The 56,599-nt window shown below is 65.8% G+C and carries 50 protein-coding genes; 25 read left to right on the top strand and 25 right to left on the bottom strand.

What is annotated here, in order from left to right:
* Window positions 1-168 precede the first annotated feature (168 nt).
* From DV027_RS09550 to DV027_RS09535, 4 genes are all read left to right on the top strand, one after another.
* Entirely contained in the window at window positions 169-837 is a 669-nt protein-coding gene (locus tag DV027_RS09550; protein WP_130731578.1) for a hypothetical protein, read from the top strand.
* 166 nt (window positions 838-1,003) lie between these two features.
* Window positions 1,004-2,446 (top strand): mannose-1-phosphate guanylyltransferase/mannose-6-phosphate isomerase, encoded by a 1,443-nt coding sequence (locus DV027_RS09545; RefSeq protein ID WP_130731577.1) that lies wholly within the window; start codon window positions 1,004-1,006, stop codon window positions 2,444-2,446.
* Window positions 2,447-2,618: 172 nt separating this feature from the next.
* Window positions 2,619-3,611 (top strand): phosphate ABC transporter substrate-binding protein PstS, encoded by a 993-nt coding sequence (gene pstS, locus DV027_RS09540; RefSeq protein WP_130731576.1) that lies wholly within the window; start codon window positions 2,619-2,621, stop codon window positions 3,609-3,611.
* A 154-nt stretch (window positions 3,612-3,765) separates the two neighbouring features.
* Window positions 3,766-5,484: an OprO/OprP family phosphate-selective porin gene (locus DV027_RS09535; RefSeq protein WP_408884462.1), complete on the top strand. Its 1,719-nt coding sequence runs from the start codon at window positions 3,766-3,768 to the stop codon at window positions 5,482-5,484.
* 251 nt (window positions 5,485-5,735) lie between these two features.
* On the opposite strand, the gene DV027_RS09530 is transcribed toward DV027_RS09535, so the two are convergent.
* The 3 genes from DV027_RS09530 to DV027_RS09520 form a co-directional block, all read right to left on the bottom strand.
* Window positions 5,736-7,064, bottom strand: a complete 1,329-nt coding sequence (locus DV027_RS09530; protein ID WP_130731574.1) for an ATP-grasp domain-containing protein — start codon at window positions 7,062-7,064, stop codon at window positions 5,736-5,738.
* Between the two features lie 53 nt (window positions 7,065-7,117).
* Window positions 7,118-8,353: an NAD(P)-binding domain-containing protein gene (locus DV027_RS09525; protein WP_130731573.1), complete on the bottom strand. Its 1,236-nt coding sequence runs from the start codon at window positions 8,351-8,353 to the stop codon at window positions 7,118-7,120.
* 325 nt (window positions 8,354-8,678) lie between these two features.
* Window positions 8,679-9,023, bottom strand: coding sequence for a hypothetical protein (locus DV027_RS09520; RefSeq protein WP_130731572.1), 345 nt, complete (start codon window positions 9,021-9,023; stop codon window positions 8,679-8,681).
* Window positions 9,024-9,581: 558 nt separating this feature from the next.
* Here DV027_RS09520 and DV027_RS09515 point away from each other — a divergent pair.
* Window positions 9,582-10,076, top strand: a complete 495-nt coding sequence (locus tag DV027_RS09515) for a hypothetical protein (protein WP_130731571.1) — start codon at window positions 9,582-9,584, stop codon at window positions 10,074-10,076.
* A gap of 203 nt (window positions 10,077-10,279) precedes the next feature.
* Here DV027_RS09515 and DV027_RS17525 read toward each other — a convergent pair whose 3' ends face one another.
* From DV027_RS17525 to DV027_RS09490, 5 genes are all read right to left on the bottom strand, one after another.
* Complete coding sequence (locus DV027_RS17525; RefSeq protein ID WP_165399154.1) at window positions 10,280-10,471, bottom strand: hypothetical protein; 192 nt, start codon at window positions 10,469-10,471, stop codon at window positions 10,280-10,282.
* Between the two features lie 147 nt (window positions 10,472-10,618).
* Window positions 10,619-11,638 (bottom strand): DNA polymerase III subunit delta, encoded by a 1,020-nt coding sequence (gene holA / locus DV027_RS09505; RefSeq protein WP_130731569.1) that lies wholly within the window; start codon window positions 11,636-11,638, stop codon window positions 10,619-10,621.
* A complete protein-coding gene (locus tag DV027_RS09500; RefSeq protein ID WP_130731568.1) occupies window positions 11,635-12,519 on the bottom strand; it encodes a hypothetical protein in 885 nt (294 codons plus the stop codon). Before DV027_RS09500 ends, holA begins: the two co-directional genes overlap by 4 nt.
* 2 nt (window positions 12,520-12,521) lie before the next feature.
* Window positions 12,522-15,155, bottom strand: a complete 2,634-nt coding sequence (gene leuS / locus DV027_RS09495; RefSeq protein WP_130731567.1) for a leucine--tRNA ligase — start codon at window positions 15,153-15,155, stop codon at window positions 12,522-12,524.
* Window positions 15,156-15,255: 100 nt separating this feature from the next.
* Complete coding sequence (locus DV027_RS09490; RefSeq protein WP_110569473.1) at window positions 15,256-15,789, bottom strand: DUF3576 domain-containing protein; 534 nt, start codon at window positions 15,787-15,789, stop codon at window positions 15,256-15,258.
* A 225-nt stretch (window positions 15,790-16,014) separates the two neighbouring features.
* Here DV027_RS09490 and DV027_RS09485 point away from each other — a divergent pair, with 225 nt between their 5' ends.
* Entirely contained in the window at window positions 16,015-18,066 is a 2,052-nt protein-coding gene (locus tag DV027_RS09485) for a glycoside hydrolase family 3 C-terminal domain-containing protein (protein ID WP_242621821.1), read from the top strand.
* A gap of 71 nt (window positions 18,067-18,137) precedes the next feature.
* On the opposite strand, the gene DV027_RS09480 is transcribed toward DV027_RS09485, so the two are convergent.
* Genes DV027_RS09480 through hemW form a run of 4 tightly spaced genes read right to left on the bottom strand, consistent with a single transcriptional unit; the run spans window position 18,138 to window position 22,024 of the window.
* The gene (locus tag DV027_RS09480) at window positions 18,138-19,199 is read right to left on the bottom strand and encodes a lytic transglycosylase domain-containing protein (RefSeq protein WP_130731595.1); all 1,062 of its coding nucleotides are present in this window, start codon (window positions 19,197-19,199) and stop codon (window positions 18,138-18,140) included.
* A 32-nt stretch (window positions 19,200-19,231) separates the two neighbouring features.
* On the bottom strand, window positions 19,232-19,675 hold the full coding sequence (locus tag DV027_RS09475) for a DUF1489 family protein (protein WP_130731566.1): 444 nt from the start codon (window positions 19,673-19,675) through the stop codon (window positions 19,232-19,234).
* A 9-nt stretch (window positions 19,676-19,684) separates the two neighbouring features.
* Window positions 19,685-20,827 carry a nucleoside hydrolase gene (locus DV027_RS09470; protein ID WP_130731565.1) on the bottom strand — a complete coding sequence of 381 codons (1,143 nt, stop codon included), beginning with the start codon at window positions 20,825-20,827 and terminating at the stop codon, window positions 19,685-19,687.
* 24 nt (window positions 20,828-20,851) lie between these two features.
* Window positions 20,852-22,024: a radical SAM family heme chaperone HemW gene (gene hemW, locus DV027_RS09465; RefSeq protein ID WP_130731564.1), complete on the bottom strand. Its 1,173-nt coding sequence runs from the start codon at window positions 22,022-22,024 to the stop codon at window positions 20,852-20,854.
* Here hemW and DV027_RS18065 point away from each other — a divergent pair.
* Entirely contained in the window at window positions 22,023-22,154 is a 132-nt protein-coding gene (locus tag DV027_RS18065; RefSeq protein ID WP_275100997.1) for a hypothetical protein, read from the top strand. The two genes, hemW and DV027_RS18065, sit on opposite strands and share 2 nt — an antisense overlap.
* Window positions 22,155-22,178: 24 nt before the next feature.
* Here DV027_RS18065 and DV027_RS09460 read toward each other — a convergent pair whose 3' ends face one another.
* Window positions 22,179-24,179, bottom strand: a complete 2,001-nt coding sequence (locus DV027_RS09460; protein WP_130731563.1) for a potassium transporter Kup — start codon at window positions 24,177-24,179, stop codon at window positions 22,179-22,181.
* A gap of 126 nt (window positions 24,180-24,305) precedes the next feature.
* Window positions 24,306-24,989, bottom strand: a complete 684-nt coding sequence (locus DV027_RS09455; protein ID WP_130731562.1) for a YggS family pyridoxal phosphate-dependent enzyme — start codon at window positions 24,987-24,989, stop codon at window positions 24,306-24,308.
* A gap of 87 nt (window positions 24,990-25,076) precedes the next feature.
* Here DV027_RS09455 and DV027_RS09450 point away from each other — a divergent pair, with 87 nt between their 5' ends.
* The 4 genes from DV027_RS09450 (at window position 25,077) to DV027_RS09435 (ending at window position 30,038) form a co-directional block, all read left to right on the top strand.
* Window positions 25,077-26,411, top strand: a complete 1,335-nt coding sequence (locus DV027_RS09450) for an RsmB/NOP family class I SAM-dependent RNA methyltransferase (RefSeq protein ID WP_130731561.1) — start codon at window positions 25,077-25,079, stop codon at window positions 26,409-26,411.
* Window positions 26,412-26,507: 96 nt separating this feature from the next.
* Window positions 26,508-27,185 (top strand): ribulose-phosphate 3-epimerase, encoded by a 678-nt coding sequence (rpe, locus tag DV027_RS09445; RefSeq protein ID WP_130731560.1) that lies wholly within the window; start codon window positions 26,508-26,510, stop codon window positions 27,183-27,185.
* A gap of 37 nt (window positions 27,186-27,222) precedes the next feature.
* Complete coding sequence (locus tag DV027_RS09440; protein ID WP_130731559.1) at window positions 27,223-28,920, top strand: heparinase II/III family protein; 1,698 nt, start codon at window positions 27,223-27,225, stop codon at window positions 28,918-28,920.
* Entirely contained in the window at window positions 28,917-30,038 is a 1,122-nt protein-coding gene (locus DV027_RS09435; protein WP_130731558.1) for a glycosyltransferase family 4 protein, read from the top strand. The genes DV027_RS09440 and DV027_RS09435 overlap by 4 nt, the downstream gene beginning before the upstream one ends.
* Window positions 30,039-30,133: 95 nt before the next feature.
* Here the strand turns inward: DV027_RS09435 and DV027_RS09425 are convergent, their stop codons facing one another.
* Both DV027_RS09425 and DV027_RS09420 read right to left on the bottom strand, forming a co-directional pair.
* Window positions 30,134-30,691, bottom strand: coding sequence for a hypothetical protein (locus tag DV027_RS09425; protein WP_130731557.1), 558 nt, complete (start codon window positions 30,689-30,691; stop codon window positions 30,134-30,136).
* Window positions 30,688-31,935, bottom strand: coding sequence for an aminopeptidase (locus DV027_RS09420; RefSeq protein WP_130731556.1), 1,248 nt, complete (start codon window positions 31,933-31,935; stop codon window positions 30,688-30,690). The genes DV027_RS09425 and DV027_RS09420 overlap by 4 nt, the downstream gene beginning before the upstream one ends.
* Window positions 31,936-32,060: 125 nt before the next feature.
* Here DV027_RS09420 and DV027_RS09415 point away from each other — a divergent pair, with 125 nt between their 5' ends.
* Window positions 32,061-32,399 (top strand): Rieske (2Fe-2S) protein, encoded by a 339-nt coding sequence (locus DV027_RS09415; RefSeq protein ID WP_130731555.1) that lies wholly within the window; start codon window positions 32,061-32,063, stop codon window positions 32,397-32,399.
* Window positions 32,400-32,498: 99 nt separating this feature from the next.
* Here DV027_RS09415 and DV027_RS09410 read toward each other — a convergent pair whose 3' ends face one another.
* The 3 genes from DV027_RS09410 to DV027_RS09400 form a co-directional block, all read right to left on the bottom strand.
* A complete protein-coding gene (locus DV027_RS09410) occupies window positions 32,499-32,975 on the bottom strand; it encodes a DUF4186 domain-containing protein (protein ID WP_130731554.1) in 477 nt (158 codons plus the stop codon).
* A 3-nt stretch (window positions 32,976-32,978) separates the two neighbouring features.
* Window positions 32,979-34,226 (bottom strand): tyrosine--tRNA ligase, encoded by a 1,248-nt coding sequence (gene tyrS, locus DV027_RS09405; RefSeq protein ID WP_165399155.1) that lies wholly within the window; start codon window positions 34,224-34,226, stop codon window positions 32,979-32,981.
* Window positions 34,227-34,338: 112 nt separating this feature from the next.
* Entirely contained in the window at window positions 34,339-35,004 is a 666-nt protein-coding gene (locus tag DV027_RS09400; RefSeq protein WP_130731552.1) for an alpha/beta hydrolase, read from the bottom strand.
* 583 nt (window positions 35,005-35,587) lie between these two features.
* Here DV027_RS09400 and DV027_RS09395 point away from each other — a divergent pair.
* From DV027_RS09395 to DV027_RS09355, 9 genes are all read left to right on the top strand, one after another.
* Complete coding sequence (locus DV027_RS09395) at window positions 35,588-36,721, top strand: cysteine desulfurase family protein (RefSeq protein ID WP_130731551.1); 1,134 nt, start codon at window positions 35,588-35,590, stop codon at window positions 36,719-36,721.
* Between the two features lie 70 nt (window positions 36,722-36,791).
* Entirely contained in the window at window positions 36,792-37,973 is a 1,182-nt protein-coding gene (locus DV027_RS09390) for a cysteine desulfurase family protein (RefSeq protein WP_130731550.1), read from the top strand.
* 31 nt (window positions 37,974-38,004) lie between these two features.
* Window positions 38,005-38,319, top strand: a complete 315-nt coding sequence (locus DV027_RS09385) for a ferredoxin family 2Fe-2S iron-sulfur cluster binding protein (RefSeq protein ID WP_061273819.1) — start codon at window positions 38,005-38,007, stop codon at window positions 38,317-38,319.
* A gap of 124 nt (window positions 38,320-38,443) precedes the next feature.
* Window positions 38,444-39,541: a tRNA 2-thiouridine(34) synthase MnmA gene (mnmA, locus tag DV027_RS09380; RefSeq protein ID WP_130731549.1), complete on the top strand. Its 1,098-nt coding sequence runs from the start codon at window positions 38,444-38,446 to the stop codon at window positions 39,539-39,541.
* Window positions 39,541-40,209, top strand: a complete 669-nt coding sequence (locus DV027_RS09375) for a glutathione S-transferase family protein (protein ID WP_130731594.1) — start codon at window positions 39,541-39,543, stop codon at window positions 40,207-40,209. The genes mnmA and DV027_RS09375 overlap by 1 nt, the downstream gene beginning before the upstream one ends.
* Window positions 40,210-40,223: 14 nt before the next feature.
* Entirely contained in the window at window positions 40,224-41,318 is a 1,095-nt protein-coding gene (locus DV027_RS09370; protein WP_130731593.1) for a glycosyltransferase family 4 protein, read from the top strand.
* A 100-nt stretch (window positions 41,319-41,418) separates the two neighbouring features.
* The gene (locus tag DV027_RS09365) at window positions 41,419-42,420 is read left to right on the top strand and encodes a CobW family GTP-binding protein (RefSeq protein WP_130731548.1); all 1,002 of its coding nucleotides are present in this window, start codon (window positions 41,419-41,421) and stop codon (window positions 42,418-42,420) included.
* Window positions 42,417-43,478 carry a WD40 repeat domain-containing protein gene (locus DV027_RS09360; protein ID WP_130731547.1) on the top strand — a complete coding sequence of 354 codons (1,062 nt, stop codon included), beginning with the start codon at window positions 42,417-42,419 and terminating at the stop codon, window positions 43,476-43,478. The genes DV027_RS09365 and DV027_RS09360 overlap by 4 nt, the downstream gene beginning before the upstream one ends.
* 23 nt (window positions 43,479-43,501) lie before the next feature.
* Window positions 43,502-44,539: a glycosyltransferase gene (locus DV027_RS09355; RefSeq protein WP_130731546.1), complete on the top strand. Its 1,038-nt coding sequence runs from the start codon at window positions 43,502-43,504 to the stop codon at window positions 44,537-44,539.
* Window positions 44,540-44,618: 79 nt separating this feature from the next.
* Here DV027_RS09355 and DV027_RS09350 read toward each other — a convergent pair whose 3' ends face one another.
* The 3 genes from DV027_RS09350 to DV027_RS09340 form a co-directional block, all read right to left on the bottom strand.
* The gene (locus DV027_RS09350) at window positions 44,619-45,950 is read right to left on the bottom strand and encodes a chloride channel protein (RefSeq protein WP_130731592.1); all 1,332 of its coding nucleotides are present in this window, start codon (window positions 45,948-45,950) and stop codon (window positions 44,619-44,621) included.
* A 168-nt stretch (window positions 45,951-46,118) separates the two neighbouring features.
* On the bottom strand, window positions 46,119-47,021 hold the full coding sequence (locus DV027_RS09345; protein WP_130731545.1) for a cation diffusion facilitator family transporter: 903 nt from the start codon (window positions 47,019-47,021) through the stop codon (window positions 46,119-46,121).
* A 22-nt stretch (window positions 47,022-47,043) separates the two neighbouring features.
* Entirely contained in the window at window positions 47,044-48,216 is a 1,173-nt protein-coding gene (locus DV027_RS09340) for a cation diffusion facilitator family transporter (protein WP_130731544.1), read from the bottom strand.
* Window positions 48,217-48,367: 151 nt separating this feature from the next.
* On the opposite strand from DV027_RS09340, the gene DV027_RS09335 reads away from it, so the two are divergent.
* Window positions 48,368-50,053 (top strand): NAD(P)/FAD-dependent oxidoreductase, encoded by a 1,686-nt coding sequence (locus tag DV027_RS09335; protein WP_130731543.1) that lies wholly within the window; start codon window positions 48,368-48,370, stop codon window positions 50,051-50,053.
* Window positions 50,054-50,161: 108 nt separating this feature from the next.
* Here DV027_RS09335 and DV027_RS09330 read toward each other — a convergent pair whose 3' ends face one another.
* Window positions 50,162-52,411 (bottom strand): primosomal protein N', encoded by a 2,250-nt coding sequence (locus DV027_RS09330; RefSeq protein ID WP_130731542.1) that lies wholly within the window; start codon window positions 52,409-52,411, stop codon window positions 50,162-50,164.
* A 216-nt stretch (window positions 52,412-52,627) separates the two neighbouring features.
* Between DV027_RS09330 and DV027_RS09325 the strand changes: the two genes are divergently transcribed.
* From DV027_RS09325 to DV027_RS09315, 3 genes are all read left to right on the top strand, one after another.
* Window positions 52,628-53,620 carry a tyrosine recombinase XerC gene (locus DV027_RS09325; RefSeq protein ID WP_130731541.1) on the top strand — a complete coding sequence of 331 codons (993 nt, stop codon included), beginning with the start codon at window positions 52,628-52,630 and terminating at the stop codon, window positions 53,618-53,620.
* A 12-nt stretch (window positions 53,621-53,632) separates the two neighbouring features.
* Window positions 53,633-54,589, top strand: coding sequence for a prolyl aminopeptidase (pip, locus tag DV027_RS09320; protein WP_130731540.1), 957 nt, complete (start codon window positions 53,633-53,635; stop codon window positions 54,587-54,589).
* Window positions 54,590-54,654: 65 nt separating this feature from the next.
* Window positions 54,655-55,533 (top strand): aspartyl protease family protein, encoded by an 879-nt coding sequence (locus DV027_RS09315; protein ID WP_130731591.1) that lies wholly within the window; start codon window positions 54,655-54,657, stop codon window positions 55,531-55,533.
* 31 nt (window positions 55,534-55,564) lie between these two features.
* Here the strand turns inward: DV027_RS09315 and DV027_RS09310 are convergent, their stop codons facing one another.
* Both DV027_RS09310 and DV027_RS09305 read right to left on the bottom strand, forming a co-directional pair.
* The gene (locus DV027_RS09310; RefSeq protein ID WP_130731539.1) at window positions 55,565-56,050 is read right to left on the bottom strand and encodes a hypothetical protein; all 486 of its coding nucleotides are present in this window, start codon (window positions 56,048-56,050) and stop codon (window positions 55,565-55,567) included.
* A gap of 46 nt (window positions 56,051-56,096) precedes the next feature.
* Window positions 56,097-56,435 carry a P-II family nitrogen regulator gene (locus tag DV027_RS09305; RefSeq protein WP_061274536.1) on the bottom strand — a complete coding sequence of 113 codons (339 nt, stop codon included), beginning with the start codon at window positions 56,433-56,435 and terminating at the stop codon, window positions 56,097-56,099.
* Window positions 56,436-56,599: the final 164 nt, after the last annotated feature.

The raw sequence follows: 56,599 nt of genomic DNA, 5'->3' as shown, positions 1-56,599 counted from the left end.
GCGGAGGGCAGGGGCCAGCCCCATGCATGCCCGCGGCATGACAGCTTTGCCGCCCTTCTGTTATCATGGCGGCTGGAAAAAGCGGTGCCACCCGGTGTGGCGGGCCATCAGGGCCCGGCGCATGGGGCTTTCGGGCCCGGCAGGGGCACAGACAGGGAGATCGGGTGCATGTATCCGGCCCAGATGGATGAAGATAAGGGCCTGCGGGCCTTTGCGCGGCGGCACTGGTGGGCCTGCATGAGCGTGCCGGTGCTGCTGTGCCTGGGAACGGTATTCGCGCTCTACCTGCACTGGAGCGCGCGCAGCGAGGCGGATTTTGCCCAGCACAATATCCTGATCAAGCATTCGCAGGAGGAGGCGGCCTTCGCCCAGCAGCTTGCCGTCGATGACCAGACCATCATCAGGGACCGCAAGGTCTTCCTTGACTTCACCCGCGCGGACTTCGCACGCATCGCTCCCCCCGCCCAGATGACGTGGCTGCTGAAGGAATACGCCAAGTTCGATATCAGCCGCGTCAAGGTCTATGATGGCCACGAGACCCGCCCCTTCACGCCCACGCCCTGTTCGGTCGCGCTGTGCTTCGTGCCCATTTTTGTGGAGGAACTGCATGATGATCCCCTCCACAACAGCAAATACATCCAGGTTGGCGCGCTCGAGGACATGTCTCATACGCTGATTGTCGATGCCGAGCAGTTCTGGCGGTTGCGCAAGCTGGTCCTGCGCATAGACGCCATCCTGTTTGCCGATCAGCGCGAGCAGATGAATGCTTTCGAGAAGGCGATGCAGCTGCGCGCCTCGCTTGACGTGCTGCGCGCCGATGCCCAGAAAATTCATTGAGCGTGCGTTTTAAAAACAGGGCGCTGATCACAATTTCCGGCGGCCGGCCCCGTGCGGAAAGGCAGCACTTCATCCACGCTTCCCCAAAAAAGGCGCGCCCCAGAACTTCCTTCATTTTTAAACGCTTTGTAAATATCCTGCGTCCCGTTTCCCTTCAGGAGTTTCCATGACCGCTACCCTCCCGCATCCTGCCCCATCCGTGGTTCCGGTCATCCTGTCAGGCGGGAGTGGCAGCCGGTTGTGGCCTGTCTCGCGCAGTGCCTACCCCAAGCAGTTCTGGCCGCTGGTCTCGCAGCGCACCATGGTGCAGGAGACCGCGCTGCGCAGCCATGGGCCGGGTTTCAGCGCGCCCATCGTGGTGTGCAACAACGAGCACCGCTTCATCATGGCCGAACAGTTGCGCGAGGTGGGCATAACCGCGCCGCGCATCTTGCTTGAGCCGGTCGGGCGCAATTCTGCCCCCGCCATTGCCGCCGCCGCCGTGCTCGCGGCCGAGACCGACCCCGATGCGGTGCTGTGGATCATGGCCGCCGATGCCGCGATGCAGAAACCGCAGAACGTGGCCCCGGCACTTGCGCTGGCGGCACAGGTGGCGCGCGCCGGGCGGATCGTGACCTTCGGCATGACCCCCACGCGCGCCGAGACCGGCTATGGCTATATTGAAAAGGGGGCGCCGCTCGCGGGATATGACGGCGCCTTCGCGGTCGAGCGGTTTGTTGAAAAGCCCGATGCGGCCAATGCGGAGCGCATGTTCGGCTCGGGGCGCTTTTTGTGGAATTCGGGCATGTTCGTGTTCACGGCCCGGACCCTGTTGCAGGAGATGGAAAAATTCGAGCCTGCCGTTCTCGCCGCCGTGCGCGAGGCCGTGCGCGAGCGGCGCTCCGACATCGATTTTGAGCGGCTGGACCCCACCGCCTTCGCGGCCTCGCCCGACATCTCGATCGATTATGCCGTGGCCGAGCGCACCGACCTCATGACCGTTATCCCCGGTGATTTCGGCTGGTCGGACGTGGGCAGTTGGGATGCGTTGTGGGAACTCGGCCCGCAGGATGACGCGGGTAACGTGGTCAGTGGCGACGTGGTGCTCAATAACACCACCAACAGCTACGTGCGCACCGATGGCGTGCTGACCGCGGTGAGCGGGGTGGAAGACCTGCTTGTGGTGGTCAATGAGGATGCGGTGCTGGTGACCCACCGCCAGCATGCGCAGGATGTGAAAACCATCGTGGCCCGGCTCAAAAAGGCCAACCGCCCCGAGGCCACCGCCCATCGCCGCCGCTACCGCCCCTGGGGCTTTTATGAGACGCTGATCATGGGCACCCGCTTCCAGGTCAAGCGGATCGTGGTGGAGCCTGGGCAGATGCTGTCGTTGCAGAAACATTATCACCGCGCCGAGCACTGGGTGGTGGTGGAAGGCACGGCGCTGGTCACGCGCAATGAGGAGGAGATCCTGGTGCGCGAGAACGAGAGCGTCTACCTGCCGCTGGGTGCGACACACCGGCTGAAAAACCCCGGCCGCATTCCGCTCACGCTGATCGAGGTCCAGTCCGGCCCGTATCTGGGCGAGGATGATATCGTGCGGCTCGAGGATGTGTACAGCCGCGCCTGACGGGTGCCATGGCAGGTATTGGGGGTTCATATTTCCTTCATAAAACTGTCATGGACATATCATTTTCATTACGGATGTTAATTTTTTATTCTCCGGCCTGTCGGCTGCAAGGCCAGACGCGTCTGTATTCTTCATGTCGGAGAACATGAGTATTATGTCCTTTTCTGCTCGAATGCTTACCTGTGCCCTGCTGGCAAGCGCCCTGCCCGTCATGGCCCATGCCGCTGACATTACAGGGGCCGGTTCCAGCTTCGCCGCGCCCATCTATGGCGCCTGGGGGGCGGATGCGCGGAGTGCTGCGGGCGTCAACCTGAATTACCAGACCGTTGGTTCCTCCGCCGGGCAGAACCAGATCCTGGCGGGCACGGTTGATTTTGGCGCCTCCGACGTGCCGATGGATGCGCAGAAGCTGGAAAACGCCCACCTGTTCCAGTTCCCCACGGTCATGGGCGGCATCGTGCCGGTCATCAACCTGCCCGGCATTGCCGCCAACCAGATCCAGCTTGATGGCCCCACGCTTGCCGCCATCTATCGCGGCGAGATCGAGCAGTGGAATGACAAGCGCATCGCCGCCCTCAACCCCGGCGTGAAACTGCCTGATACGGCAGTGGCCACCGTGCACCGTGCCGATGGCTCGGGCACGACGGCGGTGTTTACCGGCTATCTGGCCCGTGTCTCGCCCGAGTGGCGCGAAGGGCAGGGTAGTGGCGCTTCCATCGCCTGGCCCGGCGGCATTGGCGCGCGTGGCAATGATGGGGTGGCCGCCTCCGTGCGCAATACCGAGGGCGCGATCGGCTATGTCGAATATGCCTTCGCCGCCAACGCGCACATGGTCACCGTCAAGCTGAAGAACCACAGCGGCGCCTATGTCGCCCCTGATATGGACAGCTTCAAGAGCGCTGCCGAGGCCGCGGACTGGAAGGACGCCTCCCACTTCGCCGTTGACCTGCTCGACACGGCGGGTGCTGGCGCGTGGCCGATCGTCTCGCCCACCTATGTGCTCGTGCCGGTGCCCACCGCCAAGGCCGAGCATGGTGCCGCCGTGCGCAAGTTCTTTGGCTACGCCCTCAAGAGCGGCGATGCTGCGGCCTACAAGCTCGACTACGTAACGGTTCCCGCCACGGTCAGGACCGAGATCCTGCGCCAGTGGGACAGCGCTAAATAACACTCCCGATATAGTAACGACATAACAGAACCGCCCGGTTTCCGGGCGGTTTTTCTGTATGGTCAATTGTCATAAAACCTTCATGAAACTGTATTGGAAACATAACACACAAAACTGTGTCACGCCCTTAAATGAACCCATTCTTCATTACGGAATGGTTAATATGATTCGCCGCTCAGCTGCTTCACTGTTGCTTGGTTCCTCCGCCCTGTGGGGGGCGTGCTCCCTTCAGTCAGCTCATGCGGCATCGGCGTCCGATGCTGCCCAGATTCAGGCCCTGCAGCGCGAGATGCAGGAAATGCGGCGTGAAATGTCAGGCCAGATCAGCGTCCTGCGCCAGCGCCTTGCCCGTGCTGAAGTGCACGCCCCCAACACCGCCGCCGCCAATGCGGCGCAGGCCCGCCGGGTTGCCGCCGCCAATGGCCAGCCCCTGCCCGAAAGCTACGCGCGTGACATCCATATCGGTGGTGACACCGGCACGGGCAGCAATTTTGGCAGCGCGATGCAGAAGGCCGATCTCGGCACGCCGCCGTCCGACCGTGGCGTGTCTTCCTCCTGGTCTTCCTTCCGTGCCGCGACGGAAAAGGAAGAGGCGCTGCACCTTGGTGGCATGATGGTGGGCTTCCCCGGTGGGCGTCCGACCATTTCATCTGATGATGGCATGTATGCCATGTCCATCGGCCTTGCTTTCCATGAAGATATCGGTGGCTTCATGGGCATGTCCCCGCGCCGGGGCGAGGCGCGTGGCGATTTCTCCAGCCTGGCCGAAAACGCCCGCCGCCTGCGTATTCCCATCTCGTTCCGTTACAAGAACTGGATCGCGAACATTACGCCTGATTTCGGTAATGGCACGGGCGATGGTTCGACAACGCTGTATGAAGCCAACCTGAACTATGCCGGCTTCCATAACACGGTCATCACCGCCGGTTACTTCCAGCCGCGCGTGACGGAAGAAGACTCCGAAAGCTCGAACGAATTCGAGATGATGGAACGCCCCGCCATTACCGATATCGTGCGTAACATCGCCGCAGGTGACGCGCGCATGAGCTTCGGTGCGCTGCATTATGCCAAGCGCTGGTGGATTGCGGGTTATGTGACCGGGCAGAGCTATGGCAGCCGTGGCGGCTCGCCTGAAAAGGTAACCGGTGTCAACAGCTACACCGGCATTGCCGACAGCCAGAGCGGTGCCACCTTCCGCGTGGCGGGCCGTCCCTACATGTCGAAGGATATCGACGTGCATGTTGGCCTGTCTGGCATTACCGCATTCAAGGTTGCGGAGAATGGCGGTTCGCGCAGCTACACCTTCTCCGAAGGGCCTGAAGTCAACCTGACCACCACCAAATTCCTCAGCACGACGGTGGGCAACGTGGGCAGCATCTGGTCGGCTGGTCCCGAACTCGGCTTCCGCTGGAAGCGTCTGGTGCTGAAGGGTGAATACTACCACATCGGCGTGACCCGTGGTGATAACTACGGTGCAAGTGCCGCCAACCGTGGCTCCGTCAATTTCCAGGGTTACTATGGCGCGGCCAACTACACCCTGTTTGGCAAGGCCCGTAGCTACAACATCAAGGAAGGTGCCTTCGCCGCTCCGGGTGTTGACCATGCCTTTGACCCCGCCCACGGTTACTGGGGCGCGCTGGAACTGTCCGCCCGTTACAGCGTAGCGGATCTGGACAGCGCACTGGGCACCCCCGGTGGTATCCGTGGCGGGCAGCAGACGGTCTGGTCGGCAGGCGTGAACTGGTATCCCAACCGGCATTTCCGCTTCATGCTTGACTTCAACCACATCATCGTCAGCCGCAACAGCGCGCTGTATGACCTGTATGGCCGTGATGGCAATTCCGTCGCCGGTCGTATCCAGGCCGCTTTCTAACAGCCTTCGGGGCGCCGCCATGCTTCATGCGGGCGGCGTTTCCTGAAGTTTTGAAAACAGCCATACACAGACGCGTTCGTGAATTTCAGACTGTGCCGTGGGTGGGTGTTTTACGCCGCCTTCAGGTGACCACGGCAAGCTGCATTGAAGGGGCATTACGCCCTCATGGTTACGCAACGGGCCGCATGGTGATGCCATGCGGCCCGTTTGCATTCATGTGGTCTGCGTTCAAATATTAACGGGGCAGGGGCTTACGGGAGCGCGAGCGGCATGTCGGTTATCATGCCCCCCTGCAACAGGGTGGAGAGCTTGCCCATGGCCTCGCTGCGGTCCACCGATTTGCCGTAGGGCATGTTGGGCCGCAGGCGCTCCTCCAGCCGGGCCACCGAGCCACGGCGCGGCCAGGGGCGGCGCAGCAGTTCTTCCACCAAAGCCGGGTGCCGCCACGGAATGTCGATCCACGCGGAGGCATTGCGCACGCTATCGGCTTCCGCGCGCAGTATCTGCGGAAACAGAGCCACGCGCGCGCGCGTGCCAAGGTCCAGCATGTCGGGTGAGGTCACGGCAACCTGCGTGCCGCGCACATGGCGCAGCAGGCTGCGGATCAGCGTTGTGCCATTATGGCACAGATGGCCGATCTGGGTCAGGCGCGGGTTCATTTCGATGAAGTGATAGGTGCCGGTCCTGGCGCAGCGCACAAAATCCAGCCCGAAAAAGCCCGAAAGCTGCAGGCTGCGGCATGCCACCCGTGCGGCGTGCTCCATATCCGCCGCCTCGGTAATTTCAATGACCGTGGCCGCCCCCGTGCGCCCCTGATAGGCCACCACGTTCGCCCCCAGCGTGGCAACGACCTCGCCGCGCCAGCATGCCACCATGATATTGGCGGGCATGCCGCTGACATGCGCCTGCGCCATGACCGGCATGGGGCGGCGGCTCGAGGCCTCCATGAAGGAATAGATGTCGCGATCGGCCAGCAGCACGCGCAGCGCGCAGGCCATGCGCGCGGGCTGCGACAGGCGGCGGAAGGCGGCCATGGCCTCGGGCGCGGTATCGGCAATGACCACGCCCGACCCGCCCCAGCTCCGGTCGCGCTTGAGCACCCACGGGCCGGGCGTTTGCGCGCACCACGCGCGCAGGTCCTGCGCCGTGTCGAGGGAGGCTGCGGCAGGGGTGGGCACGCCTCTGGCCCGGAGCGCATCGATCAGCTTGAGCCGTGTTTCGGCATAGCTGAAGAATTCAGGCTGCCCGAGCGAGCGCGTGATGGTTTCACGGCACAGGCGGCCCGCTCCGGTGCCGGGGTCGGCCTCGGCATAGGCCTGGTGCAGGGCCAGCACCACCCGGTCATCGGCCGGCACGATCAGGTCGGGCCTGATGCGGGCCACGGCCTCGGCCAGAACGGCGGGGGCTGCAAAATAGGGGTAGCGGCTGAAGCTTTCGATGCCATCAAGGCAATGCAGCGAATGCCCCTGGGGGCAGATGGCATGCACCGTTACCCCGCTTTCGATGAATTCCACCGCCGCCCGCGTAATGGCGGACCACCAGACGGAGGAGACGATCAGAACTGTAAAATCGTTTTTCATGGGTCGGGACTTTCCAGTTCAGGTCATGGCGGCCATGACCGGCAGGGGAAGCGTTACGGGGCGAAAGCCGGCTGCGCGATGGGAGCAAGGGCGCGTTGCCGCCTGAACCGCGCCGTCAGCCTGCGGGCGGTAAAGCGCGCGCCCCACGCAAAGCGCAGCAGCGGGCCAAAGCTGCCAGCCGCCATCGGGCCGATGAAATACAGCCCCGGCACGCTGGATTCGAAGTGGCGGGACAGCGCGGGCATGCTGTCTTCCGTGCGTACGGCGTGCGCCAGCGCCGGATCGATAAACGGCAGCCTGTCAACGGCAACCTGCACGCCGGTGCCCAGAAAGACGTGGTCCACATCCGCCGTGCGGGTCAGGCCGGTCTGTTTGTCGCGGAAGGTCAGGTGAATGGCGCCCTCATGCATGGTAGCGGCGGTGAGTTCCACATTGAGCCAGATCGGCACCTTCTCGCGCACGACCTGCCCGGTCACCCAGCCTGCGGCGGGCCCGAGATGCCCGCGCGTGATGCGCAGCCGCAGGCGTGCGGGCAGCATGTGGAATACATCGGGCAGGTCACACGCCATGCGCGAGCGCCAGCCCGTGCCAAGGCCGGAGAGGGGCTTCTTGATGCGCGTGACCAGCCGCCTGAGCGGGCTGAGCTTCTGTGGCGGGTTGTTGATCCATATCTTGGGCCGCCGGGTGCAGATGAAGGTCTCCGCCCCTGCATCATGCAAAAAGCATGCCGTATCCACCGCTGATGACCCCGCCCCGATCACCGCCACGCGCTTGCCCGAGAAACGGGCGAACTCCGTCTCGTCGAATGTGTGGCTGATCCGCTCGCGCGGCAGGTCGCGCACGACGGGGGGCAGGTAGGCGAAATGCTCGATGCCCACCGCCAGCACCACGTTGCGCGCCATGACGCTCTCGCCGTTTTCCAGGCGCAGCGCGAAGCCCTCGCCCGCGCGCGCAAGCTGCGTGACCAGGAAAGGCCTGAGCTGGGGCACGTGGGTTTTCTGGAACGTCTCGCCATATTCCCGAAAGACTTCAGCGGGGATGGGCACACCCGTTGGCGCGTAAGGGTAGCCCCGCGCACGGCAGAACTGCGCCAGCGTGGACTGCCGCGCAGGGTCGAACAGATCAAGCGCGAAGCCTTCTGCCTTGAGCCGCAGGGCAGCGGGCACATGGTCGCGCCAGAACGCCATGGGCCGCCCGAAAATACGGAAATTCACCCCCCTCTCGCGTAGATGCGCCGCAAGGGAAAGACCATAGGGGCCAGCCCCTATAATGGCGATGTCGGTATTCATCAGTAATCCACCAGCCTGTAGGTTCAAAGTACGAACGGTGATCAGTAAAAGTGTGGAGACGTGAATCTGTATTGGGCATTCATGACAGATGCCGATGTGCTTTTGCACGGGAAACAGCGGTTTACGTGTCAGGACGAAGGCCGCGTCATGATCTGGCCATACGTTAACCATACATTTACCCCATGAAAGACAACAATCGTAAAAAGATGAATATATGTAATAGATACGTGATCTGGCAAAAATAACACAGTTAACAACCGTAAACCGTACGGTTTATAGTTTACACGTCATAGTTGTGAATAAATAAATAATATGAAGGGAACTTTTATGCTGCTTCCATACTTCGCGTGCGCGCGTTCTGGTATTGCACAGGATAAAGCATGCGACCAAAAGGCACGGATGTCAGCCCGTTACCCGTAAAGAGGACAGGGAAAGCAGGAGAAAGTTTTTGGTGAAGCTGTTTTCGAAAAGCTTCAGGCAATGCGGCCTTCCTGACAAAAAGGGATGCTGCGTCTGAACCGTTATCATTTCCAATCAACACATTGTTTGAAAACTGTTTATCGTAGAGGGCGTTGCCATGTGGCTGCTGTGGGGAAAACCTTTGTCCCCGGTGGCCAGGCGCAAGCGCCTTTTTTGCGTTCCTGTCACGTCTGCGCGCCCATGTGTCCATCAGGTGCGCTGTCCGGGATTGTATCGATCATGCAAGATTTGTCCGCATGAAGACGCTTTCCATCCGCGTGGGTTGTAGCGGTGATGGGTTGCGACATGCAGCATGATGAAGTCCTGCATGCCATGCGTGTTCCGCGCCTGGCATGCGGGGGCGGGATGGACGGAAAGGTGCTTTTTTCAGTTCGTGCAGATGCTGCTCCACCATCTGCGGGAGCGCCATAAATAAAGTTTGAAATAAATCATCAATAAAAAATAATAAAACTTTCTGCCATGTTCCTTTCTGGTAGAAAGTGGCGGTTTTTCATGGTTTTTCAATGTTTCAGCAGAAAGATGTCTTTATTTTTGGATATGATGACGGAAAGAATTATATGAATATTTTTTGTTAACAGTTTAAATTAAATAATTTAAATTACATGATATATACTTTATTTTCAACATTTATTTAAAGTATTAAAAAGGCGCTATAATATTTATAAATGATAAATTGTCATATATTGACATATTTCAATTATTACCTAGCTATGACTTCCATATTTCTGGTTTAAGGATTTTTTGTACCATGAAGCGTCTTGCAATATTAGGGTCTGGTATGGTCATGCTGGCTCTTTGCGGATGTCAGGGCCACCCGCAGATAGTACATGACAAATACACTGGCGCCACGGCCTGTGTTTCGGGCAAGCATACGGATCATCCCGGACTGCTGCAGACATTGAATACCATCGCGACCTATGTGCAGGACAAGGGATACGCGGTGGGCATTGAATATAACTCATATAACCGCCTGTCGCCTGAAACCGTGTGGAGCGACGGGCATCAATACACCTATAACGACCTGGGATCGGACGCCCATGCCTGTATGGGCGCGGGTGGCTGCCTGATTGATGAACGCGGTGCCATCAAACTCTCAAAGGACGAATTCTACCAGTTTGCCAAAACGGGGTTCGATTTCAAGATTGTTGGCTACCATGGCGCGGTCACGGGGCATATGCCTGCATCGACTTTCCAGAGCGTTATCGATCAGTGCCCCGATGCGGGCAGTGCATCCGGCGGATAATATCATCCAAACCTGTGCCGCCGGGCTGGCCAGCCCGGCGCTGTCGCGGCCCATTGTTTGAAAGGGCCGAAATTTCCTGGGGAGGCGATCCTTGCTGGAAGGGGACGGAAAAGCGGCCTGAAAAAGCTTTTCCCTGCTCTTTGAGGTCATTCCTGAAAAAGAAGGTATGTCCGCGGCGGGATTCGAACCCACGGCCCCAGGATTCATACCACTTCGGCTTTCGCCGCCGCCATGGTCATGGCGTTCGTGGTCTGGACTGTCCCTTCACCATGGGCCGCGTGCGGCCTACAGGTGCTGCCCATCCAGTCTCTACACCTTGCCGGCAGGGCCGGCCTTGGCTCGGGATTGGCACGGCTTTCGCCAGAGCGTTCCCCGAATTTGAGCAGATCCGCCATGGGGTTTCCCGTCATGGCGCCCAATTTGAAAACCAGGAATCCTGTGCTCTATCCGGCTGAGCTACGCGGACATACTGCCAGCTTTCTAACCGAGCCCATGCCTGCGGGCAAGGTGTTTTGTTTGCACGGGCGGGGCCAATTTTTCTTTTAACGCCGCCTGCGTGCCTTCTGCGCCAGTCCGCACAGGCGGGCCACATGCCGCAGTCCCAGCACGATATCGGGGCTGCCGGTCTGCTTGCAGGCCAGTTCCAGCGCCTGCGTGTCCTGTGCCGCCTGCAGCAGGGCGGCCGCCGACCAGGCATTGAGTGCCTGCCCGAAACTGTCCGTGCGCTTGAAGAATACCGGCGGCCGCAACTGCCGCATGGCTTCTGCCCGGCCCATCCCGCCATCCATGGCCAGCCGCACCCGGCGCAGGCGGTGAATGTGGCCTAGCAGCACGCGCGCCAGCGCCACCGGGCTGCTGCCATCGGTCACCAGCGCGCGCTCGGCGGCGGCATCGGCGGCTTCGCGCTCGCCCGCCATGGCGGCGAAAGCCGCATCCTCCAGCGATACGCCAGCGGCATCGCCCACGCAGGCGCGCACATCCTCCAGCCCCAGTCTGCCGCCAGCCCCGGCGAACAGGGCCAGCTTTTCCACTTCGCTGCGGGTGGCGGCACGGTCCGGCCCCGCGCGTTCAACCATCCAGCCCAGCGCATCGGGGTCAATGCCCACGTCATGCCCCGCTAGCATCTGCCGGATCGCACCTTCAAGCGCGCGGCCTTCCTCGGGGTAGCAGCCGATTACGCCGCAATGGCGGTCCTTTTCGGCAAAGGCGCGCAGTTTGGAGCGGGAGGCCAGACCCGGTGCCTCAAGGATGACCAGCGTGTCGGATTCCTGCGCCAGGCAGCGCTGCAGGGCGGCCAGCACGCTGTCACCCACCTCACGCAGCCAGATCACGCGCCGCCCGCCGGTCAGCGACAGGGCGGTGGTTTCCTCCTCCAGCCGGTCATGGTCTTCGCGGCCCAGCATGGCCACGCGAAACGGGTCGTTCAGGTCGGGGCAGATGGCCCGTGCCGCCGTCGTGGCCCGTTCACGGATCAGCCCGGCATCATCCCCATGCAGCACGATGGCCCGCAGCGCGCCGGGCGCGTTCAGGGTCGCGTTGACGGAGCGGGCGTCGATCTTCACTGGTTCTCGTTGCCCCCGATGCTGATGCCCGACATGTCATCGTTCTCCGATGTCGACGGGCTCCGCGAATAGCTGCCCTGACCGGACGTGGCGGGGGTCTGGGTGGTGGTGGTGGTGGTGGTGGTGTCCGGCGTGTTGTCCATAGGGCCGTTTTCATCGGGCATGGTCATGCCGCCGTTGTTTTCCTCGTTCAGCTGGGCATCGGTGCGGCCGGTGGCCATGGTGGGCAGGCCATCGGCGGCGGGGTGCTGGGCGGGCATCTGGTTGTTGGGGTTGATGATGCCGTTGGGGTCGATGTAGCGCGGCTGGTTCTGCCCCCGCACCGAGCCGCTGACAGCGGGTTTGGCATGGGTGCGGAACCACACGGCCACTTCCTGCGTGATCTGCTCGGCCAGGTTCTTGGCCACGCGGGCGCGCACGCCCTCAAGGTTCAGGGTCTGGGCGAAATACTGCTCGTAATTGTTGTTCACGCCATCCACCACCGAGGCATCGCCCCCCGCCAGCATGACCGGGCTGTTGGCCACGGTCTCCAGCGTCCAGTGGGCGAAGGCGGTGGTGCGCGTGCGGCCCGATGTGTTGTCGGCGTGGATGTCCACGGCCTCGTTCATCAGGTAGGTGCGGATGCGCAGCACGTAACCGGTCGGGTTTTCCGGCCCGGCGCCCCCCATGTCCTGCTGCAGGGCCTGGCGCAGCAACTGGCCGTAGCGCTCGTTGATGCGCGCGACATAAACCTGCCTGAGCTCGGCCAGCACGTTGCCGGTGGTGGGTTTGCCATCGGCGCCGATATGGCTTCCCGTCGTCTTGTACATCGGGGAAAAGCCGCACCCTGCCAGCATGAGCAGGGCGCACAGCACGCCGGTGCGACGGACGGGAAGGGCCATGTCTATTTCGCAACCACGAAATTGACGATGCGGCCGGGCACATGGATGCGCTTGACGATCCGTGCCCCCTCAAGCAGGCGGGCCACGTTCGGCTCGGCTTCCGCCAGGGCGATCACCCTGTCTGCCGGCAGGTCGGGCGCTACGGCGATGGTGCCGCGCAGCTTGCCCATGATCTGCACCGCAATGGTCAGCTCGCTGGCCTTGAGCAGGTCGGGGATGGCGGTGGGCCAGGTGCGCTCCACCACCGGCTGGCCGGCGGGCTCGAGCAGCGCCATCATCGCTTCCGCCTGGTGGGGCACCATGGGGGCGGCCAGCAGGGCGAGCATGGTGGCGGCCTCGCGGCGTGCGAAGGCCATGCCGTCCTCACCTGCCGCCTTCTCGGCCTCGGCCAGGGCAGAGGTGAGTTCATGCAGGCGGGCCACGGCCACGTTGGCGCTGAAGCCTTCCAGCGCCTCGGTCACGGCGGCGATGGCGCGATGCGTGGCGCGGCGCAGCCCATCGGCCGCGCGTGAAAGGGTGGCGGGGCAGGCGGCATCAGCCGGGGTCTGTTCAGCCACGCCGCGCACAAGGCGGAACAGGCGCTGCAGGAAGCGCGCGGAGGCGGCGACACCCGATTCCGTCCATTCCATGTCACGCTCGGGCGGGCTGTCCGACAGCACGAACCACCGCGCCGTATCCGCGCCAAACCGCTCGATGATGGCCACGGGTGCGACCGTGTTGCGCTTGGACTTGGACATTTTTTCCACGCGGCCAATCGTGACCGGCGCGCCGTTGTCGCGGCGCACGGCGCTGTCCGCGCGGCGCTCGACCTCCTCGGGGTAGAGCCAGTTTCCTTCCGCGTCGCGGTAGCTCTCGTGGTTGACCATGCCCTGCGTGAACAGCCCGTTGAAGGGCTCATCGACATGCAGGTGCTCGGTCTCGTGCATGGCGCGGGTAAAGAAGCGGGCATAGAGCAGGTGCAGGATCGCATGCTCGATGCCGCCAATATACTGGTCCACCGGCAGCCAGCCATCGGCTGCGGCGGGCAGGGTGGGGGTGGCGGCATGCGGCGCGGTAAAGCGGGCGAAATACCACGAGCTGTCCACAAACGTGTCGCAGGTATCGGTCTCGCGCAGGGCGGGCTTGCCGCAGTTGGGGCAGGCCACGTGCTTCCAGGTGGGGTGGTGTTCCAGCGGGTTGCCGGGGCGGTCGAAGGTCACGTCCTCGGGCAGCTTTACGGGCAGCTGGTCATCGGGCACGGGCTGCGCGCCGCAATCGGTGCAGTGGATGACCGGGATCGGGCAGCCCCAGTAGCGCTGGCGCGAAATGCCCCAGTCGCGCAGCCGCCAGTTGACCACGCCCTGACCAACACCCATGCCCTCAAGCCGGGTGATGGCCTCTTTCTTCGCCGCATCCGTGTCCAGCCCGTCAAGGAAGCCAGAGTTGAACAGCGTGCCGTGGCCGTCACATGCCCTGTCGGTCATGGTGAACGTCCCGGCCTCCGCCCCCGGCGGCAGGATGACGGGGGTGAGCGGCAGGTTGTATTTGCGCGCGAAGTCAAGGTCGCGCTGGTCGCCACAGGGGCAGCCGAATACCGCACCCGTGCCGTAGTCCATCAGCACGAAATTCGCGATCCAGACCGGGAAGGATTTATCGGGCATGAACGGGTGGCTGACCCGCAGCCCGGTGTCGAAGCCACGCTTCTCGGCGGTTTCGATCGCCTCTTCCGATGTGCCGAGGCGCTGGCATTCGGCAATGAATTCCTGCGCCTTCGTGTTGCCCGCCGCCACCTTGGCCGCCAGCGGGTGGTCGGCGGCAATGGCCAGGAAGGACATGCCGAACAGCGTGTCGGGGCGGGTGGTGAACACCTCGATGGAATCAAGGTCGGTATCGAAGCCCTTGGGCGGCTCGTGCAGGCCGAAGCGGACCTTCGCCCCTTCCGAGCGGCCAATCCAGCGTTCCTGCATGGTGCGCACGCGCTCGGGCCAGCGCGGCAGGGTGGACAGGCCCTCGAGCAGTTGCGGGGCGAACTGGGTGATCTTGAGGAACCACTGCGAGAGCTTCTTCTGCTCGATCAGCGCGCCCGAGCGCCAGCCGCGCCCGTCCACCACCTGCTCGTTGGCCAGCACGGTGTTGTCCACGGGGTCCCAGTTGACCCAGCTTTCGCGGCGCTCGACCAGCCCGCCCTTGAGCATGTCAAGGAACAGCTTCTGCTGCTTGCCATAATATTCGGGCAGGCAGGTCGCGATCTCGCGGTCCCAGTTGAAGGAGAAACCAAGGCGCTTGAGGGTGGCGCGCATGGCGGCGATGTTGTCCATCGTCCACTGGCCCGGATGCACGCCGCGCTCGCGCGCCGCGTTCTCGGCAGGCAGGCCGAAGGCGTCCCACCCCATCGGGTGCAGCACGCTGAAGCCGCGCGCGCGCTTGTAGCGCGCCACCACGTCGCCCAGCGTGTAGTTGCGCACATGGCCCATGTGCAGCTGCCCCGACGGGTAGGGGAACATCTCCAGCACATAGTATTTGGGCCGGTCGGCGGGCGGCACGTCCGGCACGTCGAAGATGCCCGAGGCCGCCCAGCGTTCCTGCCACTGCGGCTCGGCCGTGTGGAAATCATAGGCGGGGGTGGCGTTGTCCGGGGGGGTGCTGGTTTCGGTCATCTTCTTCTGGTTCGGTAAGCGGAGGGCGGGCGGCATGCGCCCGCTGAAAAGGGCCGGGCAGCGCATGGCCCGGCCGGGATTGCGTTACGGGGCGTCAAGCCTAGTGCTGGCCGCTATCGGTGCGGAGCTGGCGCGCGCGGGTCAGGATGCGGGCCGTGATGTCGGACACGGTATTGGCGGCGACCGGGGTATCGACCCACTGCCCGTCCTCATAGGCCTGGCGGAACACCGAGACGCGCACCGCATCCGAGCGCAGGCTGCGCGAGAGGACGAAGCAGGTGATCTTGAAGCGTTCATCCTTGGTGGCGGGCGGCGTGTACCAGTCCGTCAGGATCACGCCCGCCACCGCATCGGCCGAGGCAAACGGCATGAAGGACAGCGTATCGAGCGCGCCACGCCACAAAAAGGCGTTGACCCCGTTGCTTTCCAGTGGCGTGGAGCCGCCATTGGCGCCGCGATCTTCCTTCAGCAGGCGGTTCTGGGGCACGGCCAGCCCGCTTTTGTCATGTTGCGGCGCGCTGCCGCAACCGGCCAGCAGGCTTGCGGCCAGCAGGGCGGGGAGTGCGGCGCGTGGCAGCAGGGCACGGCCCGAGGGGGCGGCAGAGGGAGCGGGATGGAACGGGCGAAGGGTCATGATGCCTCTGTGGACGCCGGGGATGGCCCCCGCATGTGGTGATCCGGCCACGCGCCCGGACACCGGCGGGCATGCCGGGCAGGGGCGTTGCGGCCTGTCGCGTTATCCTTCTTCATATCCTGCCGCGCCAGCCACGCCAAGTCGCATGGGCACTTTACCGTGCCCTGCGTGACAATCGGGCCATTGAAGCGCAAAAATGGGCACACTCGCCAACTGCTGCGGAACATGATGAAACACGCGCTTACACGGTCTTTCGCCTTCCTGCTCATGACGGGGCTGCTTTATGCCGCGCCAGCACATGCAGCGACAGCCGTTGCCGCGAGCCCGACCAGTCCCCGTGCGGCGGACATGGCGGCCCGCCTGCAACCCGCCGAGCAGCAGGCCGTGCTTCAGGCCCGCCCCGCCCCGGCTGGCGATGGGGATGGGAACGCCCCCGGCCTGCTGGCCTGGCCGGGCGTGCCCCGGCTGGGGCTGCCGGTGCTGCGCATGCCCACCTTCGCCACCCCTGTGCAACCCGGCGATGGCCCGCCCCGGCCCATGCTGCCATGGCTGGCGCTGGCCGCGACATGGGACCCCGACCTCGCCCGCCGCGCAGGCGTGGCCCGGGCCCGGGCGGAATGGCTGCATGGCCGCGCGGTGCTGCGCGTGGGCGGCGTGGACACGCTGCCCTCGGGCCGGTTGCAAGGTGGCGAGGACCAGGTGCTGGCGGGCAGCATGGCGGGCATGATCGGGGCGGGGCTGCTATCGGGCCACGTGCTGCCGGTCTTTGGCTCGGTAGCGCGTGAGGAGCAGGTGCGCGCCGATGGCGCGGCCCCCGAGCGCGGCGCGCCGGTCAGGGCCGCCGACCTTGCGGCCCACAGCCTGCTGGGCATGGCCACGGCGCTGGAGGTGGCCCATGGCGGGGCCATGCTGTGCGGCGGCATGGCCCCGTGCCATGAGGTTACGGGACTCGCGGGCATGGTGCATGAGGCATGGCATTTTCCCGGCATGATCCTGTCCGTGCCCGGAGGCGACCTGCCGGGAGGGGGTGCGCCGGGCAGCGCCCCGCATGGCACGGATACCGCGCCCGCGCTGAATGCCGTCGCCACGGGGGTGGACATGGAGCAGGTCAGCCCCGACCGGCCCGACGTGCTGGGCGAGATGCTGCGCAAGGCCGTGCGCGATGGGGATGTAAAGCCCGCGCAGGTGCAGGCCATGGTCACGCATATCCTGGCCTCGTTCTACATGGCGGGCAGCCTTGACCACCCGCCGCCTTTCGCCGCTGCCCGCACCGGCGTGCAGCCCCCGCCGGTCGATACGCTGGTGGGTGATGTGGAGGCCGAGGGCGCGGTGCTGCTGCAGAACGAGAATCGTGTCCTGCCCTTCGACCCCGCCCTTGGCCCGGTGCTGGTGCTGGTGCACCCCGCCATGCGCGGGCCCGCCGACCTGCTGGCCGAAGGGCTGCGCCATGCCGGGCTGAATGTAACGGTGGTGACCGCGCCTGAGGGCGCGGGGGCTACGGGCACGCTGCCGCCCGCCTGCGCGCAGGCCGCCCGCACGCTGGTGCTCAGCGCCAGCAATGACGATAACCGCATGATCACCACCCTGGCCGAGCTGGGCGGCCATGTGGCCGTGGTGCTGACCGCCGATGACCCTGACCGGCAGATGCCCTGGCTCGATGCGGTCGATAGCGTGGTGCAGGGCTGGGCGTGGCGGGATGAATATGCGCAGGCCCTGTCGGCGCTGTTGTCGGGGCAGCAGGATTTCTCGGGCCACCTGCCGGTCACGTTGACGGGCGGACTTTACCCGCCGGGTATGGTCGATGCGAATTACCGCGCTTTCGAGCGCGCGCATGTCGTGCCGCTGTTTCCGTTTGGCTACGGGCTGTCGGCCCGCGGGCGGCTGGTGCTGAGCGAACTGCATGTGGCGCGTGAGGGCAATCACCTCAATGCCAGCTTCACGCTCTCCAATCCCGGCACGGCGGCGCTGCGGGCCGTGCCCCAGCTTTATGTCGAAACTCCGCCCGACCTGCCGGGCAACCCACGCAGGCTGGCCGCGTGGCGCAGCGTGATGGTCGCCCCGGGGCACCCGGTGCGGCTCAGCGTGCCCATAGGCCTGCGGCTGGTGGGGCAGTGGAACGCGACAGGGGGCAACTGGGCCGTGGCGGCGGGGGATTATACGCTCTCGCTCGGGTTTTCATCGGTCATGCTGGTGCGGCACGCCACACTGCACCTGCCCGCCCTGCATGTGCCCGCCACGCTGGAAAACCAGCCCGCCCCGGTGGTGACCGCTGAATGAGCCCTGACGGATAAAAGTTTTCGGGTGCCCCCTTTTTGAAAAAGGCTTCGCCAGGAACTTTTATCAGCCCGTTACTGTCCGGGCCGGATGACGGTGCAGGGCAGGCCCTGGTCCTTCAGCGTGGCGCAGGCCTGTGTCGCGGCAGCCTGCGAAAGCCCGGCCAGGCGGGCGCGATAGATCATGCCCGCAGGCCGCCTGACCGGAATGACCAGGCTGCGCGCGCCCTGAAGGGCCGCGAAATCACCCTGCCGCGCCATGGAGTTGGCAAAACGGGCCTGCCCCTCCGCCGAAAACGCACCCACCTGCACCATCCACGCCCCATATCCGGCACCAGCACTGGGCGCGGCGGCGGCAGCCGTGCGGGCATCGGTGTGGCAGGCGGCACTCGTGGGGTCATAGGCAAGGTTGGCATCATGCATGCAGGCGGTGCGGTGCTGCACGGGGGCGGGCGGGTTAAGCGTTGCGTACTGCACATAGGTATGGTCGGGCTGGATGGTGGTGCCATTGCCCAGCGGCACCGGCGTGGACGTAACCCGCTGGCTGGAGGCGCCATAAACCGCCAGCGGCCCGCTCAGCGCCACTTCATTGCCAAGGTTGGGGGTGATGATGCGCAGGTAGCGAACCGTCTGGCTGGGTAGCGGGCGGCCATTTTCAAGGTAATCGTTCAGCCGCTCCGTGCCCGCGTTGTAGGCGGCAAGGAAGCCCGGCGCGCCATACAGTCCGTACAGGATGCGGATATAGGCCGTGCCGGCCAGGATGTTGTTGTGCGGGTCATACGGGTCGGAGCCGAGGTGGTTGCGGCGCTGCATGTCGGCATAGGTGGGGGGCATGAGCTGCATCAGCCCGATTGCCCCGCTGGCCGAGCGCGTGAGGTGGCCATCGATATATTCATGCCCGCCCGATTCTTTCTGGATCACGGCGCGAATCCATTCCTGCGGCACGGCAAAGCGGGCCGAGGCATCGGCAATATAGGGCTGCCACGGGTCGGTTGCGGGCCCGGGCGGCCGGTAGGCGGCCTTGCCCTTGTAGTAACTGTTGTAGCTGGCATGGCTGTGGCTGCCGCCCCCGCCCGATGACGTGGCGCAGGCGGCAAGCCCGAGGCCTGCAATGGCTACGAGAAACAGGCGCGTCATGTCCCGCAGGGAGGGAGGTGCAGGGAGCATGTTCAGATCAGGCACAGTTCCGCCAGTTCGTTGCGTAGGGCTTCGGGCAGGATGTCGCCCGCATGGCTGTTTGCCAGAAGGTCGGGTGGCGCGTCTGCGGGCTTGAGGTAACGCCAGCCCTGAAAGGCACGCATGGCACGCGGGCTGACGGGAATGATCTCGGGCGCCATGACCACTCGTGCGCAGGCCACGCCATCCTCGCGCGTGTCGGGTTCGATGGCGGTAATGCGCTGGCGGCACAGGATGCGCCCGGCAATTACGCGGTAGATCGACCCGCCATCCAGTATTTCCGCCGCCCGGCGTGGATACATGCGCGTGCGGAACCATGGCTGCCCCGAGGGGCTGGTGCCATCAAGGTCATCGACCGGCGGGGTCTGGAGCGACTGGCGGGCGGCGAGATCCTCAAGGGAATGGACGCCCACCGCCAGCTTGACCATGTGCAGCATGCCCGCCCCTTACCGCGCCGGGGTCGCGGAATCAGCCTGCGCCTCGTGCGCGAAGGTCTCGCGGAAGCGCTTTTCATCAATGCTGCGCACGATATGCATCACCCGCATGGGGCTGCCTTTGGGGGCAAGGGCCTCGGGCACCACAAAGGCATGGCCGTAATGCGGGCCACGACTGGTGTCGATATCCATGCGGGCATCGACGGCGGAGGTGACCAGCGTGGGGTCGGCGGCGATGGCGGTGGTTATTTCATCCCACATGGGCAGCGGGTCGTAATAGCTGCCGATATAGGTGGTGAGCGGCGTCTTTCTGCTGGTGATCTGGCCGAGATATTCGCGTGAGAGCATGAGGTCGTTCGACACGCTGCCCACCACCGTAATCGCCTTCCACGGCGCGGTCAGCGTGATGTGGGCGGCCTCGGGGTCGAAGATCATGTTGAAGTCAGAGGCGAAATCCGCGTTGCCGGTAATCGACATCATGCTGGTATCAAGCATGCCGCCCATGAAGATGAGCTGTTTCGCCGTCTCGGCAAAGGTGGGGTCCTGGCGGATGGCAAGCGCGAGGTTGGTCAGCGGGCCTGCCGCCACGATCGTGACTTCATGCGGGTGGGCATGCACCTGCTCGATCAGGAACTGCACGGCGTCCTGTTTTGCGGGCGGCGTGTGCGGTGCGCCTTCCTTCATGGTTCCGATGGCGGGCTGCACATCGGGGGCGGTATCGATGGACCCAATGCCGCCCCACGCACCCTTCCACGGAATGGCGCCGTACTGCTGCTCATGCAGGCGCATTTCGGCACGCGTGTTGACCAGCGGGTAAACCGCGCCATCGGCCACCGGCACGTCGGTCTTGCCAATGATTTCAAGCAGGCGGCGCAGATGGGCGGATTCCGCGTTTTCCCACCCGTCGCCACTCACCACCGTAAAGCCCAGCACGCGCACATGGGGGTTGAACAGCAGCGGAATGGTGGAAAGCTGGTCCGACCCGCCCGGGCCGAGGAAGTCGTTATCCTCGATGACCAGTTCCGGGCCACCCGTGGCGGGGGCCGCCATGGCGGGCACGGCCATGAAGGCAAGGGCCGCGGCGGTGGCGGCGAGGCGGGTGGACCGTGAAAGGATGGATGACAACACGCAGTAATCTCCCTGCCCTGAATGCATGGCCCTATCGTATGGCCTAATGCCTCAAAGCACCAGCGCGGCCAGCAGGCTTTCCAGCCGCAGGCGGCCTGCATCGGTGGCGTGCAGGCGCTGGCCTGCGGGGTCGAGCACCACGTAGCCCTCATCGGTCGCCATGTTCAGGATATCGGCATCAAGCGCGTCAACCACAGCCATGCCGGTGCGCCGGGCAAAGCGGGCGGTGTCGATGCCCTCGCGCAGGCGCAGGCCCATCAGCAGCATTTCACGCGCGCGGTCGCGGTTATCGAGCCGCTCGTCAGGGTGGGCGCCGGTGCCGGTGCGCTCCACGCGCTCGGCCCATGGCTCGGGCGCGCGGTGGCGGCGGGTGGCGCAGGTCACGCCATTGCGGGTCAGCCGCCCATGGGCGCCGGGGCCGATTCCCAGATAGTCGCCATAGCGCCAGTAGGTCAGGTTATGGCGGCTCTCGGCGCCAGGGCGGGCGTAGTTCGAGATCTCGTAGCCCTGCAGGCCGTGGCGGGCCGCGACCTCGGCGGTCAGTTCATACAGCCTTGCCGCGTCATCGCCTTCAGGCAGGCGGAAGCGGCCCTGGCGGTACAGCCCCTCGAATTTCGTGCCCGGCTCGATGGTGAGCTGATAGAGCGAGAGGTGATCGGACACCAACGCCAGGGCGGCTTCAAGCTCGCTGCGCCATGCGGCTTCGGTCTGGTCCGGCCGGGCGTAGATCAGGTCGAACGAGATGCGGTCGAACAATTTGCGCGCGGTCTCGAGGGCTGTAATGGCCTGCGGCGCGTCATGCTCGCGGCCCAGAAAGCGCAGGGCCGCGGGCTCAAGGCTCTGGATACCCATTGAAATACGGTTGACCCCGGCCTCGCGGAAGGCGCGCAGCAGGCCGGTCTCCACGCTTGTCGGGTTGGCTTCGAGCGTGATTTCCACAGTGTCGGTAAAGCCGAACGCGGCGCGGGCATCGGCAATCAGCCCTGCCACCGTCTCGGGCGCCATGAGCGATGGCGTGCCGCCGCCAAAAAAGATGGAACTGATGGTCGGACGCTCGTCAGGCGTGTCGCCCATCAGGGCTGCTTCATGCGCGAGTTCGCGCCTGAGCGCGCGACCAAAGCGGGCGCGGGGAATTTCATCGCGCACATGGCTGTTGAAATCGCAGTACGGACATTTGGACAGGCAGAACGGCCAGTGCACATACAGCGCCAGTGGCTCGCTCATGTCGGATGCGGGTTTGTGTGAAAAACCTGCCAAGGCAACTCCTTGCAAACCATCAGAAGTTTTTGGTGAAGCTTTTTCCCAAAAAGCTTCAAAAAGAATGCCGCCTTTTTTGAAAAAAGGCGGCACCTGAAAACGTTTATCCTGTTCAGGACCGTCAGATCCCCAGTCGCACGCCCAGTTCCACCACGCGGTCGGGCGGAATGCGGAAGAACTCGGTGGCCGGCGTCGCATTGCGCGCCATGAACAGGAACAGCGACATGCGCCAGCGCGAGAGCTTGGGCACCGACGAGCGCACCAGCAGCTCGCGGCTGGTGAAGTAGGAGGCCTGCAGCGCATCAAAGTCCAGCCCGCTCGCCTTCAGGTCTTCCAGCGCGCGGGGCAGGTTGGGCATTTCCATGAAGCCGTAGCGCAGGATGATGCGGTAGATGTCGGGGGCAAGTTCCTGCAACGCCACGCGGTGGCCATGATCGGCCTCGGGCTGGTCGAGCGTCTGCACGGTCACGAACAGCACGTGGTCGTGCAGCACCTTGTTGTGCTTGAGGTTGTGCAGCAGGCAGGCGGGCACGAAATCGGGGTTGCCGGTCATGTAAACGGCGGTGCCCGGCACGCGGATGATGCGTGACTGCGGCAGGCGGGCCAGGAACGAGTTCATCGGCATGCTGTCCTGCTTCTGCCGGTTCATGATGAGCTGGCGGCCCTTTTTCCAGGTCGTCATCATCAGCGTCAGCACCACGCCCAGCAGCACCGGCACCCAGCCGCCCTGCGGGATCTTGAGCGCGTTCGACGCAAAGAACGTCGTATCAAGCAGGAAGAAACCGCCGAATGTGGCAATCGCCGCAGGCCGCGACCAGTGATACAGCCTGCGGAACACCACCATGGCCAGCACGCAGGTGCACATGAACGTGCCCGTCACCGCAATGCCGTAGGCCGAGGCCAGCGCATCGGAACTGCGGAAGGCCAGCACCAGCAGCAGCGCGCCCACCATGAGGAAGCGGTTGAACTCGGGCAGGTAGATCTGGCCCTCTTCCTCCGCATTGGTGTGGGTCACGCGCAGGCGCGGCAGGTAGCCAAGCTGGATGATCTGGCGGCACAGCGAGAACCCGCCCGAGATGCCCGCCTGGCTGGCAATGACCGTGGCCATGGTTGACAGGATGATCATCGGCACCTGCATCCAGTGCGGGCCGAGCAGGAAGAACGGGTTTTCCAGCGCCTTGGGCTCGGAGATGATGAGCGCGCCCTGGCCCAGGTAGTTCAGCGCCAGGCACGGCAGCACGCAGAACAGCCACGCATAGCGGATGGGCTGGCGGCCGAAATGCCCCATGTCGGCATAAAGCGCTTCCGCACCCGTAACCGACAGCACCACCGAGCCAAGGGCGATGAACGACAGCCACCCGTGATAGATGATGAACTGCACCGCATAGGTGGGCGATATGGCCAGCAGCACCTTGGGGTGGTGCAGGATTTCAAGCCCACCCAATATGCCCAGCAGGCTGAACCATACCAGCATGATGGGGCCGAATATGGTGCCTACCTTGCCCGTGCCGTAGCACTGCACCGAGAACAGCCCCACCAGCACCATGAGTGCGATGGGAATGACGAGGTCATGGGCGGCGGGGAAACTGACCTCAAGGCCTTCCACCGCCGAGAGCACGGAAATGGCGGGCGTGATCATGCCATCGCCAAAGAACAGGCACGCGCCGCCGATTCCCACCATGCCGAGGGCTATGCGCATGCGGTTGCTCGGTGCCACGCGCTGGGCGAGCGACATGAGCGAGATGATCCCGCCCTCGCCATTATGGTCGGCGCGCATGATCAGGATGACGTATTTAACCGTCACGATCAGCAGCAGCGACCAGATGATGAGGCTGAGAACGCCCAGTATTTCCCACGGCTCGATCCTGTGGTGCTGCGATACGACCATGATGGTCGAGCGCAGGGCGTAGATCGGGCTTGTGCCGATATCGCCAAACACCACGCCGAGCACGCTGAGCAGGGCGGCGAAGCCGACCGGGTTTGCGGCATGCTCGTGCTGGTCGGCGCCGTATTCGGTAATCTTGGGCGCGGCACTGGCCTGCTGTGCGGCAGGCGCGGGGTGTGCGCCGCCATCCGGCGTCGTTGAGGATCCGGGGGCAACAGGCCCCGTGGGTTGCGTCATGTCGTGACGGCTCCGCGGCAATGAAGACTGAAAACCGGCATCACATCGCAACCGGATAGTTCCGCATTACCGCCTCGCCCCATGTGCAGCAAGGCCCCTGTGTGCTCGGGTGCCATTCCGCCCCGTTCAGGTGTGGGCGGGACGGGCCCCGAAAATGGCGCTGCCCACCCGCACCAGCGTGGCCCCGCAGGCAATTGCCGCCTCGAAATCGGCCGACATGCCCATCGAGACCACGGGCAGTCCGTGGCGTGCCGCCATGCCTGCGAGCGTGCGGAAATGCGGTGTGGGGTCGGCATCATGCGGCGGAATGCACATCAGCCCGCGCACGGCAGGGCCGAAGCGGGTCATGCTGTCGGTAATGAAGGCATCGGCCTCTTCCAGCCTCACGCCCGATTTCTGGCTTTCATCGCCGGTGTTCACCTGCACCAGCAGTTGCGGCAGCCGGCCTGCCTTATCCGCTGCCCGTTCCAGCGCATCCGACAGGGCAGGGCGGTCGAGGCTTTCGATCATGTCCGCGATTTTTACTGCCTCAAGCGCCTTGTTGGTCTGCAACCCGCCGATGATGTGCAGCTTCAGGTCGGGGAAACGCTCGCGCAGCGGGGGGAATTTGGCTGCCGCCTCCTGCACGCGGTTCTCGCCAAACAGGCGCTGGCCCGCCTCGAGCGCTGCGATGACGCTGGACTGCGGATGGAATTTCGACACCGCCACCAGCCCTACGCTGGAGGGGTCGCGCCCTGCTTCGCGCGCACTCGCTGCAATGCGGGTGCGGATACCGCTCAGGGCCTGTGCTATGGATGCGGATGTTGACATGGCCCTAGGCTTGGCATGAATAGCGGCCCGGTCAAGCCCCAAGGCGCCGTCGCGTTGTGAAGTGCCGCATTTGCAGGTCAGGATTACATGAAGTCTCCCCCGTCCCCGTCGTCCCGCCCCGATGCCCGCCGTAATCGCGCGGGCCGCCCCGACCGGCGCGGCGGCAAGGTTGCCCCTGACCCCACGCGCGACATTGCCTTCGATATCGTTGAAGGGGTGATCGTGCACCGCCGCATGCTCGATACATCGCTCGAGCATTCCGCCGCCGCCCGCACCGCCGAGCCGCGCGACCGCGCCGCCGCCCACCGGCTGGCCGCCACCGTGCTGCGCCATATGGGCACCGCGAACGAGGTGCTTTCCCCCTTCCTCAAGCGCGAGCCGCCCGAGCCGGTGCGCGTGGTGCTGCTCATTGGCGTGGCACAGCTCCTGTTCCTCGACACGCCCGCCCATGCCGCCGTGGCCACCTCGGTGGCGCTGGCGCGCAGGCGGGGGCTGGTGCCGTTTGCAGGGCTGGTCAATGCGGTGCTGCGCCGGGTGGCCGGTGGCGGCGTTGAGGCGCTGGAAGGGCTGGACCAGCCCCGGCTCGATGTGCCGGCGTGGCTGTGGCAGTCTTGGGGCAGGCTGGCCCGCCCCATCGCCAGCGCGCTGGGCCACGAGCCGCCGCTGGACCTGACCGTGAAGCCCGGCTGTGACGCCCCCCCCGGTGGCGAGGTGATGCCAAATGGCAGCGTGCGTTTCGCGGCAGGCACGGTCAAGGTGGCCGAACTGCCCGGCTTTGCCGAAGGCGCGTTCTGGGTGCAGGACATGGCGGCAACGCTGCCCGCGCGCCTGCTCAACGTGACGGCAGGCGAGCGCGTGGCCGACCTGTGCGCGGCACCTGGCGGCAAGACCGCGCAACTGGCCTGCGCGGGGGCGGAGGTGTTCGCCATCGAGCGCGAAGGCAGGCGGCTCGAGCGCCTGCGCGCCAATCTCGCCCGGCTGGGGCTGGCGGCGGTGAAGGTGATCCACGCCGATGCCGCCACCTGGAAGCCCGAGGCCCCGCTCGATGCCATCCTGCTCGATGCCCCGTGCTCGGCCACCGGCACCATCCGCCGCCACCCCGATGCCATGTGGATCAAGCGCCCGCGTGACATCGCCACCATGACCGAAGGGCAGGACCGCCTGCTCGCCGCAGCCCGCGACATGCTGCGCCCCGGTGGCCGCCTGGTCTATGCCGTGTGCTCCCTCCAGCCCGAGGAAGGCGAGCAGCGCGCCCGCGCGGCGCAGGCCATGGGGCTGGTCCCCGATCCGTTCACGCCCGAGGAACTGGCCTTTTTGCCGCAGGCCCGCACGCCCGAGGGCTGGCTGCGCACCCATCCGGGCATGCTGGCTGACCGGGGCGGCATGGATGGCTTCTTTGCCGCGCGCTTCCGCCGGGGGTGAGAGGGGCTGCCGCCCCCTTCGGGCAGATGGACACATTACCGGGGGAGGTGTGATGAAAGGTTGGCGTCGGGCAGGGATTTCTGTTAAAAAACAGGCATGGCTGCTCTGAACACCCCCCTTATCGCGCCGAGCCTGCTGGCTGCGGATTTCTCACGCGCGGCGGAGGAAGTCGCCGCGGTTGAAACCGCTGGCGCCGACTGGCTGCATCTGGATGTGATGGATGGGCATTTCGTGCCCAACCTCTCCATGGGTCCGCAACTGATCAAGGCCCTGCGCCCCAAATCGAGGCTCGCGTTTGACGTGCATCTCATGATCGCGCCGGTCGATCCCTATATCGAGGCGTTTGCCAAGGCAGGGGCCGACCACATCCACCTGCATGTCGAGGCCGGGCCGCACACGCACCGCTCGCTGCAGCATGTGCGCGACCACGGGGTCAAGCCGGGTGTTGCCATCTGCCCCGCCACCCCGCCCGAGGCGGTGGGCGAAGTGCTCGACCTGGTGGACATGATTCTTGTCATGACCGTCAACCCCGGTTTTGGCGGGCAGAAATTCCTGACCAGCCAGCTCCGCAAGATCGAAACCCTGCGCCGCATGGCCTATGCCACCGGGCGCGACATCCGCATTGGCGTGGATGGCGGCATCACCGCTGAAACCGCCCCGCTGGCGGTTGCCGCGGGCGCTGACGTGCTGGTCGCGGGTACGTCCGTCTACGGGCAGCCCGATTACGGCGCCGCCATCGCGGCCCTGCGCAGCGGGGCGCATAGCCCGGCGTGAGGCAGGGCTTGCCGATCCATCGCGGTGGCGGGTGCCTATGGCACTGAGCCGCTTCGCGCGCGTCATGCGGGTCTCCCTTGCGCGCTTTCCCCTTTTCGGGGATGGCAGGTACCTGCCTGCCGCCCCCGTTCACAATGTGCGTGACCTGTGGCCGGGCAATACCACCGCAGGCGCCAGGCTTGCGCGTGGCAGCCTGACATGGGCGGGCTATACCCACCCCGTGGGGCCGGGGCAGTGGGATGACCCTGCATTCGAGCCCGCCTTCCGTGAGGGGCTGCTCAGTTTCCGCTGGCTGCGCGACCTGCGCGCCGTGGGCACCGATGCCGCGCGGCTCAAGGCGCGCGCGCTGGTGGATGACTGGCTGCACCATCCCTCCCAGAGCCCGATGGCGCTCGAATGCGGGGTGATCGGCGCGCGGGTCGCGGCGTGGCTGGGGCATTACGATTTCTTTGCCGCCTCCGCCAGTGATGCGTTCCGCCAGCGCCTCATGGCCCGCATTCTGGTGGAAGGGCGCATGATCGCAGCCCTCATGCCGCCCGAACAGCCGGGCTGGCAGGGGCTGGCGGCACTCAAGGGGCTGCTGGCCGTGGCCGTGGCCATGCCGGAATATACCGGCTTCCTGACCCGCTACCGCCGCTATATCGACAACGTGGTGGAAAGCCAGATCCTGCCCGATGGCTGGCACATCGAGCGCAGCCCGGAGGTGCAGCTGCGCGCCCTGCGCGAACTGGCCGAGATGCGGGCCATGATGCAGGCGGTGCAGCACGCGCTGCCGCATTCGGTGGCCCTGGCGCTGGACAAGATGAGCCCGGTGCTGCGCGCCATGCGCCATGGCGATGGGGGGCTGGCGCTGTTCAATGGAAGCCATGAGCGCAGCGCCGCGCTGATTGACATGGTGCTGTCGCAGGCCACGCGCACGCGGGTCGTGGCCAGTGTCATGCCCGATGGCGGGTTCGTGCGCATGCAGGCCGTGCGCTCGCTGCTTCTGGTCGATGCGGGCATTCCCGCCCCGGCCCCGTTTGACCACAATGCGCATGCGGGCACGCTGTCATTCGAGTTCTCATGCGCGCGCCAGCGTCTTATCGTCAATTGCGGTGGTGGCGTGCTGCCCGCATGGAAGGATGCCCTGCGGCAGACGGCGGCGCACGCGGTCGTGACGGTGGAGGGGATGTCATCCTCCGAATTTGGTGAGGATGGCGCCGTCCTCCGCCGCCCCGCCCATGTGGGGGTGGAGCATGCCGTGGCCGAAGGGGCGCACTGGCTCAACCTGTCGCATGATGGCTACCATGCCTCCGCCGGGGCGACGTATTACCGCAGGCTTTACCTTTCGGCCGATGGCGAGGTCCTGCGCGGCGAGGAAACGCTGGAGGGCGAGCGCGAACTGGCCTTCGCGCTGCGGCTGCACCTGCACCCGTCGGTTACGGCAGTGGATGCGCTTGATGGCTCCATCCTGCTGACTGCGGGCGAGCAGCACTGGCGCTTCCAGGCGGAAGGGGGCGTGGTCTCCATCGAGGAGAGCGTCTATTCCGGCGGGCAGGTGCCGTGTCGCACGCTTCAGCTTGTGGTGCAGGTGGAACCGGCGGCAAGGATGGCGGAAGGCGGGCAGGAGGCTGGCGTGGCGCCCGCGGCCCCGCCGCCACAGGGCAGCACGCCGCTGGGCGATGTGCCGCCGGGCAAGGTGCGGCAGGTGGTGCGCTGGGGGCTGAAACGTGAGAAACTGCTGCTGCTGACATGAAGATTCTTGAAATCACGAATGTTGATTTCTCGATGCGGCAGTTCCTCTTTCCCCTCATGCAGGCGCTGCATGGCGAAGGGCATGACGTAGCCGGCGTCTGCGCCGATGGGCCATTGCTGGCGCAGGTGCGTGCCGATGGGCTGCGGGTGGTGTGCGTGCCCATGTCGCGCACGCTCTCGCCGTTGGCGCAGTGGCGGGCGTGGCGGGCGCTGGTGCGCGTCATCCGGGCGGAAAAGCCTGACATGGTGCATGCCCACATGCCCATAAGCGGCCTGCTGGCGCGGTTTGCCGCCCGGTGGTGTGGCGTGCCGCGCATTGCTTATACCTGCCATGGCTTTCTGTTCAACCAGCCCGGCTCACGGTTGCGGCGCATCGTGGCGCTGGTGCTGGAATGGCTGGCCGGACGCGTGACCGACATCTACCTCACCGTATCGGAGGAAGAAGCACGCGATGCCCGCAGGCTGGGCATTCACCGCCACGCCACCGCCATTGGCAACGGGCGCGACCCGGCCACCTTCCACCCCGACCCGCAGGCCCGCGCCCGCCTGCGCGCGGCGCTGGGCGTGAAGGAAGGGCAGGTGGTCATCCTGGCCGTATCAAGGCTGGTGCGCGCCAAGGGCTACCCGGAGCTGCTGGCGGCGATGGAGCGCGTGCCCGGTAACGCGGTGCTGTGGATCGTGGGGGAACGCCTGCCGAGCGACCGGGGCGAGGACCTTGCGGCCTGTTTTGCCACGGCCCGTGCACGGCTGGGGGCAAGGCTGGTCTTTCTGGGCTACCGCGAGGACGTGGCGGCCCTGATGGCGGCGGCGGATATCTTTACCCTGCCCAGCCATTTCGAGGGGCTGCCGATGAGCGTGATCGAGGCGATGCTGTGCGGCCTGCCGGTTGTCGCCACCACCATTCGCGGCCCGCGTGAACAGGTCGTGGCGGGGGAGACCGGGCTGCTGGTCCCCCCCGGCAATGCCGCCGCGCTGGCCAGTGCCCTTGGGCGGCTGGTGCATGATGCCGCCCTGCGTGAACGCATGGGCGCAGCCGGGCGGACCCGCGCCCTTGCGCGGTACACACAGGCGGCTGTCATGGCCCGGGTCACGGCATTGCTTACGGGCAGGCCTGACTGATCAAAAGTTTTTGGTGAAGCTTTTTTCAAAAAGCTTCAAGGAACGCCGCCTTTTTGAAAAAAGGCGGCACCCAAAAACTTTCATTTTTCAGTATTTTATTGGGGCGCTGCGGGCTGCTGGCCTTCGCCCTCGCTGCCGCCCATGGCCTGGATCAGCGCCTGCGTCTGGGCCTGATGCGACTGGAGCAGCTTGACGTTATCAGGGTTCAGCTGCGGCATGTTCTTGCTGTCCTGCGCCGGGTGCTGCATCACGGCGCTGGTCAGGCCAAAAGTGGTGATGCCCATCACGAACTCACGCGCGCTCATGTGATTATGCTCCAGAATGGGCTTGAGCGCCTCCATGTCGCCCGTGCGCTTGATGGTCTCTTCAAGTGACATGTTGGGCGTCTCGGGCGGGGAGATGCGCGACTGGCGGATCTGCTCGATCACCGGCATCATGCGGCTGAAGAAATCCTTGGGCAGCCTGTATTCCGCCACCGTTTTCATGTCACGAGCAATGGCGGCCTGCTGGGCGGGGGTGGGCTGGGCCTGTGCGGTGGTGCTCTGCTGCATCGGCTGCTGGGCCAGGGCCGGGTGCGCGGCCATGAGGCCGGTGGCCAGCGCAAGCGTGCAGGCGCTGGCGGCAAGGGTGCGGCGCAGGAAGGAAGCGGTCATGGCTGGTTGCTCCATTCGCCCTGTCTCATCAGGGGTTCGCGTGTGCCATCGTGGTTGATGGCGTCGACATCGATCTTGCTGGACCCGATCATCCAGTCAATATGGATGAAGCTGGTATTGGCCCCCTGTTCGGCCAGATGGGCCTCGGTCAGGCTGTCGGTATCAAGCATGCACTTGGCGTAGGACTGGCCAAGGGCGATGTGGCTGGCCGCGTTCTCGTCAAACAGGGTGTTGCGGAACAGGATGCCGCTTGCCGAGATGGGGGAGGAGGCGGGCACGAGTGCCACTTCACCCAGGCGGCGTGCGCCCTCATCGGTGTCAAGAATGCGGTTGAGCACGTCCAGCCCGCTGCTGGCATGGGCCTCGACAATGCGCCCCTCTTCAAAGCGCACGGCAATATCATCGATCAGCGTGCCCTGGTGGAACAGCGGCTTGGTGGCCCGCACCGTGCCGCTGACCTTGCGGGCATGCGGCGTGGTGAATACTTCCTCGGTGGGGATGTTGGGGTTGCACACGATGCCGTTGCCTGCCGGTTCCGCGCCGCCCGCCCAGGCATGGCCATCGGCCAGGCCCACGGTCAGGTCGGTATCGGGGCCGGTAAAGTGCAGGGCGGCGAAGCGCTTTTCATTCAGCCAGGCGGCGCGTTTGCGCAGGTGGGCATTATGGGCTTTCCATTCCGCCACCGGGTCATCCACCATCACGCGTGAGGCCTGGAAGATGGCATCCCACAGGCGGCTGACGGCTTCTTCCTCCGGCACGCCGGGAAAGACCTGTGCCGCCCAGGCCGGGGTGGCGAAGGCCACGATGTTCCAGTTGATGGCGAATCGCGTGATCAGTTCCATGGCAGGCCGCCCCGCCTTGGAGGCCGCGCGGCCTATGCGCGAGACGCGCTCGGCATCCTCATTGGCCAGAAGCACCGGGTTGCCACCGGTAATGGCCATGCGCGCCGCCCCCTTGCGGTAGGCGCTGGCCATGCCTTCGTGCAGCCAGTCGGCGGCGGTGTCGAGCGTATCATCCGCCGCATGGTGAAAGCGCGCCAGCGTGGTCACGTCATCGGAATAGAACGGCGTGACCAGGGATGCGCCTGCCCGGTAGGCGTGCTCGGCAATGCGGCGCACCAGCGGCACGGCGTCGAGCGGGGCGGTGATGAGAAGCTGCTGCCCGTGGGCGATATTCACGCCCACGCGAACGGCGACTTCGGCCAGGCGGTCCAGAAGATGTTCATGCCGGGGGGAGAGAGCCATGCGTAATCATATCCTGTAAAAGGCAGGCGGCGTGCCGCAGGCCTGCGGAAAGTGCCCCGCAGGATAGACGACACACGCCCGGCGCGTAAAATGATAACCGCAAACCAGCGCGGAGCATGCACTCAATGAAACAGGCGTTAACGGGTTCCCGCGCATTATGCACCGTATCGGCAGCCCTTGATGCCCCGCAGCGCGTGGTGTGCGATGGCCGCGCCGTGGTGGTGTGGATGGTGGAGGACGACCGCCCTGCCGTGATCGATGACCGCTGCCCGCATGGCAATGCCCGCCTGTCTGACGGATACGTGCTGTATGGCCGCATCGTCTGCCCGCTGCATATGTGGACCTTTGGCGCCGATGGCCGCGCGCAGGCCCCCGGTGGCCGCATGGAGGCGGCGGGGCCGATGCCGCGATCCTATGAAAGCTGGATCAGCGGGGATGAAGTCTGGGCGCGGGTTGATGGATAAAAGCCTGCAGATGCCGTGCAAAGTTTTTCGGTGCTGCCTTTTTTCAAAAAGCCCGCGTTCTTCGAAGCTTTTAAAAAAAAAGCTTCACCAAAAACTTCCTTATGATTTCTGGCTGCTATCGCGCCTGATCCATGCCTGTATCACGGCCAGCAGGTAGGCCTGCTGGTCAGCATCAAGCATTTCGCCTTCGGGCATGGCATGCCATTTGGCAACGCAGCCCCGGCAGCAGGTGCCGGTGGCATGCTGGGCAATGAAGACCGGGTGCCCGCGCCATGGGGTCTGCCTGCCATCGCGCGCGGGCTGGGCGGGGGCGAGACGGGTGGCAATGAAGTCGGCTGCGTGGCGCATGACTTCCGGCAGGCCCCGGCTGGCCAGATAATCCCGCTCCTTCGCCCCAAGGTGAAAGCGGGCGCGGAATTGGGAGTAGGCCAGCCGCGCCCATAACTCTGGTGCGACGGGCGGCAGGGCGGACAGGTCGGCCAGTGGCGCAGGTGCAGGCGCAGGCGGCGGTGCGGCGGGCGCAAACAGGTCAGCCTGCTGCGCCGGGGCTGCCTTGCGTGCGGGCCTGCGCGCCATGGCTCAGGCCGGCTGCACCAGAATATGGCGCTTGCGCCCCGATGAAAGCTTGATCGCGCCATCAATCAGGTCGGCATTGGTCATGACCTGCGCCTCGTCCTGCACCACCACGTCATTCACGCGCGCGCCCCCGCCACGGATCAGGCGGCGGGCTTCGCCATTGCTGGCGGCAAAACCGGCTTCAACAAACAGGCGGAAGGCCGGTACGCCTTCGGCCAGCAATGCGGCGGGCACGGTGGTGGTGGGCAGGGCGGCAGCCGTCACGGCGCCTTCCTCAAAGGTGCGGCGGGCGGCCTCGGCGGCTTCCTCGGCGGCTGCGCGACCGTGGCACAGCGCCGTGGCCTCGGTGGCCAGCACCTTTTTCGCCTCATTGATCCCGGCGCCCTCAAGGGCTGCCAGGCGGTCGCATTCCTCAATGGGCAGTTCGGTAAACAGCTTGAGGAAGCGGCCCACATCCGCGTCCTCCACATTGCGCCAGAACTGCCAGTAATCGAATACCGGCAGCCGCTCGGCCGAGAGCCACACCGCGCCCTGCGCCGTCTTGCCCATCTTGGCGCCGGAACTTGTGGTGAGCAGCGGCGTTGTGAGGCCGAAAACCTGCGCCCCGTTCATGCGGCGCACCAGGTCGATGCCCGATACGATGTTGCCCCACTGGTCCGATCCCCCCATCTGGAGCGTTACGCCATGACGGAGGTTGAGTTCGCGGAAGTCATAGGACTGGAGAATGGAGTAATTGAACTCCAGGAAGGTCAGCCCCTGCTCACGCTCCAGCCGCGAGCGCACCGAGTCGAACGACAGCATGCGGTTGATGGAAAAATGAATGCCCACGTCGCGCAGAAGGTCGATGTAGGAGAGCTTGTCCAGCCAGTCGGCATTATTGGTCAGGAGTGGTTCGGCGGGGCCGGTGCCCAGTGGCAGGAACTGCCGCAGGCACGCCTCCACCCCGCGCAGGTTGGTGGCGATGGTTTCCGCCGTCATGAGTTTGCGGGCTTCCTCGCGGAAGGAGGGGTCGCCGATTTTCGCGGTGCCGCCGCCCACCAGGGCCACCGGGCGGTGGCCGTGGCGGTGCATCAGGCGCAGCATCATGATCTGGATCAGGCTGCCTACGTGCAGGCTGTCCGCCGTGGGGTCGAACCCGATATAGCCCCCCACCGGTCCGGCCTGCATGGCGGCGTCGAGTGCCTCCATGTCGGTGCACTGGAATATGAAGCCGCGTGCTTCGGCTTCCCGGAGGAATTCACTCTTGGGCATGATCTGTTCCGCGCTGTAAGGTCCGTCGCTGGCCGGGCCGCCCCGGCGCGGACCAGCCTCTAGCATGTTAGCTGGCGTTGGTGAAACCACCCGGAACAGGCAGGGGCGGCAATCAGTCCGCCGCGAGTGCCAGCATCTTGCGGTTCATGACCGTGCTCACATGGTCTTCCAGCGCATCGGCCACCTGCTCGGCCTGGTTGGCAAACACGTGGTCGGCCCCCTTGAAGATGCGGTAATCCACGCTCACGCCCTTCTGGGTGTTCAGCTTGTCGACAAGCTTGCGCACGGCGGGCTCGGGCACGAGTTCATCGTTCTCGCCCGCGATCATCAGCCCCCCGCACGGACACGGGGCGAGGAAGCCGAAATCATAGTAGTTGGCAGGCGGCGCCACGCTGATCCAGCCGGTAATCTCGGGGCGGCGCATGAGCAGCTGCATCCCCACGAAAGCCCCGAAGGAATAGCCCGCGATCCACAGCCCGCTGGCGTTGGGGTTGACCATCTGCATCCAGTCAAGGGCGGCGGCGGCATCCGAAATCTCGCCAATGCCGCCATCATAGCGCCCCTGCGAGCGCCCGACCCCGCGCGAATTGTAGCGCATGACCGAGAAGCCCATCTTCTCGAACGCGCGGTACATGGCGTAGGTGATGCGGTTGTTCATGGTACCGCCATGCAGCGGGTGGGGATGGAGCACCAGGGCAAGCGGCGCGTTGGGCGCGCTCGAGTGGTGGTATCGACCTTCCAGGCGGCCATCAGGGCCGGCAAACATGACCTCAGGCATAGGTATCCCGCATTTGCATCTCCCCGTGCATTCCAGGCATTGCAACGGGAACGGTTTCTGTTACAGCCTGCCCGACCGGCGATGCCCCGTCAGGTCGGCAGGCAGAGAAAAAAGTGCGGCCTTCGGGCTGCCACGCGCCGGATGCAGGCAGGTGGCCTGTATTCATCCGGGTGGTTACAGCACGAAAAGCAGAAGTGACCCGGCCCGGCGCGCCAGACCGAAATATACCAACCCACCTGAATAATGGGCATTATGCCTACCGGGTAACAGTGCATCTTCGGCAGGCGTGCCCTGCGCGGGGGGCAGATATGGCGGTATATGGCCATGACCCGGCCCGGGGGCAACATTGCATTGAACCAGCGCGCCGGGTGTCTCGTGTCGGTTTGCTCTCCTTGCCATGGCCCGGATGGCGGGCAGGCGACATTGAGGCAGCGGTATGGGGCAAAGGGGTGTCCATCACCCATAACACGTTGCAATAAATATTATGTTGCGCTGCCTTATAGCGGTGTGGATTCACAAAACGCCAGATAAATCGTAATTCCCGTCGCAAAAGGACTTGGCGCAACCCATATGGCTGGACAGCATGAGCACCCTGAACGACCGTTTTACATACCTTGATGCCAACGCCGCTGAGCCCATCCGGCCCGAGGCGCTTGAGGCCATGACGCAGGCGGCAGCGGTTGCGGGCAACTCGGCCTCCGTGCACCGGGCGGGGCGTGCGGCCCGCGCCGTGCTCGAGACCGCGCGTGAGGACATCGCGGCCCTGTTCGGGGCTGCGGCGGAGAACTGCGTGTTCACCTCCGGCGGCACGGAAGCCAATGTGCTGGCCATTGCCGGGCAGGCGTGCGGCAGGCGCGTGCTCGTGGGTGCAAGTGAACATGATGCCGTGCGTGCGGCGGCCAGCTCCGCCCCCATTCCCGTGCGTGCCGATGGCGTGCTGGACCTGGCCGCCCTTGAGCGCATGCTGGCGGCCGAGGGGCCGCCCGCGCTGGTCTGCGCCATGCTGGCCAATAACGAGACCGGCGTCATCAATCCCGTGCGCAGGATTGCTGACCTGTGCCACGCCCATGGCGCGCTGCTGCATGTGGATGCAGTGCAGGCGGCCGGGCGGATCGCTTTTGGGCTGGAAGAACTCGGCGCGGACAGCGTGGCCATCTCGGGCCATAAATTTGGCGGGCCGAAAGGCGCGGGCGCGCTTTTGCTGGCGGGCTCGCGGTTCCATGCCATCGCGCCGCTTCTGGCCGGTGGCGGGCAGGAGCAGGGGCGGCGTGGCGGCACGCCAGCCCTCCCGGCCATCGCCGGCATGGCGGCGGCGGCAAGGGTTGCGGTTGCGGCAATGGTGGCGCAGGCCGGGCGGCTTGGCGCATGGCGTGACCGGATCGAGGCGGCGGCCGTGGCGGCAGGGGCCAGCGCGTGCGGGGCAGGGGCCGCGCGCCTGGCTAATACCACCAGCCTCGTGCTGCCCGGCCGGCGGGCGCAGACCCAGCTGATCGCGCTCGACATGGCGGGGTATGGCGTTTCAGCCGGTGCGGCATGTTCATCGGGCAAGGTGGCGCGGTCGCATGTGCTCGAGGCGATGGGGCTGGGCGAGGGGGCGGGCTGCGCCATCCGCGTCTCGCTGCCATGGTCGGTGAGCGAGGCGGACGTGCAGGGCTTCATCAATGCCTATGCGGCCATGGCGGCCCGCCTGCCCGCACAGGCGGGAGCGGTTGCATGAGCGGAGCTGCCATGAACCGTCGGGCGCATGGCGGGGCGGAAATGAGGCCCCACCGGCACGGAGGGCGGGCATGACCGATCCTGACCTGATCTATCTCGACTATCAGGCCACCACGCCGTGCGATCCCCGCGTGGTGGACGAAATGATGCCGTGGTTTGCCCATAGCTTCGCCAACCCCCACAGCCTCGACCACGCGGCAGGCCGCGCCGCGCATGATGCGGTGGAGCAGGCGCGGGGCGAAGTCGCCACCCTGCTCGGCGCTGATGCGCGTGAGATCGTGTTCACCTCGGGTGCGACCGAGGCCAACAACCTTGCCATCAAGGGGGCCGTGCGCCACCTCATCGCGCGCGGGGATCCGCGCAGGCGGGTCATCACGGTGGCGACCGAACACAAATGCGTGCTGGAGTCGGTGCGTGACCTGGCGCGTGAGGGCTGCGAGCCGGTGATCCTGCCCGTGCGGCCCGATGGCACGCTCGACCCTGACGTGCTGGCCGGGGCCCTTGAGGTGCCTACCCTGCTCACCTCCATCATGGCCGCCAATAACGAGACCGGCGTGCTGCACGACCTTGCAGCCCTCGCCCCCATCGTGCGCCGGGCAGGCAGCCTGCTGCACAGCGATCTTGCGCAGGCGGCGGGCAAGGTGGATGTTGATGTCAGGGCGTGGGATCTCGATCTGGCCTCCGTCTCGGCGCACAAGCTGTATGGGCCGAAGGGGGTGGGCGCGCTGTTCGTGCGCCGCAGGCCGCGCGTGCGCCTTGCCCCGCTGTTTTCGGGCGGGGGGCAGGAGCGCGGCCTGCGCTCGGGCACGCTGCCAGCGCCGCTGATCATCGGGTTCGGCGCGGCATGCCGCATTGCCCGCCTTGAAGGGGCCGCCGAGCGTGCCCGTATCGCTTCCCTGCGCGACCGCATGCTGGCCGCCCTTGCGGCGGGCTGCCCCGGCCTGCGCGTGCATGGCGGCATGCAGGCAAGGCTTGCGGCCAACCTGAACATAGGCTTCGAGGGGGTGCGGGCACTCGACCTGCTGGCAGCCGCACCCGAGCTGTGCCTGTCCACCGGGTCGGCGTGTTCCTCGGCCGAGGTGGTGCCGTCCTATGTGCTCAGCGCAATGGGGCTTGAGGCGGCGCAGGCGGCGGAAGGCTTGCGTCTGGCGGTCGGACGCTATACCTCACCCGCCGAAGTGGATCGCGCGGCGGCGATCCTGTGCCGCGCAGTGGCACATTGCCGCGCGCAAGGCAGCGCTGCGCCAGGCTAACCGGGCGCAACGCACAGGCAGGATGGAAAAGATGGCGCATATAGTATTCATCGAGCGTGATGGCACCCGCCGCGAAGTCGCGGCCCCGCTGGGCCTGTCGGTCCTGGAAATCGCGCACAAGAACGGTGTTGACCTTGAAGGCGCATGCGAAGGCTCGCTGGCCTGCGCCACCTGCCATGTGGTGGTCGACCCAGAATGGGCGCCCAAGCTGACGCCGCCGACCGAGGACGAGGAAGACATGCTCGACCTTGCCTTCGGGCTGGAAAAGACCTCGCGCCTGGGCTGCCAGATCGTGATGACCGAAGCGCTCGACGGCCTTGTGGTGCGCCTGCCCAGCACGTCCTGACCGGACGTGCCATGCCGCCTGCGTGATTTGTGCGCGGGCGGGCAGGATGATGTTTGACGCGCGATGCCCGGAGGCTGATAGTTCTCCGGGCATTGCCTGTTTCAAGGGAAGTGGAACCGAGCCCATGCGTATTCTTGTGGCCATGTCTGGCGGGGTGGACAGTTCCGTCGTTGCCGCGCGCCTCGTGGCCGAAGGGCACGAGGTCATTGGCGCGACCCTCCAGCTCTACGATTCCCGCGAGAGCAAGAAAAAAGGCGCGTGCTGCGCCGGGCGCGACATACACGACGCCCGCCGCGTGGCCGACAGGCTCGGCATCCCCCATTACGTGATCGACGCCGAACGCCGCTTTCAGGACAGCGTGATCGACACGTTCGCCAATGCCTATGCCGCGGGCGAGACGCCGGTGCCGTGCGTTGCGTGCAACCAGGGCGTGAAATTCACCGATCTTCTGGGCATGGCGCGTGACCTTGGGGTCGATGCCATGGCCACCGGGCATTACGTGCGCCGCGTGGAAGGCCCGGATGGGGTGGAGATGCACCGCCCCGTTGATGAGGGGCGCGACCAGTCATGGTTCCTGTTCGCCACCACGCGCGACCAGCTTGAATTCCTGCGCTTTCCGCTGGGCGACATGCCCGACAAGGCCGCCGTCCGCGCCGAGGCCGAGCGCTTTGGCCTCGCCGTGGCCGCCAAGCCCGACAGTCAGGACCTGTGCTTCGTGACCGATGGCTCCTACGCGGCCCTGGTGGAAAAGCTGCGCCCCGACATAACCGGCGCGGGCGAGATCGTGGACCAGTCCGGCCAGGTGGTGGGCGCGCATGAAGGCGTGAGCCGCTACACCGTGGGCCAGAGCAAGCGGCTGGGCAATGCCGCCATGCTGGCGGGCGAGCGCCAGATGGTGGTGGGCATCGAGCCTGCCAGCCGCCGCGTGGTGATCGGCCCGCGCGCCCGGGCGGTAGCCCGCACGCTGGTGCTGCGCGACATGAACTGGCTGGTGACCCCGCCGGGGCCCGAGGGCCTGCGCTGCGCGGTGCAGATCCGCGCGCGCGAGGTGGCGCGCGCCGCCACCGTGTGGGCGCTGCCTGATGGGGCGGCCCGCGTGGTGCTGGATGAGGGGGCGGTGCCCGCGCCGGGGCAGGCCTGCGTGATGTATGATGGCAGCCGGGTGCTTGGTGGCGGGTTCATCCGCCGGGTCGAGGCCGGAGGCGAAGGAAAGGCGGCATGATGAGCGACAGTATTCTGGTCATTGGCACGCGGCGGTATTCATCATGGTCGCTGCGCGGCTGGCTTGCGGTGCGCCTGGCCGGGCTTGACGTGCGCGAGCAGGTGATCCCGCTGGCCGATACGGGCGAGACGCCCGCCATCCGCACCATCTCGCCAAATGGCAAGGTGCCTTACCTTGAACATGATGGCGCTGCCGTGTGGGAGAGCCTCGCGATCTGTGAATACTGCGCCGAGCAGGCCCCCGGCCTGTGGCCTGCCGATGCCCGTGCGCGCGCCTATGCCCGCAGCATCGCCGCCGAGATGCATGCGGGCTTTCGCGCCGTGCGCGCCGCCATGCCCATGAATACCGGGCGCGAGAACCGCCCGCTTGCCGCGGGCACCACGGCGGATATCGATGCCGACATCGCGCGGATTGATGCGATCTGGACCGAGGCGCGGCTTGATTTTGGCAAGGATGGCGATTTCCTGTTCGGGGAAAAATTCGGCATGGCGGATGCCATGTTCGCGCCCATCGTCTCGCGCTTCCTGTCCTACGGGGTCAGCCCCTCGCCGGAATCACGGGCCTACATGACCGCCGTGCGCGCGCATCCGCTCATGGAGGAATGGTACCAGCTTGCCGCCCAGGAGCCAAAGCAGTGGCAGCAGGCACGCTTTGAGGATATCGGCTGAGCCCCGTGGAAAACCTGCCCTGGCGGGTGGCGGTGGTGCTGCCCGCGCGTGAAGGCTTCAGTGCGGGGGCCGTGGGGGCCATCGGCCTGCAGGTGGCTGCCCTTGCCGGCCCGAATGATGTCATCATCGGCGCGCCGGTGGCAGGCCCCACGCTGCTGCCCGACCATGAATACCGGACAGTGCGCCCCGGCCTGTGGCCACCGGGCAGCCGCAGCCACCGTTATGCCGCTGCCGTGCTGCGGATCGTGCATGACATCGGCCCTGCGGTGGTCGAGGTGCATAACCGCCCCGATACCGCGCTGCATATCGCGCGCAGCCGCCCCGGCCAGCACGTGCTGCTGGTGCTGCATAACGACCCCCAGGGCATGCGTGGGGCCGAAACACCCGCCCGCCGCGCTGCCCTGCTGCGATGGATGAACGTGGCCTGCGTATCCGGCTGGGTGCGCCAGCGCTTCATGGAGGGGGTGCCCGCCACGGACGGACAGTGGGTTGGCGTCTCGCCCAACGGCGTGGCCATTCCCGCCAGCGTGCTGCCCATGGATGCGCGCGCGCCACAGGTGCTGTTTGCCGGGCGCATGGTCGAGACCAAGGGGGCTGACCTGTTCGTTGCGGCCTGCGCCGGGCTTGCCCCTGCTTATCCCGGCTGGCGTTTTGACATGATCGGGGCCGACCGGTTTCGCGCCGATGCGCCCGTTACCCCTTTCATGGCGGAACTGCTGCCCCGCGCGCAGGCGGCAGGCATCGGGATTGAGGGCTACCGGCCCCATGCGGATGTGCTGGCCGCCATGGCGCGGGCGGCCATCGTGGTGGTGCCCAGCCGCTGGCCCGAGCCCTTTGGCCTTGCAGCGCTGGAGGCCATGGCGGCGGGTGCCGCCCTCGTGGCCGCCCCTACTGGCGGCCTGCCGGAGGTGGTGGGCGATGGCGGCCTGCTCTGCCCGCCCCAGCCCACGCCGGAACTGGCGCAGGCCATCGCCCGGCTGATGGACGGGCCGGACCTGCGCGCTGGCCTTGCTGCGCGGGGGCGTGCGCAGGCGCTGCGCTTTGGGGTGGAGCATGCGCGTGCCTGCCGCGCCCACCTGCGGGCCGAAGCCCTGCGCCGCCGCGCCTGAGGCCGCGTTTTGCGTTTTTATGCCGCGCGGGTATGGGACAGCGCCGTGCGCCGTCCTATATCTGGGCATGCAAGGCTCATGCCCAAACACTGGAGGTTCCATGTCCGATACCGTTCAGGCCGTACCTGACGCCAAAGCTGCGAACGCCCTCGTGCCGGTTACGGTGCTGACGGGCTTCCTCGGCGCAGGCAAGACCACGCTGCTCAACCATATCCTCACCGCCGAGCATGGCCGCAAATACGCGGTTGTGGTCAACGAGTTTGGCGAGCTCGGCGTGGACAACGACCTCGTGGTCGATGCCGACGAGGAAGTGTTCGAGATGAATAACGGCTGCATCTGCTGCACCGTGCGCGGCGACCTGATCCGCATCCTCGGCAACCTCATGAAGCGCCGCGCCAAATTCGACGGCATCATCGTCGAGACCACCGGCCTTGCCGACCCGGCTCCCGTGGCCCAGACCTTCTTTGTTGATGAAGACGTGCGCGGCAAGACCCGGCTCGATGCGGTCGTGACCGTGGTCGATGCCTACAACGTGCTCCAGACGCTCGAAGAAAGCCCCGAGGCGGTGAACCAGATCGCCTTTGCCGATGTGATCATCCTCAACAAGGTCGACCTTGTGGATGAAGCAGGCCTTGAGGCGATTGAAAAGCGCATCCGCTCGATCAATTCCGTCTGCCGCCTCCACCGCGCGAAACGCGGCGACGTGCCCTTGTCCGATGTGCTCGACCAGGGCGGCTTTGACCTCCAGCGCGCGCTCGAGCATGCCCCCAATTTCCTTGAGGACACCAGCCACTCGCATGAGGCTGATGTGACGTCCATGTCCTTCGAGGTGGAGGAACCGCTCGACGCTGCCAAGTTCCAGGCCTGGATCGGGGCCGTGCTGCAGGAGCAGGGGGCGGACATCCTGCGGGCCAAGGGCATCCTGAACTATGCGGGCGAGAACCAGCGCTTTGCCTTTCAGGCGGTGCACATGATGGCCGATGGCGGCTTTATCGGCCCGTGGAAGAAGGATGAGCCGCATGTCTCGCGCCTTGTCTTCATTGGCCGCAACCTCAACCGCCCGCAACTGCGCCGTGGTTTTGAAAGCTGCCGTGCGAAATGAGCGGCGCCATGAACGACACCATGCCCCCCTCGCTGCTCGAACGCCGTGGTGCGCAGCGCCAGCTTGAAGGGCAGGTCACCGGTTGCGCCATCGCGCGTGACAGCCAGCAGGTCGCCTTCGCCACCGCCGAGGGCGACGTGATGGTGGCCGCCCGCGCCGACTGGGGCCGCTCGGATGCATGGGATGTGCAGACCGTGCATGATGGCGCGGTGCTTTCCATAGCACCTGATGCCGCCCCCACCGGCTTCCTGACTGGCGGCGATGACAACAGCCTGCGCCGGATTGCGGCTGATGGCAGTGTGAGTGAACTGGCAAGGGGCCGCCGCTGGATCGAGCACATCACCACCTGGGCAAATGACAGGGGCGGGGTGATCGCCTTTGCATCGGGCAAGCAGGTCGAACTGCGTGATGCGGCGGGCCGGGATACGCTCAAGGTGCTCGAGCATCCTTCCACCGTCAGCGGCATCGTGTTCGATGCCAAGGGCAAGCGCATCGCGGCCTCGCATTATAATGGCGCGTCGATGTGGTTCGTGCAGGCCAGGGTGGATACCCCCCGCGTGCTGGAATGGAAGGGCAGCCATATCGGCATCGCCATCCATCCTGCGGGCGACGCGCTGGTGACCTCCATGCAGGAATCGGAACTGCATGGCTGGCGCCTGGCCGATGGGCATAACATGCGCATGAGCGGCTACCCTTCCAAGGTGCAGTCCATGGCCTTTACGCGTAATGGCAAGTGGCTGGTGACCAGCGGGGCGGACACCATCGTGATGTGGCCGTTCTTTGGTGGTGGCCCGATGGGCAAGCCCCCCTTCGAGGCCGGGGGCATTCCCGGCATCATGTGCACCCGTGTCGCCTGCCACCCCGTGCATGACATCGTAGCCGCGGGCTTTGCCGATGGCGCGGTGCTGATGGTCGATACCAACGCCCAGCGCGTGCTGCCGGTCAGCATGGCGGGCGAAGGCGCGGTGACCGCGCTCGCCTTCAGCCCCGATGGCTGCGCGCTGGCCTTTGGCACGGAAGATGGCCGCGCCGCCGTGATCGACCTGTCGGCCAAATAAAGCGGCAGGGGGCGGAAAAACGCATGCGGGTGCTGCATGTCATGGCGGCAAGGGGCAATGGCGGAGCGGAGCTTTATGCTACCGATGTCATGTGCAGCCTGCATGAGGCGGGGCTTGAACAGGATGTGGTCATGCACCCCGCAGCCCCCCGCGTGCCCGCCATGCGGGCGGCGGGGATGGCTGTGGAGACCGCCCCGCTGCGCCTGCCGCTCCGCCCTGTCGCCCGCCACGCCATACGCAGGCTGATCGGGCGCGTCAGGCCCGACCTCATCCATTGCTGGCTGCGCCGTGCCGCCGAGATCGTGCCCGCTGGTACCGGGGTGCCGGTGATTGGCTGGTTCGGCAATTACAAGGATCTGCGTGCCTTTGCGCATTGCGACTGGTTCGTGGGCTGCACGGCGGATATGGCGGCCTCCATGGTGGCGCGCGGCGCGCCAGCCGATCGCGTGGCCTATATCCCCACCTTCCCCTCCGTAAAACCGCAGCCGCCGGTATCGCGGCACGCACTTGATACGCCGCCCGATGCCCCGGTGCTGCTGGTGCTCTCGCGCCTGCACCCGGCCAAGGGGCTGGAAACCCTGCTTGACGCGCTGCCCTCCCTGCCGCGCTGCCATGTATGGCTGGCAGGCGAGGGCGAACTGCGTGCGGCCCTTGGCGCGCAGGCGGCAAGGCTGGGGGTGGCGGACCGGGTGCATTTTCTGGGCTGGCGCTCGGACCGGGGGGCCTTGCTGGCAGCAGCGGATCTGTGCGTGCTGCCCTCGCGCTATGAGCCGTTTGGCACCGTGATACTCGATGCCTGGTCAGCAGGCGTGCCGTTGGTGGCCTGTGCGGCGGATGGACCAAAGGCACATATCCGCAACGGTGAAAACGGCATGCTGGTGCCGATTGATGATGCCCCGGCCCTGGCCACTTCCATTCGCGCGGTGCTTGATGATTCCGCCCTTGCAGCAAGGATCAGGGCAGGCGGCACACGGGATTACGAGGCAGGCTTTACGCCGGAGGCCGTAACCAGCCAATGGCTGGCCTTTTACGACCGGGTGCTAAAGACAAAAAACGGATAAAAGTTTCTGGGTGCCGCCTTTTTTCAAGAAGGCGGCGTCTTCCGAAGCTTTTTGCAAAAAGCTTCACCAAAAACTTCTGTTATTTTACAGCCGTTTTGACTGCGGGCGGAGGCTTGGGGGCAGAGGCCATGCCATCAAGAAACGCCTCGGCCAGGGCCGCATAGAGCGGCTGCGAGCAGATCATGCGCGACACGCCATAGGCCAGGAACGACGTGGCCAGCAGCGCCAGCGTAACCTGCTGGTTATCGCACATTTCCATGACAATGACCGAGGCCGTCAGCGGTGACTGCACCACGGCGGAGAAATAGGCCACCGTGCCCAGCAGCACCACCGCACCCGGCGTGGTGTGCGGCAGGAACTGCGCTACCCAGCCGCCAAACCCCGCCCCGATGGCAAGCGAGGGCGCAAACAGCCCGCCCGGAATGCCCGAGCAGTAGGAAATGATGGTGGCGATGAATTTGAGGATGAAGAACGAGGCGGGATAATGGGTTCGCCCGTCAATGATTTCATGCGCCTGGTAGTAGCCGGTGCCATAGGTGATCCCGCCCGAGGCAATGCCCAGTATGGCCAGCAAAAGCCCGCACACGGCGGCGAACGCCACGGGCCGCCCCTTGGCAAAGCGCCCCAGCCCGCCGGGCAGGCCGCGCGTGGCCCGGATGAGAATGGCCGAGAACACGCCCCCGCCAATACCACCCAGAATGCCGCAGGTCGGCACCGCGATCCAGCTGATGCCAATGGGCACCACCACATCCGTATGGCCGAAATAGCTGTAATTGCCCACGAGTGCTATGGCCGTGACACCCGACAGGATCACGCCGGTGAGCATGGTGCCGCTGGTGCGCTGCTCAAACGAGTGGCTGAGTTCCTCGATGGCGAACACGATGCCCGCCAGCGGCGTGTTGAACGCGGCCGACACGCCCGAGGCCCCGCCCGCCAGGATCAGCCCGCGCCGCATGCTGATGGTGGACAGGTTGAGCCACCGCCCGCACGCATGCATGATGGCGGCGCCAATCTGCACGCTCGGCCCCTCTCGCCCGATGGAGGCCCCCGCCACCAGCCCCAGCGAGGTCAGCACGATCTTGCCCGCCGCCACCCGCAGCGACAGCAGCCGGTCGACAATGGCGAAATTTTCAAGGTGCAGCGTTGCAATGGTCTGCGGTATGCCGCTGCCCTGCGCACCGCGGAACCATGTGCGCGTCAGCCACGTTGAAAGCGCAAGGCCGCCCGGCGTCAGCACCAGCATGAGCCACGGGTTGAATGCGATGATGTGCGTGCGCAGGCTCGCTGCCGCATCAGCCGCCATGGCAAAGCCTACCGCCACCACGCCCACCACCACGGCAGCCGCCCAGCACGCGATCTTGCGCCGCCACTGCTCGGTGGTGATCCGCGCGGAACGGCGCAGGTGGCGCATGTGTTTCCGGCGTATCTCGGTAAGGTCGGTTCGCATGCCCGGTAACGTACTTTCAGCAACAGCCCTGAAACGGGTAAAACCGGGTTCAGGCCGTCCGGTTTCGCGGCAGGGGTGGTATTTATCGCAGGTCAGGCAGTCAGTGGCAGAATATCCGCCCCTTCCGCCAGGTCAGGGCAGCACCAGCACGCCGGTATGCTTGGCCTTGCGCTCGGGCTCGACATGGATGTTGATCAGCGCATCGCCCAGCCCCGCGCGCAGGCCATCTTCCACCCGGTCGCAGATGTGGTGGGCTTCCTCTACGCTCATGGCACCGGGCACGACAAGATGAAACTCGATAAACGTCATGGCGCCGACAATGCGCGCGCGGATGTCATGCGCCTCCATGGCGCCGGTGGCGGTGTGTGAGATGATGGAGCGGATCTCGCCCAGCGTCTCGGAATTGGGGGCCTCGTCCATCAGCCCCGCGATGGAGGTGCGCATCATCTCCCACCCCGTGCGCAGCACGTTCACCGCAATCAGGGCGGCAAGCAGCGGGTCGAGCCACAAAAAGCCGGTGAGCGGGATCAGTACGAACCCCGTGATCAGCACCGCCGATGTCCAGACATCGGACAGCACATGGTGCCCGCTGGCCACCAGGGCGGGTGAATGGCGCGCCCGCCCCAGCCGCAGCAGGAACAGCCCCCACACCAGGTTGAGCACGCCCGCGCCGCCATTGAGCGCAATGCCCAGCCACGAATCCTGCGGCGCATGCATGTGCTGGAAGCCCTGCCACGCTTCATGCGCGATGGTGATGGCGGTAATGACCACCAGCACCCCTTCCGCCACGGCGGAGAGGTATTCGGCCTTGTAGTGACCATAGGTGTGGTTGTGGTCGGGCGGGAGGCTTGCCACCCGCAGCGCCCACAGCCCGGCCACGGCGGAGACCACGTTGATGATGGTCTCGATGGCATCGGAGTACAGCGCGATGCTGTCCGTAACCCGCCAGGCGGCATATTTCATGCCCAGTGCAATGAGGCTGACGACAACGCTGCACCAGGCCGCGCGGATCTTGGGGTCGGTACGGGAAAGCATGCTGAACAAGAGGTCCTTGCGATCAGACGGAGTGGGCTTCGGCCAGAATGCACTGGTTGGCATCGGTCAGGGTTTCAATCTGCAAGGTGGGGTGAACAATGCCGAAGCGGGCCTGCAGTTCGGCTGCCGCGCGGTTCAGCAGGCCATCAGGCGCATGGCCCTGCTCGCCTGCCCCGCGCACGAGGTGGACGGTCAGCGCGGTTTCGGTGGTGCTGATGGGCCATATATGCAGGTCATGCAGATCGCACACGCCGGGCAGCGTGCGCAGGAAGGCATCGACGGCGGCAGGGTCGATGCCACGCGGCACGCGGTCAAGCGCCATGTCGAGCGAATCGCGCAGCAGCGACCACGTGGCAAGAATGATGGAAAGCGACACCACAAGGCAGATGACGGGGTCGATGCGCAGCCAGCCGGTCAGCAGGATCAGCCCACCACCCGCCACCACGGCCAGCGCCATCACCGCGTCGGATGCCATGTGCACGAACGCGCCACGCAGGTTAAGATCCTTCTTGCCCCCACTGGCAAACAGCAGCGCGGTCAGCCCGTTCACCACAATGCCGATCCCGGCCACTATCATCACGGCAACGCCTGCCACCGGGTGCGGGTGGACCAGCCGCAGCACGGCCTCCCACATGATGCCGCCGGTCACCACCAGCAGGGCCACGGCATTGCCCAGTGCCGCCAGTATGGAGGAGCGCCGCAGTCCGTAGGTGAAATTGGCGGTGGGCGAGCGGCGCGAGAGGATTTCGGCCAGCCATGCCGCCCCAAGTGCGAGCACGTCGGACAGGTTATGCCCCGCATCGGCCAGCAGCGAGAGCGCATGGCTGCGCACGCCCCACACCGCCTCGCCCGCTACATAGACAAGGTTGAGCGCGATGCCGATGGCAAACGCCCGCCCGTAGGAGGCCGGCGTGTGCACATGGTGGTGGCCGAACAGCCCGCCGCCATGCCCGTGGTCGTGCCCGCAGCCGCCATCATGTCCGCCATCGGCATGGTCGTGGCCCGCATGGGCGTCATGGTCATGACCGCAGTCATGGCCCGTGTCAGGCCCGGTGGCGGCCTGCCCGGGGTGCGCATGGCCGCCCTGCGCGTGGTCGTGCCCAGTGCAGGCAGGGCCGTGCGCGGGTGAGGGGGCGGCATGGTCATGGGAGTGGTCATGGCCATCCGCGCCATGGTTGTGCTGGCATTCGCCCATGGGGCCTGAATCCATATTGATCGGGAGGGGCAGGGTATCGCCGCCTTCCTAGCAGAAGGTTACGGCGCGTCACCAGCATTTAGCACATTCCTGTGCGCCGCCCCGGCGTGATATGGCTCCCGCACTGCCATCAGCCACGGAAAACCCGCCCATGATCCGACTGACCGAACTGCGCCTGCCCATCGCGCATGACGACGCCGCACTGGAACAGGCGGTGGCCGAACGGCTGGGTGTGGCTACGGCGGAGATCGAGGCCATCACCATCTTCCGCCGGGGCCATGACGCCCGCCACCGGCACCGCATGATGCTGGTTTATACCGTGGACTGCGCCGTGCGTGACGAGGCCGCCGTGCTGGCCGCCCACGCAGGCGCGCGCAACATCATGCCCACGCCTGATACCACCTACCGTTTTGCGGTGGATGATGGCCCGGCCCTTGCCGCGCGGCCCGGCTTCATGCGCCCGGTGGTGATCGGGGCGGGGCCATGCGGGCTGATGGCCGCACTCGTGCTGGCGCAGATGGGCCTGCGCCCCGTGGTGCTCGAGCGCGGCAAGGTGGTGCGCGAGCGCACGGTCGACACCTTCGGCCTGTGGCGCAAATCCGTCCTCAACCCCGAGAGCAACGTGCAGTTTGGCGAAGGGGGAGCGGGCACCTTCTCCGATGGCAAGCTGTACAGCCAGGTCAGTGATCCGCGCCATTATGGCCGCAAGGTGCTGGCCGAGTTCGTGCGCGCGGGTGCCCCGCCCGAGATCGAATACCTCTCGCGCCCGCATATCGGCACGTTCCGGCTGGTGTCGATGGTCGAGCATATCCGCGCCGAGGTCGAGGCGCTGGGCGGCGAATACCGCTTTGGCGCGCACGTAACTCAATTCGTGACCGGTGATGACGGCGCGGGGGACAGGCGCATCCGCGCGCTGCGCCTGGCGGATGGGGACGAGATTGCGGCAAGCCATGTGGTTCTGGCCATTGGCCACAGCGCGCGTGACACCTTTGGCGCGCTGCATGAGGCAGGCGTTGCCATGGTGGCCAAGCCGTTTTCCATCGGGGTGCGCATCGAGCACCCGCAATCGGTCATCAACACCGCCCGCTATGGCCAGCCCGAGGCCGTGCCGTTGCTGGGGGCTGCGGATTACAAGCTGGTGCACCATGCCAGCAATGGCCGCGCGGTCTATTCCTTCTGCATGTGCCCCGGCGGCACGGTGGTCGCCGCCACATCCGAGGTGGGGCAGGTGGTGACCAATGGCATGAGCCAGTATTCCCGCGCCGAGCGCAACGCCAATGCAGGCCTGGTGGTAGGGGTGACGCCGGAGCGCGATTATCCCGGTGGGCCGCTTGCGGGCATCGCCTTCCAGCGCGAGTGGGAGCGGCGTGCGTTCGCGGCCGGTGGCGGGGCCTATTTCGCGCCCGCGCAGACGGTGGGCGACTTCCTCGATGGCGTGGCCTCCACCACGCTTGGCACCGTCGTGCCGTCCTACCGCCCCGGCGTGACACCTACTGACCTGTCGGCCTGCCTGCCTGATTTTGCCATTGAAGCGATGCGCGAGGCCCTGCCGCATTTTGACAGCAAGCTGGCAGAGTTCTCCATGCGGGATGCGGTGATGACCGGGGTGGAAACCCGCACGTCCTCCCCGCTGCGCATTCCACGCGGGGTGGATGGGCAGGGCGTGAACCTGCGCGGGCTGTTTCCGGCGGGCGAGGGGGCGGGCTATGCCGGGGGCATCCTGTCAGCGGGTATTGACGGCATCCGCATTGCCGAGGCGGTGGCCCTGTCGCTGGCGGGGCGGGATGTGGAGCAGGCGCTGCACCGGGGCATGACCCATGCCACCGAAGCCCAATAAACTACTAAAAAGCAAAAGTTTTTGGTGAAGCTTTTTTCAAAAAGCTTCGATAAATGCAGCCTTTTTGAAAAAGGCTGCACCCAAAAACTTTTATCTGTTTTGTCTGGCTTACAGGAACGAGACCGGATCAATATCCACGTCAATCCGCGCCCCGCGCTCGGGTTTTACGCGGCTGAGCCATTCGCGCATGATGGGCTGCACCGCAATGTTGCGCCGCGCGCGCAGCAGCAGCCGGTGGCGGTGCCGCCCGCGCAAAATGGCCAGGGGGGCCGGTGCCGGGCCAAGAACCTGCACGCCATCAAGCCGTGGCGCGTTCTGGCCAAGGGCGCGGGCGGTCAGCTCGGCGGCATCAGGCGTCTCGGCACTTACGATCAGGGCGGCGAGCCTGCCATAAGGCGGCCAGAAGCCGGGGCGGCGCTGCTCGGCCTCCTGCTCCATGAAGCTGCCGAAATTACCTGAAACCAGCGCCTGCATGACCGGGTGGTCGGGCACGTAGCTCTGCAACAGCACCCGGCCCGGCGCCTCCGCACGGCCCGCGCGCCCTGCCACCTGGTGCAGGAGCTGCACCGTGCGCTCGGAGGCCCGCAGGTCGCCACCGCCAAGGCCGAGATCGGCATCGACAATGCCCACAAGTGTCAGGTGCGGGAAGTGCCAGCCCTTGGCCACGATCTGGGTGCCGATCACAAGATCCACCTCGCGCCGGGCAATGCGCTCGACGGCGGCGGCGGTGGCGGCGGGGCCGCTGAGCGTATCACTCGCCATGACCAGAATGCGTGCGTCGGGGAAGGTGGCGCGCGCCTCCTCCGTTATGCGCTCCACGCCGGGGCCGATGGGGGTCAGGCTGTCGGCATCGGCGCATTTGGGGCAGGTCTGGGGAATGGGCTCGTCATACCCGCAATGGTGGCAGGTCAGGATATGGCGGGCGCGGTGCTCGACCAGCCAGGCGGTGCAGTTGGGGCACTGCATGCGGTGGCCACAGGTGCGGCACAGCGTAAGCGGCGCATAGCCCCGTCGGTTGAGGAACAGCATGGCCTGCTCGCCCCGGCCCACGGCCTCGTTGATCGCGCCGGTCAGCACGGGCGAGAGGAACAGCCCGCGCTCGGGCGGGTCGGCGCGCATGTCCAGTGTTTCCACCACCGGCATGGTCGCGTTGCCGTGGCGGGCATTGAGCTTGAGGTGCCGGTAGCGGCCCGCGCCCACATTGGCCAGGCTTTCAAGGCTGGGGGTGGCGGATACCAGCACGATGGGGGCTTTGCTCATGCGCGCGCGCACCACCGCCATGTCGCGCGCGTGGTAGGTCACGCCATCTTCCTGCTTGAAGGCGGTCTCGTGCTCTTCATCGACAATAATCAGCCCAAGCTGGTCGAAGGGCAGGAACAGCGCCGAGCGCGCGCCCACCACAACCCGCGCCGTGCCATCGGCCACCGCCCGCCATGTCACGCGCCGCAGCCTTGCCCCAAGGTCGGAGTGCCACAGCGCGGGTTCCGCGCCAAAGCGGCGGGCAAAGCGCCCGGTCCACTGCGCCGAGAGCGCGATTTCAGGCAGCAGCACCAGCGCCTGCTTGCCGGCCTCAAGGCAGGCGGCAATGGCCTCCATGTAGATCTCGGTCTTGCCTGACCCGGTCACGCCTTCCAGCAGGGTGATGGAAAAGCTGTCCTCATCCACCCTTGCGCGCAGCTCGGTTGCCACCTCGGCCTGGTTGCCGCCCAGCGTGGGCGGGCAATGCGCGGGGTCAGGTGTGGCGAAGGGGGGCGGCGGCGTGATCTCGACCGCGCGCAGCGCGCCCGCCTGCGCCAGGCCGCGAATCACGGCCGCCCCCACGCCTGCCCGGCGGGCGAGTTCGGCGGCGGGGAGCGGCGGGCCATTGGCTGCAATGTCCAGCACCTTCTGGCGGGCGGGGGTCAGCCGGAGGTCGGCAGGCACTGCGGGTGCGGGGCTGTAGCCCGTGCTGGGCCTGGGCAGGGCGGCCAGCGCATTGGCCCGCAGCGCCATGGCCAGCACCATGCCCGGCGGCGAGAGCGTATAGGCGGCCACCCAGTCCACGAACTGGCGCAGTTGCGCGGGCAGGGGCGGCAGGTCGAGGCGGGCAGCCACGGGCTTGAGGCGGCTGGTGGGCACTTCCTTTGATGGGGGTGGCCTGAATTCGGGCGGCAGGCTGGGGGCGGCATCCCAGATCACGCCGGTTTCGGTGCGGCGGCCGAGTGGCACGGTCACGATATCACCGGGGCGGGCATCGGCCAGCCGGGGGGGCAGCAGGTAGTCCAGCGGCCCGGCAAAGGGCAGGGTGAGCATGACCCGCACGCGCCCGTCAGGGGCGGGGGGCAGCAGGTCCGTCTGGGTGGGGTTGCGATGCGGCATGTGTTTTTCTACCGTCAGGCATCGGCTGTGTCTTGTCCATCCGTAAGGCATGGCGCATCCATCGCCCCGAGAAGACATTATTTTGAAACAAGACATTGAGAATAGGTGATAAAAGTTTTCGGGTGCCGCCTCTTTTCAAATAAGGCGGCGTCTTTCGAAGCTTTTTGAAAAAAGCTTCACCCAAAACTTTTTTCAGTCAGGCAAAGGGCAGGCGGCATGATGGCAACCGGGGCACGCGATGCCTTTCTGCAGTGGATGGAAACCGAACGCCGGGCTTCCCCCCTCACGCTTGCGGCCTATCGGGGCGATCTGGACCGCTTTCTCGCCTTCATCATGGGGCATCTGGGCGCGGAACCCGATCTGGGGGCGCTGGCGGGGCTTTCACTGGCCGACCTGCGGGCTTGGCTGGCCCATGAGCATAATGCCGCCCTGACCGGCAGGCGCGCGACCACGCAGGACCGCGCCGCGCGCACGCGGGCAAGGCGGGTCTCGGCGCTGCGTTCGTTCTACCGCTACCTTGCCCGCTACCATGGCGTGGACAACCCGGCGCCCGCCCTGCTGGCCACCCCGCGCACCCGCCGCCCACTGCCCCGCCCGCTGCCAAAACCTGATGCGCTCGAGGTGCCCGAAGGCGTGGCCGACATTGCCCACACCCCCATGGCGCAGGTGCGTGATGGGGCGCTGTTCATGCTGCTGTACGGCTGCGGGCTGCGTATCTCGGAGGCGCTGGGGCTGGATGTGCGTGATTTCGATCAGGCCGCCAGCCTTGGCAACCCGGTGCAGGGTGATGGCGTGCTGCGCATTCGCGGCAAGGGCGGCAAGGAGCGCATGGTGCCGGTGCTGCCGCAGGTCATGCAGGCGCTCAGGCGGTGGCGCAATGCCCACCCGCTGCCCCAGCCCGATGCGCCGCTGTTCGTGGGCGTGCGGGGTGGGCGGCTGCAGGCGGGCATTGCCCAGCGCGCCATGCGCACGTGGCGGCACATGGCGGGGCTGCCCGAGCATGCAACCCCGCATGCGCTGCGGCATTCCTTCGCAACGCACCTGATGGAAGGCGGCGCCGACCTGCGTGTGATCCAGGACCTGCTTGGCCATGCCAGCCTGTCCACCACCCAGCGCTACACCCTGGCGGATGAGGCGCGGCTGATGGATGTCTGGACACGCGCCCATCCGCATGCCACCACCGACACCCCGCCCGATACTGCCCGATGAACAGGAAGATCCATGCCTGAGCGGTTTGCCTACCCCCCCATCGACCCCTACGACCACGGCTGGCTTGATACGGGGGAGGGGCACCGCGTTTACTGGGAGCTGTGCGGCAACCCCGAGGGCATTCCCGTGGTGTTCGTGCATGGTGGTCCCGGCGGTGGGTGCTCGGCCTTCCAGCGCCGCATGTTCGACCCCGCGCGCTACCGCATCCTTCTGTTCGACCAGCGCGGCTGCGGGCGCTCCACCCCGCATGCATCCCTCAAGCACAACACCACCTGGCACCTCGTGGCCGACATGGAGCGCCTGCGCGTGCTCACGGGGGCGGAGCAGTGGATGGTGTTTGGCGGCTCATGGGGTTCCACGCTGGCGCTGGCCTATGCGCAGGCACACCCCGGGCGGGTGACGGCGCTGGTCATGCGCGGCATCTTCACCCTGCGCCGGGCGGAGCTGCTGTGGTATTATCAGGAAGGCGCTTCATGGCTCTTCCCCGACCTGTGGGAGCAGTTCATCGCCCCCATCCCGCCCGCCGAGCGCGGCGACCTGATTACGGCCTATAACCGCCGCCTGACCGGCACGGACCAGGACGAGCAGATAAAGGCGGCCATCGCCTGGAGCGTATGGGAAGGCCGCACCATCACCCTGCGCCCCGCGCCTGATAGTGTCACCCGGCACGGCGACCCGTGTTACGCGCTGGCCTTCGCGCGTATCGAGAACCATTATTTCATCAATGCAGGGTGGCTGGAGGAGGGGCAGCTGATCCGTGATGTGGACCGCATCCGCCATATCCCCACCATCATCGTGCAGGGGCGCTATGACGTGGCCACCCCCATGCGCACGGCATGGGACCTGCACCGCGCCTGGCCGGAGGCGGATTTTCAGGTCATTGACATCGCAGGCCATGCCATGACCGAGCCCGGCATGATCGAGGCCCTCCTCGCCGCGACCGATGCCATGGCGGAGCGCCTGGGCTAGTGGCGGCCCGCAACACCCTGCTGGCCCTGGGGCTGGCCTGTAGCCTTGGCGTGGCCCATGGCGCGATGGCGGCCCCCGATGCCGCGCGGCTGTGCAACCATGAGCGCGTAGCCCAGGTGCCGCTGCGTGATGATGGGGGGTACCTTTCCATCGTCATCAGTATTGCAGGCCACAGCCTGAGCGCGCTGGTCGATACCGGCTCGGATGGCGGGCTGCTCACGCCCGAGATGGTGGGCTACCTGCGCCTGCGCCTCGACCCCGAGCATGAAACGGTGGTGCATGGTACGGGCGGTGTGGCGCAGGCCACGCCCAACGCCATCGTGCCCGACCTGCGGGTGGGCGGGGTGGATTTTGGCGCGCGCTCCGTGCCGGTGGGCGAACTGCCCGGCCAGCCCATGATCCAGCCGCCCGTGGCGGGGCTGCTTGGTGGCGACATCCTCTCGCGCTTCGATCTCGACATGGATGTGCCCGGCGGCACGCTGAGCCTGTGGAACATCCAGCACGGCTCGCTCGCCTGCGCCCCTCCGCCCGCGTGGGATGGCCCCTATGAAAGCCTGCCCCTGCGCCGGCAGGACAACCGCTTCCTGCTCGAGGTCAGGCTTGATGGCAGGCCGGTTACGGCGCTGCTCGATAGTGGCGCGCGCTCGCGCATCGTCTCGCCCGACGTGGCGCACCGCGCGGGTGTTGCCCAGTCACAGCTTGAGCGCGACCCCGGCGGGGTTACCGCCGGCGTGGATGGTCACAAGGACATCTATCACTGGCACCGTTTTGACAGCCTGCAGGTGGGCCACGAGCTTGAGCGCAATGTCACGCTCACCGTGGCTCCTTTGCGCGAGCATCTTGAAATGCTGCTGGGCTCGGACTGGTTCGCAAGCCACAGGGTGTGGATATCCTACGCCACCAGCCAGGCCTTTGTCCGCCCCGCGCGCAGGCAGGGCGGGTAGGCACGGGCCAGGGCGTGGCCCGTGCGGGGGCTCAGCCCTCGAGCTTGGCGTTGCACTGGCTGTAGTAGCCGCCGCCCTTCTGGATCCAGCGCAGCCCGCCATTGGCGTTGGTGGCCTTGTTGGCGTTGTACTGGTCAAGGCAGGTGTGCAGGCGGCCCTTGCCCGCGGGCTCCTTGCTGTATTTGTCAGCAACAGTGGCAGGCATGGTGGCCGAGGTGGTGATTGCGGGCGCTGCGGCCCTGGCTGCTGCCGGTGCGGCTACGGGGGCTGCAGCAGGAGCCGGGGCTGCCGGTGTGGCGGGCTTGGCCGCCTCGGCCGTGGTAGTGGCGGCGCCGGTATCGCACTGGGCTGCCTTGAATTCCTTGTAGGACTGCGTGCCCAGCGTGCCCGCCGTGCGGGCCGCCGTGAATTTGGCGTGGCACGCCTTGGACGTGTCACGCGCCTGCGCGGCCCCGCTGGAAAGGGCGAGCGCCATGACGGAGGCGGCGGCGAGGGAGATGCGGAATGATGTGGCCATGTGGCTGGTCGGTCCTGAAATGATGTATGAAAAAAAGGAAGGGCTTTTACAGCGCGCTGTCGCCCGTCTCGCGCGTGCGGATGCGGATGACGCTGTCAAGCGGGGAGATGAAGATCTTGCCATCGCCGATCTTGCCGGTATGGGCGGCTTCCAGAATCGTCTCGACCGCCTGCTCGACGAGTTCGTCGGTTACGGCAACCTCGATCTTGATCTTGGGCAGGAAGCTGACGTGGTATTCCGCCCCGCGATAGATTTCGGTCTGGCCCTTCTGGCGACCGAAGCCCTTGACTTCCGATACGGTCAGCCCCTGAATCCCCAGCGGGGTCAGGGCCTCACGCACATCGTCGAGCTTGAAAGGCTTGATGATGGCTGTGACAAGCTTCATCGCACCGCGTCTCCATTCTTGCTGTTCCGGCCGGTTGACCGTGGGTGAAGTAAGGTAACCGCTCCGTCTATACCCTGATCGGGTGATGCTGTAAATGCTGTTTCAAAATTCCCCACATGTGCTGTCGGAAAATTCCCCAGCACGGATATGGTGATCAGCCATTG

Origin of the sequence: Komagataeibacter xylinus, assembly GCF_004302915.1 — a bacterium.
GTDB lineage: Bacteria > Pseudomonadota > Alphaproteobacteria > Acetobacterales > Acetobacteraceae > Komagataeibacter > Komagataeibacter xylinus_C.
Note: the sequence above shows the minus strand (reverse complement) of the source record. Positions and strands in the feature narration are given on the sequence as shown.

Coding starts and splice junctions, on each gene's coding strand:
- DV027_RS09550 (WP_130731578.1), top strand. CDS start 169: ATGTATCCGGCCCAGATGGATGAAGATAAGGGCCTGCGGGCCTTTGCG.
- DV027_RS09545 (WP_130731577.1), top strand. CDS start 1,004: ATGACCGCTACCCTCCCGCATCCTGCCCCATCCGTGGTTCCGGTCATC.
- pstS (WP_130731576.1), top strand. CDS start 2,619: ATGCTTACCTGTGCCCTGCTGGCAAGCGCCCTGCCCGTCATGGCCCAT.
- DV027_RS09535 (WP_408884462.1), top strand. CDS start 3,766: ATGGTTAATATGATTCGCCGCTCAGCTGCTTCACTGTTGCTTGGTTCC.
- DV027_RS09530 (WP_130731574.1), bottom strand. CDS start 7,064: ATGAAAAACGATTTTACAGTTCTGATCGTCTCCTCCGTCTGGTGGTCC.
- DV027_RS09525 (WP_130731573.1), bottom strand. CDS start 8,353: ATGAATACCGACATCGCCATTATAGGGGCTGGCCCCTATGGTCTTTCC.
- DV027_RS09520 (WP_130731572.1), bottom strand. CDS start 9,023: ATGGACACATGGGCGCGCAGACGTGACAGGAACGCAAAAAAGGCGCTT.
- DV027_RS09515 (WP_130731571.1), top strand. CDS start 9,582: ATGAAGCGTCTTGCAATATTAGGGTCTGGTATGGTCATGCTGGCTCTT.
- DV027_RS17525 (WP_165399154.1), bottom strand. CDS start 10,471: ATGGCGGATCTGCTCAAATTCGGGGAACGCTCTGGCGAAAGCCGTGCC.
- DV027_RS09500 (WP_130731568.1), bottom strand. CDS start 12,519: ATGGCCCTTCCCGTCCGTCGCACCGGCGTGCTGTGCGCCCTGCTCATG.
- leuS (WP_130731567.1), bottom strand. CDS start 15,155: ATGACCGAAACCAGCACCCCCCCGGACAACGCCACCCCCGCCTATGAT.
- DV027_RS09490 (WP_110569473.1), bottom strand. CDS start 15,789: ATGACCCTTCGCCCGTTCCATCCCGCTCCCTCTGCCGCCCCCTCGGGC.
- DV027_RS09485 (WP_242621821.1), top strand. CDS start 16,015: ATGATGAAACACGCGCTTACACGGTCTTTCGCCTTCCTGCTCATGACG.
- DV027_RS09480 (WP_130731595.1), bottom strand. CDS start 19,199: ATGACGCGCCTGTTTCTCGTAGCCATTGCAGGCCTCGGGCTTGCCGCC.
- DV027_RS09475 (WP_130731566.1), bottom strand. CDS start 19,675: ATGCTGCACATGGTCAAGCTGGCGGTGGGCGTCCATTCCCTTGAGGAT.
- DV027_RS09470 (WP_130731565.1), bottom strand. CDS start 20,827: ATGCATTCAGGGCAGGGAGATTACTGCGTGTTGTCATCCATCCTTTCA.
- DV027_RS18065 (WP_275100997.1), top strand. CDS start 22,023: ATGTCGGATGCGGGTTTGTGTGAAAAACCTGCCAAGGCAACTCCTTGC.
- hemW (WP_130731564.1), bottom strand. CDS start 22,024: ATGAGCGAGCCACTGGCGCTGTATGTGCACTGGCCGTTCTGCCTGTCC.
- DV027_RS09460 (WP_130731563.1), bottom strand. CDS start 24,179: ATGACGCAACCCACGGGGCCTGTTGCCCCCGGATCCTCAACGACGCCG.
- DV027_RS09455 (WP_130731562.1), bottom strand. CDS start 24,989: ATGTCAACATCCGCATCCATAGCACAGGCCCTGAGCGGTATCCGCACC.
- DV027_RS09450 (WP_130731561.1), top strand. CDS start 25,077: ATGAAGTCTCCCCCGTCCCCGTCGTCCCGCCCCGATGCCCGCCGTAAT.
- rpe (WP_130731560.1), top strand. CDS start 26,508: ATGGCTGCTCTGAACACCCCCCTTATCGCGCCGAGCCTGCTGGCTGCG.
- DV027_RS09440 (WP_130731559.1), top strand. CDS start 27,223: ATGGCACTGAGCCGCTTCGCGCGCGTCATGCGGGTCTCCCTTGCGCGC.
- DV027_RS09435 (WP_130731558.1), top strand. CDS start 28,917: ATGAAGATTCTTGAAATCACGAATGTTGATTTCTCGATGCGGCAGTTC.
- DV027_RS09425 (WP_130731557.1), bottom strand. CDS start 30,691: ATGACCGCTTCCTTCCTGCGCCGCACCCTTGCCGCCAGCGCCTGCACG.
- DV027_RS09420 (WP_130731556.1), bottom strand. CDS start 31,935: ATGGCTCTCTCCCCCCGGCATGAACATCTTCTGGACCGCCTGGCCGAA.
- DV027_RS09415 (WP_130731555.1), top strand. CDS start 32,061: ATGAAACAGGCGTTAACGGGTTCCCGCGCATTATGCACCGTATCGGCA.
- DV027_RS09410 (WP_130731554.1), bottom strand. CDS start 32,975: ATGGCGCGCAGGCCCGCACGCAAGGCAGCCCCGGCGCAGCAGGCTGAC.
- tyrS (WP_165399155.1), bottom strand. CDS start 34,226: ATGCCCAAGAGTGAATTCCTCCGGGAAGCCGAAGCACGCGGCTTCATA.
- DV027_RS09400 (WP_130731552.1), bottom strand. CDS start 35,004: ATGCCTGAGGTCATGTTTGCCGGCCCTGATGGCCGCCTGGAAGGTCGA.
- DV027_RS09395 (WP_130731551.1), top strand. CDS start 35,588: ATGAGCACCCTGAACGACCGTTTTACATACCTTGATGCCAACGCCGCT.
- DV027_RS09390 (WP_130731550.1), top strand. CDS start 36,792: ATGACCGATCCTGACCTGATCTATCTCGACTATCAGGCCACCACGCCG.
- DV027_RS09385 (WP_061273819.1), top strand. CDS start 38,005: ATGGCGCATATAGTATTCATCGAGCGTGATGGCACCCGCCGCGAAGTC.
- mnmA (WP_130731549.1), top strand. CDS start 38,444: ATGCGTATTCTTGTGGCCATGTCTGGCGGGGTGGACAGTTCCGTCGTT.
- DV027_RS09375 (WP_130731594.1), top strand. CDS start 39,541: ATGAGCGACAGTATTCTGGTCATTGGCACGCGGCGGTATTCATCATGG.
- DV027_RS09365 (WP_130731548.1), top strand. CDS start 41,419: ATGTCCGATACCGTTCAGGCCGTACCTGACGCCAAAGCTGCGAACGCC.
- DV027_RS09360 (WP_130731547.1), top strand. CDS start 42,417: ATGAGCGGCGCCATGAACGACACCATGCCCCCCTCGCTGCTCGAACGC.
- DV027_RS09355 (WP_130731546.1), top strand. CDS start 43,502: ATGCGGGTGCTGCATGTCATGGCGGCAAGGGGCAATGGCGGAGCGGAG.
- DV027_RS09350 (WP_130731592.1), bottom strand. CDS start 45,950: ATGCGCCACCTGCGCCGTTCCGCGCGGATCACCACCGAGCAGTGGCGG.
- DV027_RS09345 (WP_130731545.1), bottom strand. CDS start 47,021: ATGCTTTCCCGTACCGACCCCAAGATCCGCGCGGCCTGGTGCAGCGTT.
- DV027_RS09340 (WP_130731544.1), bottom strand. CDS start 48,216: ATGGGCGAATGCCAGCACAACCATGGCGCGGATGGCCATGACCACTCC.
- DV027_RS09335 (WP_130731543.1), top strand. CDS start 48,368: ATGATCCGACTGACCGAACTGCGCCTGCCCATCGCGCATGACGACGCC.
- DV027_RS09330 (WP_130731542.1), bottom strand. CDS start 52,411: ATGCCGCATCGCAACCCCACCCAGACGGACCTGCTGCCCCCCGCCCCT.
- DV027_RS09325 (WP_130731541.1), top strand. CDS start 52,628: ATGATGGCAACCGGGGCACGCGATGCCTTTCTGCAGTGGATGGAAACC.
- pip (WP_130731540.1), top strand. CDS start 53,633: ATGCCTGAGCGGTTTGCCTACCCCCCCATCGACCCCTACGACCACGGC.
- DV027_RS09315 (WP_130731591.1), top strand. CDS start 54,655: ATGGCGGCCCCCGATGCCGCGCGGCTGTGCAACCATGAGCGCGTAGCC.
- DV027_RS09310 (WP_130731539.1), bottom strand. CDS start 56,050: ATGGCCACATCATTCCGCATCTCCCTCGCCGCCGCCTCCGTCATGGCG.
- DV027_RS09305 (WP_061274536.1), bottom strand. CDS start 56,435: ATGAAGCTTGTCACAGCCATCATCAAGCCTTTCAAGCTCGACGATGTG.